This window comes from Streptomyces tamarix (assembly GCF_032423885.1).
Classification (GTDB): domain Bacteria; phylum Actinomycetota; class Actinomycetes; order Streptomycetales; family Streptomycetaceae; genus Streptomyces; species Streptomyces tamarix.
Map to the genome: position 1 here is coordinate 1 of NZ_JAWCTQ010000005.1, position 56,722 is coordinate 56,722.

Consider the following 56,722-nt stretch of genomic DNA (forward strand, 5'->3'; position numbering starts at 1 on the left):
TGTGCTTAGGGTGGGTTCATGCGCTACGACCTGGTCATATTCGACAACGACGGTGTCCTCGTGGACAGCGAGCCCCTCTCCAACGCCATCCTGGCCGGTTACCTGACCGAACTGGGCCACCCCACCACGTACGAGGAATCCCTCCGCGACTACATGGGGGGCGCCACGCACCGCATCCACGACACCATCCTCGAACGGACCGGGCAGCGACTGCCCGACGATTTCGACGAGACCTTCCACGCCCGGGTCTTCGCCGCCTTCGAACGCGACCTCACCGCCGTCGCCGGAGTGACCGACGTCCTCGGCAAGCTCGTCGCCGACGGCGTGCCCTACTGCGTCGCCTCCTCCGGCAGCCACGAACGGATCCGCGTCGGGCACCGCAAGACCGGCCTCGACCTGTGGTTCACGCCCGGCACCGTGTTCAGCGCCCAGGACGTCGGCCGTGGCAAGCCCGCCCCCGACCTGTTCCTCCACGCGGCCGAACGGATGGGGGCCGCCCCCCAGCGGTGCGCCGTCGTCGAGGACAGCCCCCTCGGCGTCCAGGCCGCCCGCGCCGCCGGCATGGACGTGTACGCCTTCACCGCCATGAGCACCCCCGACGAACTCCCCGGTGCCCACGGCTACTTCGACGACATGACCCGGCTGCCCGCGCTCCTCCTGTGACACCCCTGTCCGGCGGACCGTCACCGCCGTACCCTCTCCGGCCATGACCGAAGCGCGGCTGCGGCGCGCGCGGCGCGCGCTGGCCCTCTCCTTCCTCGCGCAGGGCACCGCCTTCGCGCTGCTCGTCACCCGCGTCCCCGCCGTCCAGCAGCAGTACGGCATCCCCGACGCCCACCTGCCCGTCCACCTCGCCGGCGTGCCCCTGCTCGCCGGGCTCGGCAGCGTCGCCACCGGTGCCCTCGTCACCCGCGTCCCCGCCCGTACCGTCCTGCGGTGGGCGCAGCCCGTCGTGCTCCTCGCGCTCGCCGGGATCGGCGTCGGCGGGCGGGCGTGGCAGCTGGGCGTCGCCCTCGGCGTGTTCGGACTCGCCGCCGGCGCGCTCGACGCGTCCATGAACATGCTCGGCGTCAGCCTCCAGCGGGAGTACGGGCGGAGCATCGTGCTCGGCCTCCACGCCGCGTACAGCCTCGGCGGGATCGCCGGCGCGGGCCTCGCCTGGGGCGGCGCCCGGCTCGGATTGCCGCTCGACCGGTTCTACCCGCCCCTCGTCCTGCCGCTGCTGGCCGTCGTCCTCCTCGCCGGCCACCGGTACGGCGACCGGCGGATCGGCGGCACCCAGCCCGGCACCCCGCTCCGTACTCCGTCCGGCACCCCGTCCCGTACCCCGCCCAGCACCCCGTCCGGCGCCCCGCCCCGCGCCGGGGGCGGGCGGCGCCCGGCCGGGCGGGCCCTGCTGCCGCTGTGCCTCGTCGCGGCGTTCGCGTACGTCGGGGACGCCACCGTCTCCCACTGGAGCGCCACCTACCTCCGGGACGTCCTCGGCGGCTCCGAGGCGTTCGCCACCCTGCCGTACAGCGCGTACATGGCCACCACCCTGCTCGGGAGGGCCGTGGGCGACCTTGTCGTGCGGCGGTACGGGGCCGTCGCCGTCGTGCGGGGCGGCGCCCTCCTCGCGTCCGGCGGGTTCGCCGCCGTCGCCGCGGCGCCCGGGCCGTGGACCGGGCTCGCCGGGTTCGCCGTCCTCGGACTCGGGCTGAGCGTCATCGTCCCGCAGACCTTCGCCGCCGCCGGGCGGCACGCCACCGCCGCCGGGCACGGCCCACCGGCCGCCGACGCGGCCGTCGCGCGGCTCAACGCCTCCACCTACGCCGGCCTCCTCGTCGGGGCGCCGCTCGTCGGTGCCCTCGGCGAGGCGTGGAGCCCGCGCTGGGCCATGGCGGTGCCGCTCGTGCTCGTGCTGGCGGCACTCCCGTACGCCGGTTCCTTCGCCGGGCGCACCGACCGATACGGTGGCGGTCATGAGCGGCCGCGCACTGTTGATGTGGGATGACGCAGTAACCGGGTACGACTTCGGCCCCGGCCACCCCATGGACCCCGTACGGCTCGCGCTGACCATGGAGTTGGTGCGGGCCCTCGACGTCGACCGGGCCGTCGACATCAGATCCGCCAGGCCCGCCGGGGACTCCACGCTGCGGCTCGTCCACCGCGAGGACTACGTCGCCGCCGTGCGCGCCGCGTCCGCCGACCCGGCCCGCGCCGACCAGGCGTACGGGCTGGGCACCGCCGACGACCCGGCGTTCCCCGGCATGCACGAGGCGTCCGCCCGCATCGCCGGGCTGTCCGTCGGCGCCGCCGAGGCCGTGTGGCGCGGGGACGCCGCCCGCGCCGTCAACTTCACCGGCGGCCTCCACCACGCCATGCCCGGAGCCGCCGCCGGGTTCTGCGTCTACAACGACGCCGCCCTCGCCATCGCCCGGCTCCTCGAACTCGGGGCCGAACGCGTCGCCTACCTCGACGTGGACGTCCACCACGGCGACGGCGTGCAGGCCGTGTTCCAGGACGACCCGCGGGTCCTCACGATCTCCCTCCACGAACACCCCCGCACGCTCTTCCCCGGCACCGGATGGCCCGAGGAGACCGGCCGGGGCCCCGGCGAGGGCAGCGCCGTCAACATCGCCCTGCCCGCCGGGACCGGCGACGCCGGCTGGCTGCGGGCGTTCCACGCCGTCGTCCCCGAACTGCTCGCCGACTTCCGGCCGCAGGTCCTCGTCACCCAGCACGGCGCCGACACCCACTTCGAGGACCCGCTCGCCCACCTCGCCGTCTCCCTCGACGCCCAGCGGGCCGTCCAACTGGCCTGCCGGGGCCTGGCCGACGAACACGTCGAAGGCGGTCGCTGGGTGGCCCTCGGCGGTGGCGGCTACGCGGTCGTCGACGTCGTACCGCGGTCCTGGGCGCACCTCGTGGGCATCGCAGCCGGGGCAGACGTGCCGCCCGAGACGGCCGTCCCGCAGTCCTGGCGGGACGTCGTGTACGCGCGGACCCGGCTGCCCGGGCCGCGGCGCATGACCGACGGGCGGTGGCCCGTCACCTGGCGGCCCTGGGAGGACGGCTACGACCCCGAGGACCGGCTCGACCAGGCCGTCCTGGCGACCCGCAAGGCCGTGTTCCCGCTGCGCGGGCTCCTCGTCCAGCCGTGACGGCGGGCAGGGCGCCGTTAGGCCGACCGTGCGGTGCCCGGCCGTTCCCGGCGCGGCGCCCGGTCCCGTGCGGCACCATCGACGGAGTGCTGAGTACCGGGGCGCTGCGCGCGCACCTGCTGGCGGCCGGACTGGCCGGGCCCGTCGCCACCGCGCGCGAGAAGAGCCTGCGAAACTACCGGCTGTTCGCCGCCCGCGACCCGCGGGTCACGCTCGGGCTCGCCCCCGAACGGCGGTGGGACGAACGGGACCTGCTGCGGCTCATGGCCGACAGGTGCGGGGTGTCCGAGGACCCCGGGCACCGCACCGGGCAGGATGTCATCGATCCCGAGCGGACCCTCGACGCGCTGGACGCGTTCGCGGGGCGGCTCGCCGCCGCCGCCCGGCGCCGCGCCCCCGTGCTGTTCGGGACCGGGCACCCCCACCGGCTGCTGGGCTTCTACGCCACGTTGGCAGACGCCCTGTCGTCGGCAGGCTGTCCCGTTCTCACCCCCGCGCAGGGGAGATGTATCGACATAACGACCCGATTCGGCGTACGTACCCACCGTCTCGACTACGCCCGGGGAGTCGCGCTCGTACGGGAACCGCGGGGCGAAGGCGCCGGTTGTGAGCCCGGCGTGCACACCCACTCGCCCCTGCCGGTCAGGGTCGCTCTGGGGGCCGCGGCCGAGGCCGGCGGGCCCCTTCCGGAGCTGGTGGTGGGGGACCACGGATGGGTCTGCGGGGCAGGTCAGCTAGGCATCGAGGCCATCGGGCTGGCCGACACGGACGACCCCGCGCTGTTCGTCGGGGAGGCCGAGGGGCAGGTGGCGGTCGCCGTGCCGCTCGACGACGCGGTGCGGTCCGATTACTACCGCCCGCTTACTCGCTATGTACTCAATCGGGCGTGTCTGTCACCGTAGGCGGCGGGTGGCTGCTCCTCTTCCCCACCCGTATCAACCGCCCCTAGTCTGGGGAGTGAGCGCACGGCGACGAAGAGTCACCGGAGGGGAAGCCGGTGACGTCATGTGCGGAAGGTACAGGTGGGTCATGGTTGCTGCTGGCGAGACTCCTCTCAACGAGGTCAAGTTCCTCACCGTGGCGGAAGTCGCCTCGGTGATGCGCGTGTCGAAGATGACGGTGTACCGGCTGGTGCACAGCGGTCATTTGCCGGCGATTCGGGTGGGGAGGTCCTTCCGGGTGCCGGAGCAGGCGGTGCACGAATACCTCCGCGAGTCCTTCGTGGGGGTGGAGACCGCGTAGTCCGGAGTCCTTTCACCGCCCTCGGATTACGAGCTCGGCGCTCTGGCGGGTAGGCTAGGCCGACGTAGGTCGTGTGGGCCCAGACGCCCCGCACCGAGATCCCCGCTCATGCGGGGGTGTTCCGAGAAGTGAGCGAGGGTAGTCGTGGGCTCTGTTATCAAGAAGCGGCGCAAGCGGATGGCGAAGAAGAAGCACCGCAAGCTTCTGAAGCGCACCCGTGTTCAGCGCCGTAACAAGAAGTAAGCGGCGGCTGTACGTGCGCCTCGCGGCCCTCCCACCGGTTCCGGTGGGAGGGCCGCGGTCATGTTCCGGCCGTTTCCGGGGGCTCCGGTTCCGGACGTTCCGGGGGCCGTGGCCGTCGTGGAGCGGCACGGACCGGTTACGGTGGCAGCCACACGCGTCGCGGGGACCGAACGGAAGGCGCTGAACGTGGGCAGGGTCGTGCTCGTCACCGGGGTGGCCAGGCAGCTCGCCGGCCGTTTCGTACGACGCGTCGTGCGTGACCCCGGTGTCGACCGGGTCGTCGCGGTGGACGCGGTCGCCCCCGAGCACCCGCTGGACGGCGCCGTTTTCGTCCGCGCCGACATCAGGCAGTTCGCCATCGGCCGCGTCCTGGCCGAGCACGGCGTCGACACCGTCGTCCACATGGACGTCTCCGCGTCCCCGCCGGCGGGCGGGGGCGGCCGGGCCGCGGCCAAGGAGACCAACGTCATCGGCACGATGCAGTTGCTCGGCGCCTGCCAGAAGTGCCCCACCGTCGGGCGCGTCGTCGTCCGCTCCAGCACCGGCGTGTACGGCTCCGCCCCGCGCGACCCGGCGGTCTTCACCGAGACGACCCCGCCCAAGTCGCTGCCCGGCGGCGGCTTCGCGAAGGACGTCGCCGAGGTCGAGGGGTACGTACGGGGCTTCGCCCGGCGCCGCCCCGACGTCGCCGTGTGCGTGCTGCGCTTCGCGAACATCCTCGGTCCCGGCGCCGACTCCCCGCTGGCCCAGTACTTCTCGCTGCCGGTGCTGCCCACGGTCCTCGGGTACGACCCGCGGCTCCAGTTCGTCCACGAGGACGACGTGCTCGACGTGCTGCGCATCGCCTCGTCGGAGCCGCGCCGCGGCACGCTCAACAGCGGGACGTTCAACATCGCCGGGGACGGGGTGCTGACCCTGTCGCAGTGCGCCCGGCGCCTGGGCCGGCCGACGCTCCCGCTGCTGCCGCCGGCCGTCACCTGGGCCGGTACGGCCCTGCGGACGTTCGGGGTGAGCGACTTCTCACCCGAGCAGATCCGCCTCCTCACGCACGGCCGGGTCGTCAGCACGGTCCAGATGCGCGAGACCCTCGGGTTCGACCCCACCCACACGACGGCGGAGACCTTCGCGGACTTCGTACGGCACCGGGGGCCCGGCCTGCTGCCGCCGGCCGCGCTGGCGGCGGCCGTCGACGGGGTGGCGGCCAGGCTCGGCGACGGTGTGGCCGCGCGGACGGCGCGGACGGCGAAGCGGCGTGGAACCGCCGGGACAAGGAGCGCGGGCTAACGATGGCGGACGCCAAGGTCATCCCCTTCGACGAGGACCGGCCGCGCGGCGGTGCGCCCCGCACGGGCCGCAGGAGGGCCTCCCCGGGCGCTCCGGCCCGCCCGGTGACCCCGCTGCCGGGACAGGCCGCTCCGGAGGCGCCCGGGCCGCGGGGCGACGGGCACGCCCCGCACCCGCCGGAGGCCGGGGACGCCGGGACCGGACAGGACGCCGGGGCCGGGCGGGAAGCCGAGGTCGGGCGGGACGCCGGGGGCGGTGGCTGGGAGCGGCGGATCGCGGGCGGTCTGGCGTTCCTGCGGCGCCGCGTCACCGGCGCCTACGAGGTCGACGAGTTCGGCTTCGACGAGGAGCTCACCGACCAGGTCCTGATGTCGCTCCTGCGGCCCCTGTACGAGAAGTACTTCCGGGTGGAGGTGCGGGGCGTCGAGAACATCCCGGCCGAGGGCGGCGCCCTGGTCGTGGCGAACCACTCGGGGACGCTGCCGCTGGACGGGCTGATGATGCAGGTCGCCGTCCACGACCACCATCCGGCGGGCCGTCACCTGCGGCTGCTCGCCGCGGACCTGGTGTTCATGCTGCCCGTCGTCAGCGAACTGGCCCGGAAGGCCGGGCACACGCTGGCGTGCGCGGAGGACGCGGAGCGGCTGCTCCAGCGCGGTGAGGTCGTCGGGGTGATGCCGGAGGGCTTCAAGGGGATCGGGAAGCCGTTCGGCGAGCGGTACAAGCTGCAGCGGTTCGGGCGGGGCGGCTTCGTGTCGACGGCGCTGCGTGCGGGCGTGCCGATCGTGCCGTGCTCGATCGTCGGCGCGGAGGAGATCTACCCCATGGTCGGCAACGCCAGGACGCTGGCGCGGCTGCTGGGCCTCCCGTACTTCCCGATCACGCCGACGTTCCCGTGGCTGGGTCCGCTGGGCGCGCTGCCGCTGCCCACGAAGTGGACGATCCAGTTCGGCGAGCCGATCCCGACGGACGGGTACGCGCCGGAGGCGGCGGAGGACCCGATGCTGATGTTCAACCTGACGGACCAGGTGCGGGAGCAGATCCAGCACACGCTGTACAAGCTGCTGGTGCGCCGCCGGTCGGTGTTCTTCTGACCGTACGGGTACGGGTACGGCGTCGGGCGCCGCTCCGTGGGGAGCGGCGCCCGGTTCCGTGCCGTACGCGTCGCTAGCGGACGTCCTCGCCGTCGATGCCGAGGCCCGGGAGGATGCCGGGGAGCAGCGGCGGGAGGGTCACGTCGGGCTCGGTCGCCGGGGACTCCTGGAGGCCGTCCTGGGCGGGCGGTGCCGATGTGCTCGGACCGTCCGGGTCGAGGAGGCCGCCCGTGCCGCCGCCGAGGAGGCCCTCGTCCGTGGCCCTGCTCGAACTGTCGGACGGGCCGGGCGTGCCGTCCGTGCCGCCGGTGCCGCCCGAGGGCTGGGCGTGCGGGCTGGACGGGACCTGGCTGGAGGGGCCGGGGCCGGTCGAGCCGTCGGTGGCGCCGGGCCGGCCGGGGCCGCGACCGTTCTTCTCCGGGGTGTCGGGAAGCTGCGACTTGAGCGGGGCGACCTGTTGGTCTATGGCGTCGAAGACGGACGTCACCTGGTCGCGCACGTCGGTCAGCTGGGGCGGGAGCTTGGCGCGCAGGCCGTCCCACGTGCCGCGGTGGCTGCGGGCGAACGAGTCGAGGGTGGCCATGGGGGCGATGCGGCCGTCCCGCTCGTAGGCGAGGCGGAGCAGGCGGTGGCCTTCGGACACGTGGTGCTGCATGCCGCTGAGCGTGCGGCGGATCTCGTTCAGCGACTCGTGGTCCAGTTCGCCGGACCGGACGCGTTCCAGCAGGCGGCGGGCCTCGCTGAGCCGGGTGGAGGCGTGGTCGAGGTGGATCTCGCCGCGGTCGGCTTCGTCGTCGGCGAGGCCGAGCTTCAGGTCTTCCATGCCCCGCTTCAGCCCGTACAGGGAGTCACCGGGGAGGGCGTCGGAACTGGCGGCGGCGACTCCGCCGAACGCGCCCGCCGCCACGCCCACGGTGAGGCCGCCGGCGGCCAGGCCCTTCGACCAGCGGCTGCGGGGCCGCAGTCTGCGGAGGGCACCGGCGCGGTGCGCGCCGCGACCGCTCGACGTCCGCTGCTCGGGGACCGTGGGGTCCGCGGGCGCGTCGCCAGGGGCCGTGCCCTCCTGGAACATCGCTTCCATGGCGGCGACGAGCTGGGCCCGCTGCACCGCCTTCACTTCGGGGTCCATGGTGGGCTTCGGCAGTTCGCCGAGGCCGTTCGCCAGGGCCAGGAGCCGACTCTGCTCGCTGGGTTGGGCCGACGCCTCGGGCTGCTGGGCCGCCTGTTCTTCCAGGGCCTGGGCGAAGGCGTTCGCCCGCCGGTGCGCCGATACGTTCGCGATCACTGGCGGCACCTCCTCTCGTCATGACGGTCGACTCCCCAGGGGGTCCGGAAGGTTGCACGCGTCGAACACATCCACACGGACGGGTGGGCGGCTGTGGACGGGGTGCGACCAGAGGGAGCCTGCGTCCCGCACAACGAGTGTCGCGGCACTTGGGTTACGGACGGAAGATGATCGGACCAGCGCGTCATGAGGCGGTCACCAGGGGTGAGTTGGCGGGGAGGGGGGCCGGTCGGGGCGGCGGCGGGACGGGGGACGCAAGACGGGGACGGGATGGGGACGGGGCGGGGCGGGGACGGGTGGGGACGGGGCCCGGTGGGTCAGCGGGCGTCTTCGGGGAGCAGCCGGGCGAGCGTGCGCACGGCGCGGTACTGGAGGGTCTTGATCGCGCCCTCGTTCTTGCCCATCACGCGCGCGGTCTCGGCGACGGACAGGCCGTGCAGGAAGCGGAGCGTGACGCACTCCTGCTGCTGGGGGTTGAGCTTGCGGACGGCTTCGAGCAGGGCGGCGTTGGAGAGGGACTCCAGGACGGAGTCCTCGGGGCTGCGCTCGACCTCGTTGGCGTCGAGCATCTCACCCGTGGTCACTTCCAGCCGGAACCGGCTCGATTTGAAGTGGTCGGCGACCAGGTTGCGCGCGATCGTGACCAGCCAGGCACCGAAGTCGCGGCCCTGCCAGGTGAAGGTGGAGATCCGGCGGAGGGCGCGCAGGAAGGTCTCGCTGGTCAGGTCCTCGGCGGTCGCCCTGCCGCCGACGCGGTAGTAGATGTAGCGGTAGACGGTGTCGCTGTACTGGTCGTAGAGACGGCCGAAGGCCTCGGCCTCGCCGGCCTGGGCGCGTTCGACCAGCTCCATCATGCGGCCGCTGTCGCTGTCGGCGGTGGGTCGGCGGGCGGTGGTCGAGGCGCCCGCGCCGCTCCGGGCGCTCCTTCTTCCGACGGCCGCGGCACCGCCGTCGGCCAGGGCGTAGCAGGGGCCGGCGGGGACTGGTACGGCGAATGCGGGGACGGCGTACGCGGTGGGGACGAAGCCGCGCAAGTGGTCGAGGACCGTCGCGCGCAGCGTAGCCAGGCCCGAGGCGTCAACCCCGACGTGTGGGTACACGGGACTCCCAGAGGCAGAGCTTCCATCACGTGCAGTGCGGGACCTTTCACTCGTCGTGGCGACGTGTGGGGGGTTCCGTATGCGTCTGAGGAGAATAACGCTTCGTACAGGGAGTGCTACGCCGAGTTGCTCAAATCGCCGTTTCGGTCGTTTCTGTTGCGTTTAAAGAGCGCAGCGTGTCGCGCTTGACCGCCGCTTTTTGAGCGAATTTATTCGACTTCTGTCTGTCCAGGGGGCGTGTTCTGGCCGAATGCGTCGGGCGCGACTGGCGCCCGATTTCGGCGGGTAGGCCCCCTCGAATGGCGTCGCCCGCGCCCGCGCCCGAGTCCCCGCCCGAGCCGGTGGTCAGCGGCGGCGGCGGTGCAGGGCCACCGCGGCGGCCGTGCCGCCCGCCAGCGCGCCCACGCCCGCGGCGGCGGGAATCCCGACCTTCGCGGCCTTGCGGCCCGTCCGGTAGTCGCGCAGCCGCCACTCCCGCTCCTTGGCGTACCGGCGCAGCTTCGCGTCCGGGTTGATCGCGTACGGGTGGCCGACCAGCGACAGCATCGGGATGTCGTTGTGCGAGTCGCTGTACGCCGCGCAGCGGTCCAGGTCCAGCCCCTCCGCGGCGGCCAGGGCCCGTACGGCCTCCGCCTTGGCCGGGCCGTGCAGCGGTTCGCCGACCAGGCGGCCGGTGTACACGCCGTCGACGGACTCGGCGACCGTGCCCAGCGCGCCGGTCAGCCCGAGCCGCCGGGCGATGATCGTCGCCGTCTCCACGGGCGCCGCCGTGACGAGCCACACCTTCTGTCCGGCGTCCAGGTGCGCCTGGGCGAGGGCACGGGTGCCGGGCCAGATCCGGTCGGCCATGTACTCGTCGTAGATCTCCTCGCCGATGGTCGCGAGCTCGGAGACGCGGTGGCCCTTGACGATCGACAGGGCGCTCTCGCGGGCGTTCTGCATGTGCTCCGGGTCCTCGACGCCGGCCAGCCGGAACCACGCCTGCTGCCAGGCGAACCGGGCCAGCTCGCGGCGCTGGAAGAACTTCCGCTTGTACAGGCCGCGACCGAAGTGGAAGAGGGCGGCGCCCTGCATGACCGTGTTGTCCAGGTCGAAGAACGCAGCCGCGCGGGCGTCGCCGCGGACGGGGAACTCGACCTCCGGTTCCGCTTGCGCCAGCGCCCGGTCGAGGAGCTCCAACTGTTGGGAGGTCTTGCGCGCCGCCTCCGCCGCGGCCTCGCCGGCCAGCACGCTGCGCGCCGTGGCGGGGCGCCTACGAGGGGAGAGCCATCCGAGTGCGGCCATGTCGTGAGCATAGCCAGTGCGTCCGCCACCGCCCGACTTGTGGGACGCCCCCGTGTGAACCCTCGGCGGCGGAGGGGTGAAGCGGCACGCCGGGGCGCGGACAATGGGCGCATGTTCGGACGTACGAAGAAGAGGCCCGCCGGTCCGCGGACCGTCACGCTCATCGGGAAGCCCGGGTGCCACCTGTGCGACGACGCGCGCGCGGTGGTCGAGCGCGTCTGCGCGGAGACGGGCGCCGTGTGGGAGGAGAGGGACATCACACGGGACGAGGCGCTGCACCGGGCCTACTGGGAGCAGATCCCCGTCGTGCTGGTGGACGGCGAACAGCACACGTTCTGGCGGGTGGACGAGGCGCGGCTGCGGGAGGCGCTGTCGGGGTGACCGGGAGCCGGCCGGGCAGGTTCGGGGGCGCGGCTTGCGCGCGGCGGCGCCGACGATGGCCGAAGGCGGTTACCATCGGATGCTTTTTGTTCGGTTTCGGGGGCGTCATCGTAGGGAGTGTGTACGGCTTTGCCCTATCCGAAGATCGAACGCGCTGAGGCTCCCGATGGTTCCGCGATGGCGCGAACGGGTCGCGTGACCCCGGTCACTTTGCGCGGACAAAGCGGACATCATCTTTGTGCACGCGTTCACAAAGACATAGCCTGCTGTCGACGGGGCGGTCTTGGGACGGGCCGCCCGCAGCCCCGCTCATCCCGCAGGAGCACCGTGGCAACTGGCCGAACTCACCGACCGGCGACCCGTAGCCGAGGCATCCCCGAGGCCACCGTCGCCCGCCTTCCGCTGTACCTGCGGGCGCTCACCGCCCTGTCGGAGCGGTCCGTACCCACGGTCTCGTCCGAGGAGCTCGCCGCGGCCGCCGGGGTCAACTCCGCCAAGCTGCGCAAGGACTTCAGCTACCTCGGCTCCTACGGCACGCGCGGTGTCGGCTACGACGTCGAGTACCTCGTCTACCAGATCTCCCGCGAGCTGGGCCTGACCCAGGACTGGCCGATCGTCATGGTCGGCATCGGAAACCTCGGCGCGGCCCTCGCCAACTACGGCGGTTTCGCGTCCCGGGGCTTCCGGGTGGCGGCGCTGATCGACGCCGACCCGTCCATGGTCGGCAAGCCCGTCGCGGGCATCCCCGTCCAGTACATCGACGACCTCGAAAGGATCATCGAGGAGAACGGCGTCTCGATCGGCGTCATCGCCACGCCCGCCGGCGCCGCCCAGCAGGTCTGCGACCGGCTCGTCGCCGCGGGGGTCTCCTCCATCCTGAACTTCGCGCCGACCGTCCTGTCCGTCCCGGACGGCGTCGACGTGCGCAAGGTCGACCTGTCGATCGAACTCCAGATCCTCGCCTTCCACGAGCAGCGCAAGGCCGGTGAGGACGGGGCCGTCGGCGAGGCCGGCCTCCCGTCCGCCGCCGCCGTGCGCGCCGCCGCCCCGGCGACCGCCCCCGCGGCGACCGCGGGCCGCAAGGGACCGGACGGGGACGTCCCCGCCGTGATGCCGGCATGAGCCTCCTCGTCGTCGGCCTCAGCCACCGCAGCGCGCCCGTCAGCGTGCTGGAGCGGGCCTCCCTCGACTCCGACACGCAGAACAAGCTGCTCCAGGACGCCCTCGCCGCCGAGCCGGCCGTCGAGGCCGCCGTCCTGGCGACCTGCAACCGCATCGAGCTCTACGCCGACGTGGACAAGTTCCACGCCGGTGTCGCCGAGCTGTCCACGCTGCTCGCCCAGCACAGCGGCGTCGGCCTGGAGGAGCTCACGCCCTTCCTGTACGTGCACTACGAGGACCGGGCCGTCCACCACCTGTTCTCCGTGGCCTGCGGCCTGGACTCGATGGTCGTCGGCGAGGGCCAGATCCTCGGCCAGATCAAGGACGCCCTCGCGCGCGCCCAGGAGCTGCACACCGCGGGCCGCCTGCTGAACGACCTGTTCCAGCAGGCCCTGCGGGTCGGCAAGCGCGCCCACAGCGAGACCGGGATCGACCGGGCCGGGCAGTCCCTGGTCACCTTCGGCCTGGAGCAGCTCGCCGTGGGCAGCGTGGACGTACCGGCCTGGGCGAAGGGCAAGCGCGCCCTCGTCATCGGCGCCGGCTCCATGTCGTCGCTCGCCGCGGCGACCCTCGCCCGCGCCGGCGTCGACGAGATCGTCATCGCCAACCGCACGGCCGAGCGCGCCGAGCGCCTCGTCCAGATCCTCACCGAGCCCGGTGGCACGGGCGTCGCCGCCCGCGCCGTCCGCATGGCCGCCGTCGGCGAGGAGCTGGCCCGCGCCGACGTGGTCGTCTCCTGCACGGGCGCGACCGGCCTCGTCCTGAACGGCCCGGCCGTCGAGACCGCCATGACGGGCCGTAGGGCCCCCCTGGCCCTGCTCGACCTGGCCATGCCCCGCGACATCGACGCCGCCGTGCACCACATGGTGAACGTCCGGCTCGTCGACATCGAGTCCCTCGCCGAGGCGTCCGCCGACGCGCCCATGGCCGCCGACGTCGACCAGGTCCGCGGGATCGTCGCCGACGAGGTCGCCGCCTTCGGCGCCGCCCAGCGCGCCGCGCACATCACCCCGACCGTCGTCGCCCTGCGCACGATGGCCGCCGATGTCGTCGCCGGTGAGATGGCCCGCCTGGAGGGGCGGCTCCCCGGCCTCGACGAGAAGCAGCGCGCCGAGATCACCCAGACGGTGCGCCGCGTCGTCGACAAGCTGCTGCACGCGCCGACCGTGCGCGTGAAGCAGCTCGCCAGCGAGCCCGGCGGCGCCGGGTACGCCGACGCGCTGCGCACACTCTTCGACCTCGACCCGGAGACGGTCGCCGCCGTCTCGCGGGCCGACCTGACTGACGCCGACGTGAACCGAGGGCGAGTATGACCGAGAGGGCCCAGAGCACCCAGAGGGCACTGAAGCTGGGAACCAGGCGCAGCAAGCTCGCCATGGCCCAGTCCGGGCACGTCGCGGACGCCGTCCGCCGACTGACCGGCCGCCCCGTGGAGCTCGTCGAGATCACCACCTACGGGGACGTCTCCCGCGAGCACCTCGCGCAGATCGGCGGCACGGGCGTCTTCGTCACCGCGCTGCGCGACGCGCTGTTCGCCGGGGAGGTGGACTTCGCCGTCCACTCCCTCAAGGACCTGCCGACCGCGCAGCACGACGACCTCGTGCTCGCCGCGATCCCGGTCCGCGAGGACCCGCGCGACGTGCTCGTCGCCCGCGACGGGCTTCCGCTCGCGGAGCTGGCCGCGGGCGCGCGGGACGGCGTCATCCGCGTCGGCACCGGCGCGCCGCGCCGGATGGCGCAGCTCAACGCGTACGCCCGCGACCACGGCCTGCGCGTCGAGACCGTCGCCATCCGGGGGAACGTCGACACCCGCGTCGGCTACGTCCGCAGCGGCGAGCTCGACGCGGTCGTCCTGGCCGCCGCCGGGCTGAACCGGCTCGGCCGGATCGACGAGGTCACCGAGTTCCTGCCGTTCGACGTCGTGCTGCCCGCCCCGGGCCAGGGCGCCCTCGCGGTCGAGTGCCTGTCCGCCGACGCCGACCTGGTCGCCGCGCTCGCCCAGCTCGACGACGCGCACACCCGCGCCGCCGTGACCGCGGAGCGGTCCCTGCTCGCCGCCCTGGAGGCCGGCTGCTCCGCCCCCGTGGGCGCGCTCGCCGACCTGCCGGCCGGCGAACAGGATGTTCATGAGATGCGCCTGCGCGGCGTCGTCGGCACGACCGACGGCTCCACGCTGGTGCAGTTGTCCACCACCGGTCCCGTACCCACGTCGCACGACGACGCGGTGGCCCTCGGTCGCGAACTCGCGGCCGAGATGCTCGCCAAGGGCGCGGCCGGTCTTATGGGGGAGCGAGCACTTTGAGCCCCACCACTGCATCCAAGGCTTCCTCGGCGTTCTCCGCGTACGGGCACGTCACCTTCCTCGGCGCCGGTCCCGGTGATCCGGGGCTGCTGACTCTGCGCGCCGTCGAGGCGCTGGCGGGCGCGGACGTACTGATCGCCGAGCCCGAGGTGCTCGACGTCGTACGCGGCCACGCGCGGGCGGGGGTGAGCACGCCCGAGCTGGCGGTCGTTGACGACGCGTCAATGACCGCCGGAGTCCCGGTGTTGAGGGACGCCGCCAATCTTGTCATGGAGGCCGCGCGGGGCGGCAAGCGGGTGGTGCGTGCGCTGAGCGGCGACCCGGGGCTCGACGGCGACGCGGGCGCCGAGATGCTCGCCTGCGCCGCCGCCGGCATCCCCTTCGAGGTCGTGCCCGGCGTCGCCACCGCGGTCGGCGTGCCCGCGTACGCCGGCGTGCCGCTGCGCGACGCCCAGGGCGCGGACGTCCGGTTCGTGGACGCCCGCACCGCGAGCGACCGCTGCTGGACCGAGGTCGGCGCGTCCGACGGCACGGTGGTGGTGTCCACGACGCTGGACTCCGTCGCCTCCGCCGCCGGTGAGCTCGTCGCGGCCGGCCGCAAGCCGGACACGCCGCTGACCGTCACCGTCGCCGGGACGACCACCCGGCAGCGGACGTGGACCTCGACGCTCGGTTCGATCGCGCAGACGCTGAAGCAGGCGAAGGTGCTGCCGTCCCCGGAGGGCCACCGGCCCGTCATAGCCGTGGTCGGTGAGCGCAGCGCCGCCGCCCAGCGCGACCAGCTCGCGTGGTTCGAGTCCAAGCCGCTGTTCGGCTGGAAGGTCCTCGTCCCGCGCACCAAGGAGCAGGCGGCGTCGCTCTCCGACCAGCTCAGGTCGTACGGTGCCGTGCCCAGCGAGGTCCCGACCATCGCCGTCGAGCCGCCGCGCACCCCGCAGCAGATGGAGCGCGCGGTCAAGGGCCTCGTCACGGGCCGCTACGAGTGGATCGCCTTCACCTCGGTGAACGCCGTGAAGGCCGTCCGCGAGAAGTTCGAGGAGTACGGGCTCGACGCCCGCGCCTTCGCCGGGATCAAGGTCGCGGCGGTGGGCGAGCAGACCGCGAAGTCCCTGATCGACTTCGGCGTCAAGCCGGACCTGGTGCCGAGCGGGGAGCAGTCCGCGGCGGGGCTGCTGGAGGACTGGCCGCCGTACGACCCGGTCTTCGACCCGATCGACCGGGTGTTCCTGCCGCGCGCCGACATCGCGACCGAGACCCTGGTGGCCGGGCTGATCGAGCTGGGCTGGGAGGTCGACGACGTCACGGCGTACCGGACCGTGCGCGCGTCGCCGCCGCCGGCCGAGACCCGCGAGGCGATCAAGGGCGGCGGCTTCGACGCGGTGCTGTTCACGTCGTCGTCGACCGTGCGGAACCTGGTCGGCATCGCGGGCAAGCCGCACAACGTGACGGTGATCGCCTGCATCGGCCCGGCGACCGCGAAGACGGCGGAGGAGCACGGCCTGCGCGTGGACGTGCTGTCCCCGGAGCCGTCCGTGACGAAGCTGGCGGAGGCGCTGGCGGAGTTCGGCGCGAAGCGCCGCGCGGCGGCACTGGAGGCGGGCGACCCGGTCACCCGCCCCTCGGAGCGCCGCCCGGGCGCCCGGCGGCGCCGCACGACGTAGGGCCCGCGGCTTCGCCCCGGCCCCGGAGGGCACGCGTACGGCCCCGCACCCGTGGACTCGGGTGCGGGGCTGTACGTGTTCGCGCGGTCAGTTCCCGGAGGCGTACGGCAGGAAGGCGGCCCAGGTGGCGGGGGCGAGGGCGAGGCGGGGACCGGCGGGGTTCTTGGAGTCGCGGACGAGGATCCGGCCGGGGGCAGTGGCCACCTCGACGCAGGAGGGGGTGTCCGCCCCGCTGTAGCTGCTCTTTACCCAGGCCACTTCGACACAGGACGGGCCGTCCGCTGTGCTGTAGCTGCTCTTTATCCACCCTAGATTGGCGTGGGAGCCAGATGGCTTGAGCGTCATGTCTTCGTTTCTCCCAGTACTTTCTCGATGAAGGCCAACGACCCCTGTGGGGTGAGAGCCTGGGCGCGGATGGCTCCGCAGCGGATGTCAAGGACCTGAAGAAGTTTCGGCTCAGTGATTGCGCGGCTGACGAGCTGCACCTCGTTGTAGCCCACGGCGGTGCCGTCTCTGAGCCTGAGCACTCGGAACGGGCCGTCGACTCCGGTATTTCCCTCCCGCTCCAGAGGCATGATCTGAAGGTCGACGTTCCGCAACTGGCCGAGCTGCAACAACCGTTCGAGTTGTTTGCGCATCACCATTCTGCCCCCGTAGGGACGCCGCAACGTCGACTCGCACTGGACGAAGCTGAAGACAGGCAGCGCTGCGGAGCCGTCAACGATCTCCTGCCGAGCCAATCGCGCGGCCACCTGCTGCTCCAACTCCTCCTCCGTGAATGGCGGACGGCGAGAATTGAACACGGCCCGCGCATACTCCTCGGTCTGCAGCAAGCCGTCGATGACCGAGTTGTTGTAGGAGCAGATCTCGACCGCTTCGGCCTCCAGCCGCTTCACGTCCCGTACCTTCTTCGGGTACCGGATCTCCGCCAGGTCCCCCTTCATCGCCGCGACCTTGCCGCCCGCCTCCAGTACCTCGTCCGCCCGGTCCAGGTACTCCGGCCGGGGGATGCGCCGTCCCCGCTCCACCGACGAGACCAGTTCCTCCCCGTACCCGATGGCCGCGCCGAACTCCGCCTGCGTCAGTCCGGCCGCCTCGCGCCAGAGCTTGAGTTGTCGGGCCACGGCCCTGATGACGGCCCCGACCTCGTCGTCGTCCGCCTCCACGTCCCAGTCGCTCACGTCCCGCCCTCCCGTCGAGCCCTCCCCGGTCCAACTCCGCGCGCCCTCGTCCGGTCACCCCGTACCACCCGGACAGAACCGGACAGCGCGCGGACAGATCCCCTTCGCACGGGCCGCTTTCCTTCACAGACTACGCACGCGTGGACACGCTGGGTGACATGAATCCTCAAAAGGCTCTCACCAGCGGTTCCGTCGTCGAGGCGGCGACTCCCGTCCTGCTGCGCCGGTTCACCGTGCCGCTCTCCGCCACCCGTCGCGGCGCCCGTCTCGCCCGGCTGCTCGCGGCCCAGCAGTTGCAGGACTGGGGGCTGCCGGTGGATCCGGTGCGGCACGTCGTGGCGGAGTTGGCGGCGAACGCCGTTCTGCACGGCCGCGTTCCCGGGCGGAGCTTCCGTCTGACGCTCTCCGCCGCCGCGTCGGGGACGGTGTGCGTCGAGGTCACCGACACTCGGGACGACCGGTTGCCCGTCCGGGGCCGAGCGGGCGCGGAGGCGCTCGCCGAGTCGGGGTACGGGCTGCTGTTGGTCGAGGAGCTGGCGGACCGCTGGGGTGTGCGGACCGGGCCGGTGCCGTGCAAGACGGTGTGGGCGGAGCTGGATCTCGCACCCCACCGGTGGCCTGCGGGCCAGGGCGCGGGGGACTTCGACGGGTGAGGGGGCGCCTGATGTCAACCGGCCCGCGTCACGGCGGTGTGCGGTTCGCGTGGACGCCGCCGAACGCGGTCCCTGCCACACCGGCAACGACTCGCCCCGGCCTCTTCCCGTGGCGTTGGCTTCCTCGGGTCCTGGCCGACCGGCCGGGGTCCGAACGCGCGCCCGGGTGGCATTCCGTCGAACCGGTGCGCCGCCCGGTCGAGGCCGCCAGGATGGGGCGGTGACCACCAGCACCGCAGACCTCTGGCACCACTACGGCCGTGCCCGTCACGTCACCGACCGGGCCGTGTCCGGCGACTTCCGCTGGAACTGGGACCAGAGCGGCGGGCCGGGGGCCGAAGTCCTCGGTGACCTGGCCGGGGCGCACGTCGGTGACCTCGGTGCCGGGGCCGCTCGGCACGCCGCTCACCTGGCCGTCCATCACCGGCCCGGCAGGGTCGACGCGGTCGACGCGTCACCCGCCCAGTACGCCATGGCCACCGACCTGTACGGACACCTCGCGCCCCGGTTGCGCCTCGTGCGGTCCGACGTGGTGGGCCATCTGCACGCGCACCCGGACTCGTACGACGTGCTGTACAGCGTCTTCGGGGCGGTGGACTTCACCGAGCCCCGTGCGTTGCTGCCGGCGGCGGTCGCCGCGCTGCGGCCCGGCGGGCGGCTGGTGTTCTCCACCCTCGGCCACTACCGCAACGGCGCGCCCGCGCAGCCCGACGTGCGGCACGCCGACATCCCGGCGAGGACGCCGGAGGGTGGGGCGACCACGATGCGGCGGTGGGTGTTGCAGGAGCGGGTGTGGACCGAGCTGCTCGACGAGGCGGGGTTCACGCGGATCAGCGTCCGCGTACTGCCCGGCGGGGCGGGGGCGCGGGCTGCCGACGCGCTGTTGGTGAGTGGCTTCCGCTCGTCGTGAGCGTCGGCCTCGGGCGGTGTTCCGCGCACCGGAGCCGGGTGGGACGGGTCGTGGTGGGGCGGACGGTGGGTGCGGTGGTGATCGCGCCGGCCCTGCCGTGCGCGGTCGGTTCGGCCCGCGGTGGCCCTCGCGGCGCGCCGACTCCGCGTCGGCAAAGGCACGGGCGGGGCGGGCGTAGCGTGAGGGCATGACTGCGTACGGATCCTTTCCCGGGGCGCGGCCGCGGCGGCTGCGCACCACGCCGACCATGCGGCGGATGGTCGCGGAGACCCGCCTGCACCCCGCCGACCTGATCCTCCCCGCCTTCGTCCGCGAGGGCGCCACCGAACCGGTGCCGATCCAGGCCATGCCGGGGGTCGTGCAGCACACCCGTGACACGCTGCGGAAGGCGGCGGCGGAGGCCGTCGAGGCGGGCGTGTCGGGGATCATGCTGTTCGGCGTGCCGGAGGAGTCCAAGAAGGACGCGGCGGGTACGGCCGGGACCGACCCGGACGGCATCCTCCAGGTGGCCATCCGGGACGTGAGGGCCGAGGTCGGCGACGAGCTGGTGATCATGTCGGACCTGTGCCTCGACGAGTACACCGACCACGGCCACTGCGGCGTCCTCGACTCCGAGGGCCGCGTCGACAACGACGCCACGCTGGAGCGGTACGCCGAGATGGCGCAGGTCCAGGCCGACGCGGGCGTCCACGTGGTGGGTCCCAGCGGCATGATGGACGGTCAGGTCGGCGTGATCAGGGAGGCGTTGGACACGATCGGCAAGGAGGACGTGTCGATCCTGGCGTACACCGCCAAGTACGCCTCCGCCTTCTACGGGCCGTTCCGCGAGGCGGTCGGCTCCTCCCTGCGCGGTGACCGCAAGACGTACCAGCAGGACTCGGCGAACGTCCGCGAGTCGATGCGCGAGCTGGCGCTCGACCTGGACGAGGGCGCCGACATGGTGATGGTGAAGCCCGCGGGCCCGTACCTGGACGTCCTGGCGAAGATCGCGGACGCGGTGGACGTGCCGGTCGCGGCGTACCAGATCAGCGGTGAGTACGCGATGGTCGAGGCCGCCGCGGAGAAGGGCTGGATCGAGCGGGACAAGGCGATCCTGGAGTCCCTGACCGGCATCAAGCGGGCGGGCGCGCAGATGATCCTCACGTACTGGGCGACCGAGGTCGCGCAGCGGCTGCGGCGGGACTGACCCGGAACCCTCCCGTGACCGGCCTCCGCCGTGTTCCCACGTCCCACGGCGCGGGAAGGACGAGAGGGGGCCGGTTTCGGGGAGGGGAACGCGCGTGGACACCGTGGTGCGAGTGTTACTGGGGTGCGGTGTGATGGTGGCCGTCTACCTGTACTGCGCGCGCGAAACGGAAGAGGACCCCGGCCTCCTCCCGCGCCTCCGGGCGCAGTGGGAGCGGCGCGAGCGGCTGCGGAGCCTGCCGGAACCGGTGGGCGACATGGACGACTTGCAGTTCATGGAGTACGTCGCCGGTCTGTGCCGTCGCGACGGCTGCGCCGACATGCGGCGGATCGGCGGGCCCGCGGGACTGGGCCACCTCCTGGTCGGCCGGCTGCCGGACGGCCGGACACTGGCCGTCAAGTGCTGGCGGACCGTGGGCAGCAACCCGTTCGTCAACCGTCGCCGCCTGCGGGAGTTCGACGAGGCGGCGCGTGCGGAGCTCGGCGCCGAGGCGACCGTCTTCGTGGCCGTCGGTGAGATCACCCGTGGGGCCCGCAGGTTCGCCGCCCGCCGCAGGCCGCTGCTGGTCGACCTCGACCTGCTCGAACCCTGGAGCCGGGGCACCCCGTTGACCCCGATGCTGGGGGACGCCGCGCGACCGCGACGGTTCCGCCGGCTCGGGACCGCGTCCCGGTCGGCGGCGCGTCGGCGGGCGCGGCGCCCGGTCAGGGGAAAGTCGTGATGAGCCGGCTCGACGCGTCGTAGAGGGCCAGCTTCTCGCCGCTGCCACCGTCGCCGGACGGGTCGGGCGGGGTGGTGGCGTACCAGACGCCCCAGCCGGGTTCGCCGGGGAGTTCCAGGAGCGTCGCGGTGGTCCTGCGGCCGGCGGTGTCGGTGAGTTCGAGGCGGGCGGCGTTCTTGGTGCCGTAGTAGAGGCCGGAGTGGAAGACGCCCTTGTCGTCGCCCGTCGACTGGTGGCTGATGCCCGGCTGGGACAGGTTGATGTTGCCGTCGGTGACGCTGCGGAAGTTCTCGTACCCGTCCGGGCCCGCCCAGTACTTGCCGTTCCGGGTGAGCCAGACCTTCCAGCCGCCCCCGGCGTCCACCCGCTCGCCCGGCGCGACGACCCTCGGCGGCTTCGCGGACGGGGACGTGGACGGGGAGGGCGACGGGGACGGGCCGACGGGCCGGTTCGCTCCTTTCTCCAGGGCCGGCGGTGACGCCACGGACGGGGGGCCCGAGGGCGCCAGGGTGTGGAGCAGGGCGAGCGTCATCGCCGTCACCGTGAGCGCGCAGCCCGTGGTCAGGGCCGTCGTACGGCGGCGGCGCCGGGCGCGGCCCGCCCGCTCGATGGCGGCCAGCGGGACCGGGGCGGGGGTGATGTCGTGGGCCGCTTCGGCGAACACCGCGCGGAGCTTCCGGGCGGCGTCGGCCGCCTCGTCTTCCGTGCGCGTCGGGGGCTCGGGGATCATCGCTGGGCTCCGGGGGAGGCGTGGAGGCGGGGGGCGAGTACGGGATGGGTGCGCAGCGCCTCCAGCCCGCGCCGGGCGTGGGTCTTGACCGTGCCGAGCGAGCAGTTCAGCACCTCCGCTATGTCCTGCTCGTTCAGGTCCTCCCAGTACCGCAGCACCATCACGGCGCGCTGGCGCGGGGACAGGTCGGCGAGCGCCGCCATGAGGGCGGTGCGCTGGTCGATCGTGTCCGCGTGGCCCGCGTGGGCGTGCCGGGCGGTGTCCGGCAGCAACGGCATCAGCAGGTGGACGACGCGTTTCCTGCGGAGGCGGCTGAGGTTGTTGTTGACCAGGGCCCGGCGCACGTACGCGTCGATCTCGTCGCGGGGGACCTTCCGCCAGCGCGCGTACACCTTCACCAAGGTGGTCTGAACCAGGTCCTCCGCCTCGTGGTAGTCGCCGGTGAGGAGCCGGGCCGTGCGCACCAGGCGGGGCCAGGCCGCCGTGGCGAAGGCGGCGAAGTCGGTGGCCTCGGAGTCGGACTCGTGCGGCACGGTGCGGAACCTCGCGTTCGTACGGCGGTGGGGCGGGGCTGCGACGGGTGCTCCGTGGGCTCCGCGGCAGGGCCCACCCCGTGTCGGGCCCTGCCGCGGAGGAGGGGGTGGGTCAGAAGTCCCGGGCGGGCAGCTCTGCGAGGAGCTTGCCGGTGCGGTCGTACAGGGCCACGCCCGGGCCGCCGCCGGTCGACGGCGGCGTGTGCACGTACCAGGTGCCCCAGCCGGGCCTGCCGGGCAGCTCGACGAGGGACGCGGGGGTCCGCGTGCCGTCGGCGGCGACCAGCTCGACGCGGGCGGCCTTCTTGGTGCCGTAGTACACGCCGGAGTGGAAGACGCCGTCCTGGCCGCCCTCCGACTGGTGGCTGACGCCCGGCTGGGACAGGTCGAGGTTGCCGTCGACGACGCTGCGGAAGTTCTCGTACCCGTCCGGGCCCGCCCAGTGCTTGCCGTCGCGGGTCAGCCACAGCGTCCAGCCGCGGCCGGCGTCGACGCGCTCACCGGACCGGACGACGCGCACGTCCGACGCCGGGCGCCGCGCCTCCTGCCGCGGGGCGGGGACGGTGGCGGCGATGGTGGCGGCGACGGAGGTGGCGGCGGGGACGGGGGCGGTGCGGGCGGTCGGCGCGGTGGTGTCCCGCGCTGTGGCGGCGTACGCCCCGGCCGGCACGCCCACCAGCACGGCGGCCACGGCGGCGACGGCCGCGTACTTCTTCGTCCGGGTCATGGGTGCGGATCTCCTCGGGAACTGCGGGTGGACTCGACGGAGGGGCGCCTCTCCACCCGTACAAACTCCCGGCGCGGCGGACCCGGATGACACCGCCGCGCGGAATTCTCAGCGGAGGTCCGGCCGCTCGGCCAGGGACCTGATGCCGTCGAGGGTGGCCGCCATGTTCGCGCGCAACTCCTCCAGGCGGGTCGCGACGATGGCCTCCTCGCGGTCCGGGGCGCGGTCGATCGCGAGGCTGACGCCGGAGCGGGCCGGGCCCAGGCGGGCGGAGTGGGACAGGAGGGTCGTGCCGCCGGGGGCGGGGGACAGGTCGAAGCGCCAGGTCGCCAGGGGGCGACCGGGGTCGGGGGCGTCGTCGCCGAAGCGTCCGTCCGGGTCGGTGACGGCCCACGCGAAGGAGCGGTGCTCGACCAGTTCGACGATGTGGGAGTGGGTGCGCCAGGTGCCGACGAGAGGGTGGGAGTTGTGGCCCTCGAAACGGGCCCCGAGGGCGGGGGCGGCGGCGCCGTCGAGCCAGACGGCGCGCTAGAGTTCGGGGCTCAGGCGGGCGGGGAGGCCGATGTCCGTCACGAGGTCCCAGACGCGGGCGGGCGGTGCGGCGACGGGGGTCTCGGCGGTCGCGGTGGGGCCGTCTTCGTAGCGCATGCGGGGAGCGTAGGACGGGCCGCCGCACGGGGGGCCGCCTTCCCGGCGGAGGTGGTGGAGGTCACCCGCGACGGGTCGCCGCCGGCGCGCGGGCCGACTCCCGCTCGCGCTCCGGCGGTGGTGGCCGCCGGTGGACGGGGGCAGGGCCGGTGCGGGGGCGGCGCGGGCTCGGCCGGTGTGGGAGGGCGGGCCGGTGTGGGGGCGGGGCCGGTGCGAGCTCGGCCGGTGTGGGCCGACGCGGGTGCGGCCGGTGTGGGAGGGCGGGGCGGAGGGCGGCGGCCCGGCCCCGTCAGACGGGTCGGACCCTCCTGTCGCTACCGGGCCGGAAGACCTCCGGGTGCCTCGGTGTCCTCGTGATCGCCCACCTGGCCGGCCGTGGCCGGCAGGTAGGGCCGGAGGGTCTGGCGGATCCGCCGCTTGCAGACCGCGCAGAAGGGATGGCCCAAGGCCCGCATCATGCAGGTGAACTGGGGCCGGTAGGCGTCGCAGTGGTAGTAGTGGGCGCCCTCGAAGGCGCCGACCGTGGCGGCCGGGACCGGGCTCGGCCGGGGGTCGCACCGCGTGCAGTCCGGGTTGTCCGTCGTCGGCATGGCGGTGGACGAGGCGATCAGGTCCCGCCACTTGTTCGTCGCCTGGTTGGCGTTGACGGTGACGTTGGGCTGGGCGGGCTCGATGGCGGGGTGGTGGTTGCGGTCGGTGTCCACGCCGCAGCCGAGGTAGTACTCGTACTCGTCCGCCAGGCCGAAGGCCGTGTGCCCCATCTCGTGCAGGGCGATGTCGACGGCGCCCGACGCGAGGGAGTAGACCGCCACCGAACCGCCGGAGCCGCCGTACACGGTGGAGTTCACGACGACCATCACCATGCTCCACTGCGGAACCTGGTTGCCCGCGACCGTCAGCGCTGTGGTGTTGTTGACGACCAGCAACCGGCGGGCCCCGTTGTTGCAGAAGGACGCGTCGAAGTACGTCCGGGCCGTCGCCCCGGAGCCGCCGCACGCCGCGGGGTCGTCGGCGCCGTTGTCGGTCGAGCTGACGTCCACGCGGTACACGTTGACGGCGCGGAACAGCGAGTCGAAGGGCGGGGTGGTGCGGAGCCTGTTCACGAACGACTGGACGTCGTTGCCGAATTTGCCCAGCAGCGTGCGGGTGTAGCCGTCACCCATGATCACTAGGTTCCAGCGCTGTGCCGCCGGCCCGTTGTCAACGATCTTCGTGGTGCCGATGACGGTTCCGTCGGCGGTGGTCATCGTCACCGCCCCCTCTCGTCGGCGTCCGGGCCCTGGTCCGTGTCCGGGGCCCGGCCCGTGCTCGGGCCCTGGTTCGCGTTCGGGGCCTCGCCGATGTCCGGCACGTCGTCCGTCCCCGGCCGCAGGGCGAACCGGGCCGTCTCGGACGCGGGGGCGGGCGCCGGACCGGCTCCGCGGTCGAGCGGACCGCTGAAGAGCGCGACATGGTCCGCAGCCTCGATGTCGGGCACCAGGATCGCGAAGGTCCCCCGGGGCGTCTCCACCGGGACCCTGGCGATCGACCGGTCGGGGTCCTCGGAGAAGACCTCGGCGTCGTACCGTACGGGATCGTGGAGGACGCGACGGTACAGGACGTTGTGCTCGGCGTCGCGGACTTCGACCCAGAAGCCCTGCGTCGCCCGCAGGTCCTCCCCCCGGTCGCCGGGCGGCGGAGTCGTCTCCAACCGCTGACGCGAGACGAGACGGATGTCCGGGCCCTCGTACTCGAAGATCAGCCGTACTGCGTGTGGGGAGTCGTTGTCAGCGGCCGTCACGGTCGTTCACCTTCTCCGTGCGGACGGGGACGCCTGTCTCGTCGGCGTCCCTGGTGGTGGGTCCTTTCAGTCTTTCACCGGGGTCCGTGGCCGCAACCACACGCGTGCTGCGGTGCTGCGGTGCTCCGGTGCTGTGCGGTGCTGCGGTGGTCCGGGCGTACCGGGGCGAACGGTCTCCTCGGTCTGGAGACCCGAGGACCCGGGCGAGCCCGGGGCGGGCCTGCGGGAACACGGGGGCGGGCGCTGTCCGGTGCCGGGATGCCGGTGGAGCGGCCCTACCAGCGGCGGCCCGCCCCCGTGGCGGGCGCGGGCCGGCTCGTCGGGGACGCGGAGGGGCGGAGTGCGGTGAGGCGGAGCACCCTGGAAGGGAGGTACTGGAGGTGTTCCGTATGCACACGCTAGTCGGATGGCACGTCGACATGGAGTTCCAGGAGGACGGCAACCGGACCAAGGCCGCCGCGCTCGTGCGGCTCGGGGACGGGACCGAGGTGCGGGGGCACGGGCAGGCACAGCGCCACCCGTCCGACTCCGGGCAGTTGCGGGTCGGCGAGGAGATCGCCGGCGCACGCGCGCTGATGGACATCGGCACGCAGCTGCTGCAGAAGGCCCACGTCGAGATCGACGAGGCGAAGGGGAAGCCGTCGCATCCGTTGATGTGAGGCCCGTCCCTGGTCCCGGAGCCGTCCCTGGTCCCGGAGCCGGGTCGGGTGCGTGCTCCGGGCCGGGGCCTGTGCCGATCTGGGACCCGGGCCGGGACCCGCGCCGGGCCTGGTCTTGGCGTGGGCCGGGGCCCGGGCGCAGGCCCGAGGGGGCGGCGTCCCCTGACGCCGCCTTGAGCGGTGAACGGTTGATCAACGAACCGTTGACCGGTGGATGGTCGATCAGTAGGTGAGGGCGTCGTCCATCGTGGCCTGCCAGTACGACACGGCCGCGTCGTCGGTCATGTAGGTGCTCGCCGGGAGCTTCACCACGGCGGGCGAGCCGACCGAGCCGGAGGCGTCGCGCGAGGCGAACAGGACGGCGAGCCGCTTGGCGACGCGGCCGTTGGCCTCCTCCGGCGCGCGCTCGCCGCTCAGCACGACCGAGGCGTAGGCGGACTCGCCGGGGGCGAGGGTGACGACGGCCTGCGGGCGGCTCCCCTCGATGAACGGAACGGCCGCCTGCGCGTCGTCGAAGCGGAGGAGCGGCGCGGCGTACACCAGGCACGTGCGGGAGCCCGTGTTGGTGGCGGTGAGCAGCAGGTGGTTGATCGGGCGGGCCGGCTGGACGGCGGTCACCCTGGTGTTGTCGCCGGTGCAGGTGGTGAAGGAGGCGGGGTCTCCGGCGCCGCCCTTCCCGGCGGGGGCCGCGGGCTTGGCCTTGTCGCCGCTGCCGCTGCTGTCCTTGCCGGTGCCGGTGCCGGTGCCGGTGCCGGTGCCGGTGCCGGTGCTGCCGCCCTTCGCTCCGGCGGGGGAGACGGAGCCCGCGGGGGCGGGGGCCTGGGCGGCCGGGCCGCTCGGCGCGGCGGACGGCGCGGTGGAGGCGGCGGCGGCCGGGGCGGCGGAGGGGGCGGCGCCCGCGTCGGAGCCGTCGCCGTTCTGGCAGGCGGTGAGCGAGAGCGCGGCCAGGAGGGCGGTCGCGGCGGTGGCGGTGGTGCGGGTGCGGAAGGTGCGCATGATGGTTCGTACTCCCCGTTGGTGGTGCGGTCAGTGACGGTTGATCAGTGAGATGAGGATCGCCGTGCAGACGATCAGAACGCCGACGGCACAGGCGTCGACGAGGTCGAGGCGGTAGCGGGACCGCATCGGTGCTCCTGTCTCCGTGGTGCTGGACACACCGTGCCGGGCAGCGTGATCCCGGGGCAATCGACGCGGGACAATGAGGAACGCTGGAATGCTGGAACGTCTCTGACCTGCGGCTCCGTCAGGTGCCTGGAACGCGTTCCTGGAACGGTGCAGTGGAGGGGGAGGCTGGGTGGAGACCGGGATGGAAGGCTTCGCGGAGGCGCTGCGGGGGCTCAAGGAGCGCTCCGGGCTCAGTTACGGTGCGCTCGCCAAGCGGGCGCACATGAGCACGTCGACGCTGCACCGCTACTGCAACGGTGACGCCGTGCCGACGGAGTTCGCCCCCGTGGAGCGGCTCGCGCGGCTGTGCGGGGCGTCCCGCGACGAGATGGTGGCGCTGCACCGGCGCTGGATCGTCGCCGACGAGGCCCGGCGCCGCGGCCGTACTGCCCCGCCGGAGGCGCCGTCGAAGGCGTCGCCGGAGGCGCCGGCACCTGGACGGCCGGGGAGAGCCGCCGGTCCGGGAGGCTCACCGGTGGTGGAAGGGGAGGGAGCTGTTCCGGAGCCTTCCCCTGTGGGGGAGCGGCCGGGGGCGGCGGCGGAACCCGCGCGGGACGACTCCACGGCTGTACCTGCCGAGCCGGCCAGGCCGGCCGAGCCTGCTGAACCGGCTGAACCGGCTGAGCCCGTCGAACCGGCCGAGCCCGCCGAGCCTGCTGAACCGGCCAGGCCCGCCGAACCCGCCAAGCCCGCCGAGCCGGCCGACTCGGCTGGTCCCGCCGGTCGGCCCCGTGCGGTGCCGTCCGCCGGCCCGGCCGGGCCCGGTGGGGCCCCGGTCGGGCCCGATGGGGATCCGGCCGCAGACTCCGACTCCGACTCCGACCCCGTGGCCGTCATCGTGCCCGGGCCCGCCCGGCGGCCCGGTGGCGTCCGGTCCCGGCGGCGGGTCCGCCTCGCCGCCGCGGCGGCCGTGGTCGCCCTGGCCGCCTCCGTCGCGCTCGCCGTGACGATGGACTCCCGCACGCCGAAGGACACCGTCGCCGTGGGTGACGAGCAGAGCACCGCGTCGGCCCCGCCCCTCGCCCCCACCGGCTCCGCCGGTCCGAGCGCCTCCGCGACGCCGTCACCATCCGGCCCGTCCGGCACTTCCAGCCCCTCCGTCACCGCGACTCCCGCCCCCACCACGGCCCCGGCCACCGCCGCGCCCGAGCCGTCCGGGGCCGCGTCCCCGCGCGGAGCCGCGCCGGAGCGGCGCGACGGCGGCGTACCGCTGACCGTCGACGTGCGCCCGTACGTCTGGCGCGACCCGTGCAGCCAGATGTACGTGCTGGACCGGCCGCCCGCCCAGGTCCCGCCGCCGCCCTCGGAGCAGGGCGCACGCGACTGGGTCACCCCGCTGGGCGGGGTGCCCGGCGGGGACATGCTGATGGAGCTGACCGTGCAGGCCGCGGGCGACGAGACGGTGGTGCTGCACGCGCTGCACGTACGGGTGGTGAAGAAGGACGCGCCGCTGCCCTGGAACGCGTACACGATGGGTGTGGGTTGCGGCGGTGAGATGAGGCCCATGAGCCTCGACGTCAACCTGGACGCGGCGAGCCCGCGCACCGTGCCCGTCGCGGGGCTGCAGGGCGACCGGGAGATCCCGGCGAGCGACTTCCCGTACAAGGTGTCCGCGGACGACCCCCAGATGCTGCGGGTCACGGCGCACACCGCCGGGCACTTCGTGCGCTGGTACCTGGAACTGGAATGGAGCAGCGGAGGGCGGCGGGGGACGCTGCTCATCAACGACCGCGGCCGGCCCTTCGCGACGAGCGCGACCACGGGGCGCCCCACCTTCGACCACCCGCTGGGCGGCAACGGGTGGATCCCGCACGCGACGGGAGAGGGCTGACGGGCGACCTGTCCCGGGCTGACGGGCGGCCTGCCCCCGGATTGACGGGCGGCCTGTCCCGGGCTGACGGGCGGCCCGTCCGGTCGCCGTGCCGCGCGGGCGCGGCGACCGGAGGCGGGCGCCAGAGGCGCTCGGGCGTCAGAGGCGCTCGGGCGTCCGGATGCCGAGCAGCGCCATGCCCTGGCGGAGCGTGCGCGCGGTCAGGTCGCACAGGAACAGGCGGTTCTCCACCTGCTCCGGCGTCGGCGCCTTGAGGACCGGGCACTCCGCGTAGAACGTCGTGTACAGCGACGCCAACTGGTACAGGTAAGCGGCCAGCTTGTGCGGCTCGTACGACGCGGCCACCTCGGTGAGCGTCTCCCCGAACCGGTCCAGGTGCAGGCCCAGCGCGCGCTCCGCCGGGGCCAGCTCCAGCTCCGGGTGGGCGACCGGCTTCGCGTCGCCGGACTTGCGGACGATCGACCGGACACGCGCGTACGCGTACTGGAGGTAGACCGACGTGTCGCCGTTCAGCGACACCATCTGGTCCAGGTCGAACTTGTAGTCGCGGGACGCGGACGTCGACAGGTCCGCGTACTTGATCGCGCCGATGCCGACCTGGGCGCCGCGCTCGGCGATCTCCTCCTCGGTGAGGCGCTCGGCCTCGGGCAGGCTCTCGGACTTCTCCCGGACGACCGCCGAGGCGCGCTCGATCGCCTCGTCCAGCAGGTCCACGAGCCGGACCGTCTCGCCCTCACGGGTCTTGAACGGCTTGCCGTCCTTGCCGAGGACCGTGCCGAACGCCAACTGGACGGCCTTCACGTCGTCGCCCAGCCAGCCCGCCCGGCGCGCCGTCTCGAAGACCATCTTGAAGTGCAGCGACTGCCGCGCGTCCACCACGTACAGCAGCGTGTTCGCGCCCAGGTTCTGCACGCGGTCGCGGATCGCGGACAGGTCCGTCGCCGCGTAGCCGTAGCCGCCGTTCGACTTGCGGACGATCAGCGGGACCGGCTTGCCGTCCGGGCCCTTCACGTCGTCGAAGAACACGCACAGCGCGCCCTCCGAGCTGACCGCGACGCCCGACTCCTCCAGGAGGCGGCACGTCTCGTCCAGCATGTCGTTGTAACCGGACTCGCCGACCACGTCCGGGTCGTGGATCTCCATGTCCAGCTTGTTGAAGACCGAGTAGAAGTAGATCTTCGACTCGTCGACGAAGCGCTGCCACAGCCGCATCGTCTCCGGGTCACCGGACTGCAGCAGGACCACCCGGTCGCGGGACCGCGCCTTGAACTCCTCGTCGGAGTCGAACAGCGCGCGCGACGCCTTGTACAGCCGGTTCAGGTTCGACATGGCCTCCTCGCCGGAGGTCTGCGTGTCGTCCGTGTCCGCCTTGTGGTCCAGCTCGTGAGGATGCTCGATCAGGTACTGGATGAGCATGCCGAACTGGGTGCCCCAGTCGCCGATGTGGTGGCGCCGGATCACCTTCTCGCCCGCGAACTCCAGGATCTGCACCATCGCGTCCCCGATGACGGCGGACCGCAGGTGGCCGACGTGCATCTCCTTCGCCACGTTCGGCTGGGCGTAGTCGATGACCGTCGTGCCCGGCTCCTCCGCGTACGGCACGCCGAGGCGGTCGTCGGCGGCGCGGGCCGCCAGCGTGTCGACGATCGCCCGGTCGCTGACCGTGACGTTGAGGAAACCGGGGCCGGAGACCTCGACCTCCTTCAGCACGTCGTCCGCCGAGAGCGCCCCGACGACCTTCGTCGCCAGCTCGCGCGGGTTGCCCTTGAGCTTCTTCGCGAGCGCCAGGATGCCGTTGGCCTGGAAGTCGGCCCGGTCGCTTCGTCGCAGCAGCGGGTCGGCGGCACCGGCCTCCGGCAGGGCTGCCGAGAGGGCGTCCGCGAGGCGCTGCTGCACGGTCGAAGCGAGAGAAGGGACCGAGGCCATGAGCTTCCGTTCCTGTTTCGGGGTCTGTGGTTTCCGGGCTGTGCCGGTGTCGTGCTATTCCGGTTGTCAAGTGTCCCATGGCCGAGCAACCTCTTTCCCACGGCTTCCCCGCCCTGTGGACAACCGGCGGACCACGGACGATCCCGCCTGTGGACAACCTCCGGTCCGGTCGTCCCGTCTGGGAGAATGGCCGAGGGGCGACGCCGCCCCGGGACCAGCCCTTCGAAACCCGCATAGAACACCAAGGACGTGCCGATCGTGGCTCAGAGCAGCACCGAGACCGACTGGGTCTCCCGTTTCGCGGACGAGGTCATCGCCGAGTCGGAGCGACGTGCGCCTGGCAAACCGGTCGTCGTCGCCTCCGGTCTCTCTCCGTCCGGCCCCATCCACCTCGGCAACCTCCGCGAGGTCATGACCCCGCACCTGGTGGCCGACGAGATCCGCCGCCGCGGGCACGAGGTCCGGCACCTGATCTCCTGGGACGATTACGACCGCTACCGCAAGGTCCCGGCCGGCGTCCCCGGCGTCGACGACTCCTGGGCCGAGCACATCGGCAAGCCCCTGACGTCCGTCCCGGCCCCGGCCGGCTCCCCGCACGCGAACTGGGCGGAGCACTTCAAGGCCGCCATGGTCGCGTCGCTCGCCGAGCTGGGCGTCGAGTTCGACGGCATCAGCCAGACGGAGCAGTACACGGGCGGTGCCTACCGCGCGCAGATCCTGCACGCGATGAGGCACCGCGCCCAGATCGACGCGATCCTCGACCGGTACCGGACGAAGGACAAGACCACCGGCCAGCCCAAGGCCAAGGTGCAGCAGAAGCAGCAGAAGCCGGTCGACGAGGCCGAGCTGGAGGCCGCCGAGGGCTCCGGCGCGGCCAGCGAGGACGACGGCTCGGGCGGCGCCGGCGGTTACTACCCGTACAAGCCGTACTGCGGGCGCTGCGAGCGCGACCTGACGACCGTCACGGCGTACGACGACGAGACGACCGAGATGGCGTACACCTGCGTCTGCGGCTTCTCCGAGACGGTGCTGCTGAACGAGTTCGACCGCGGCAAGCTGGTCTGGAAGGTCGACTGGCCGATGCGCTGGGCGTACGAGGGCGTGATCTTCGAGCCCAGCGGCGTCGACCACTCGTCGCCCGGCTCGTCCTTCGTCGTCGGCGGGCAGATCGTCCGCGAGGTCTTCGACGGCGTCCAGCCGATCGGCCCGATGTACGCCTTCGTCGGCATCTCCGGCATGGCGAAGATGTCGTCCTCCAAGGGCGGCGTGCCGACGCCGGCGGACGCGCTGAAGATCATGGAGGCGCCGCTGCTGCGCTGGCTGTACGCGCGCCGCAGGCCCAACCAGTCCTTCAAGATCGCCTTCGACCAGGAGATCCAGCGGCTCTACGACGAGTGGGACAAGCTGGAGGCCAAGGTCGCGGACGGCACGGCGCTGCCGGCCGACGCCGCCGCGCACTCGCGGGCCGTCCGCACGGCCGCCGGCGAGCTGCCGCGCACGCCGCGCCCGCTGCCGTACCGGACGCTCGCCTCGGTCGTGGACGTCACCGCCGGACACGACGAGCAGACCCTGCGCATCCTCAGCGAGCTGGACCCGGCGAACCCGCTGACGTCGCTGGACGAGGCGCGGCCGCGGCTGGACCGCGCGGAGAACTGGATCACCACGCAGGTCCCGGCCGAGGCCCGCACCATCGTGCGCGACGAGCCCGACACGGAGCTGCTGGGCTCCCTCGACGACGAGGGCCGCGAGTCGCTGCGGCTCCTCCTGGAGGGCCTGGACAGCCACTGGTCGCTGGACGGTCTGACGACGCTCGTCTACGGCGTCCCGAAGGTCATGGCCGGTCTGGAGCCCGAGGCGAAGCCGACGCCGGAGCTGAAGGTGGCCCAGCGCGACTTCTTCGCCCTCCTGTACCGCCTCCTCGTCAGCCGGGACACGGGCCCCCGCCTCCCGACGCTGCTCCTGGCGGTCGGCGCGGACCGCGTCCGCAAGCTGTTGGGCGCGTGACACGAGGGGCGGCGCGCCCCGGATGACGGACGAGGGGCCCCACCCGTTGCGGGTGGGGCCCCTCGTCCGTTGTTCGTCGTCTGTCGTCTGTCGTCTGTCGTCCGTGGCCCGTGGTCGCGCCGTTCGTTGCCCGCCGTCGCGTCGTTCGGGCGAGGCGGGGTTGCGGTCCGCGTACGGCGGGGTGGTGGGGTGGGCGCGGGAGCCTCGCGGCATGAGGGAACTCGCGGCGGCACTGGATGGTTCGTGGGGGTGCGGAGGGCGCTGGGCATCGCCGGGCGGGAGTTCGGGGAGCGGGTGGGGGGTTGCGCTCCCGGGCGAGGGAGCCATGCCCCTGTACGGCGTCGTCGCCGTCGCCGGGGGCGGCTGGGGTGACGGGTCGGTCGCTCTGGGGCGGCCGTTGCCGGGACGTCGTCGCCGGAGCCGCTGTCGTCGGGGTGGCTGCTGCCGGGTTGGCTGGTGTCGGGACTGCCGTCGTCGGGTTCGTCGTTGCCGGGGCTGCCGTCGTCGGGGTGGCTGCTGCCGGGTTGGTCGTCATCGGGGCTGCCGTCGTCGGGGTGGTCGTCGCCGTCTGCCGGGGGCGGCCGGGCGCCGCGGTCCGTTGATCCGGGCCGGGCGGCCGGTCAGGCGATGTGCTCGGCTTCCAACTCGGCCTGGTACCGGGTGATGAAGTCCGGGAGCAGCCTGCGGAGCAGGGGCACGGCGCGGGGGTGCTGGAGGCCGTACGCGTCCGAGAGGAGGAGGGCGAGGGTGTCGGCGCTCGGCGGGTTGTCGTTCTCCCCGACGTACTCCTGGAACGCCCCGTACGCCGCGCGGACGTACTCGTCCTCCTCCGCCTCCGGGACGCGGGCGGACGCCTCGGCGTTCGCCGCCGGGTCGTACGAACCGGCGTAGGCGGTGTCCTGGGGGAGCTTGGGCGCGGAGAACCAGGGGCTGACGTGGTTGGCCGGGACGGCGTGCGACTCCGGCTGGGGCGCGGGCTGCGGGTGGGACTCCGGCTGAGGCTCCGGTGCGGGCTGCGGCTGCGGCTCCGGCTGGCGTGCGGGCTGCGGCTGGGGCTCCGACGCGGGCTGCGGGTGGGGGGCCGGGGCCGGGTGCGACTGCGGGTGGGCCTGCTGGTGCTGGTCCGGGGCTTGGTGCTGGGCCGGGGGCTGGGCCTGCTCCTGAGTGTGGGCCGGTGCCGGGGCTTGAGCTGGAGGCTGGGTCCGGTCCTGGCCGGGTGCCTGGGGCCGGGCGGGCACGGACTGCGGTGCCCGGACCTGCGGTTCCGGCTGCACGGGCGCCACGGGCCGGGGCCCGGAGGGCTCCGCCTGGGGGAGTTCCGCCACCGGGGCGGCCACCAGCGGCGCGGGTGCCTGTTGGGCCGCCGGGTTCGGGGGCAGCAGCACCGGTTCGATGCCCGCCGCCGCCAGGCCCGCCGGGGCGGTCTCCGCGAGCGGTACGCCGTACTTCGCGAGGCGCAGCGGCATCAGCGCCTCCACCGGCGCCTTGCGCCGCCACCCGCGACCGAACCGGGCCTGGAGGCGCGCCTGGTAGATCAGCCGGTCCTGCTCCAGCTTGATCACCTGCTCGTACGACCGCAGCTCCCACAGCTTCATCCGCCGCCACAGCCGGAACGTCGGCACGGGCGACAGCAGCCACCGGGTGAGCCGTACGCCCTCCATGTGCTTGTCGGCCGTGATGTCCGCGATCCGGCCCACCGCGTGCCGGGCCGCTTCGACGGCCACGACGAACAGCATCGGGATGACGGCGTGCATCCCCACACCGAGCGGATCCGGCCATGCGGCGGCGCCGTTGAAGGCGATCGTCGCGGCGGTCAGCAACCATGCCGTCTGGCGCAGCAGCGGGAAGGGGATCCGGAGCCAGGTCAGCAGCAGGTCCAAGGCCAGCAACACGCAGATGCCCGCGTCGATGCCGATCGGGAAGACCAGGGAGAAGTCGCCAAAACCTTTGTTCTCCGCGAGTTCCCGCACTGCCGCGTACGAGCCCGCGAAGCCGATCGCAGCGATGATCACGGCGCCGGCGACGACGACACCGATCAGAACGCGGTGCATCCGTGTCAGTTGCATCGCGGCCACCCGCGGTTCCCTCCCCTGGTTCGCATGCGCTTTCGCGGGCACAGCCTGGCACACGCGTACGGGACCCGGCCGCCCGGGGGAGGCCGGATCCCGTCGTTCTGCCGCTGTCGGGCGTTACTTGTTGGCGGCGGCCACGGCGGCGACGGCGTCCTTGACGGCCTTCACCGTGCCCTCCATCACGTCACCCGCGGCCGGGGCCTTGGCGCCCGCGTAACCGGTGCCGTTGTAGGAGACGGTGATCAGCACGTTCTCCGTGCGGACCACGATCACGCCGTAGCGGAAGGTCTCATCGGTCTTCTTCAGGGAGTAGCTGACGGCGCGGGCCTGGTCCCCGACGCCCGGCACGGGCGACGTCCGCACGTCGATGGCGCCCTCGGTCGCCTTCGCCTCGTCGACCTTGCCCGAGTACTTCTCCTGGGCGCGCTCCTCGCCGCTGCCGAGCGTCGGATCGGAGTCGAAGCGCAGCAGCGAGACGTCCAGCCAGCGGTAGTCGGAGCCCTTGACGCCCCTGTCCTTCAGGCCGTTCCACGAGCAGTTCCCGCGGTTGTTCAGGTCGGAGGACCTGCCGGGCGTGCCAGACTTCTTCTTCACTGCCGGTACGAGGTCCTCGACCGTCTTCGCGGTGATGGCCTTGCACGCGTCCGGCAGCTTGGCGAACTTCGCCGGGGCGACGCTCGGCGAGGGCGCCGCCGACGTGGTGGGCGCCGCCGGGGAGCCGGACGCCGCGGACGCGGAGGGCGACGCGGACGCGGACGCGCCGGAGCCGGAGTCGTCCGACGAGCAGCCGGCGGCGACGAGCATCACCGGGACGGCGGCGCAGGCGAGTATGCGGGTGAGACGCGGGGCTGATCGGTGCATGGTTCCTTCAGTCGCTCTGTCGCTTGTCGTACGAGTCGCTCGTACCGGCCCGCCATGCGGTCCGGTCGTACGGTCCGGGCGATCCGGCCCGGCCACGGTAGCCCGTCCGGGCGCCCCGCCGGGGGCCGTCGACGCACCCCGGCACGCGCCGGGACGCGGTGCGCCGGCGCCCGGGGCGCGGCTCACTCCTCGAACCGCTCGGCCAGACGGTGTGCCAGTTGCCACGCCTTCTCCTGCAGTTCCTCACTGTCCGGAACCTCCCCGACACGCGTGGGCTGGGCCGCGTACCGCACGGTCACGATCACGTTCGATGTGCGGAACACCACGCTGACGACGCGCTGCTGGGTGGCTGAACCGGCCGGGGCGAGGGTGTCGTCGAGGAACGCCGCGTCACCCAGGTCGGTCAGCGTCCGGGACTCCAGGCCCTCGGGGGGCGCGGAGGCCGTGGGGGAGGGCGCGCCGGGGGGAACGGTCTGCGGCTGCCGTCCGGCGACGGCGGGGGCGAGGGCGGTGCCCGGGGCGGTGGCGGAGGCGGTGCCGGGGGCGGTGGGACTGCCGGTCGGCCCGGCGGTCGGCTTGGTGGTCGGTCCGGTGGTGGGCCCGGCGGTCCCGGGCGCGGGGCTGGTGGCCGTGCCGGTGCCCGGGTCCGTGGCGGGAGGCGAGGCGGGGGTCAGGCCGGCGGCGGACTCCTTGGTCGTGTACACCTCCTGCGCCCGCGTCTCGTCGCTGACGGACGGGTCGTAGGAGACCACGCGCTCGAAGTCGAGGGTGAGGTGGTGGATGGCGTCCGGGCCGTCCGCCTTCCAGGTGCAGCCGACGCGGCGGTCCGTGTCGTACGTGACGGCGGCCGTCCCGCGCAGGACGCGGTCGCGTTGCTCGGCCGGCAGGGCGGTGACGGCGGGGAGCATGTCCTGCAGGGTGGCGTGGGGGACGGAGCCGCACGGTTCGAAGAGGGTGCGGTAGCGGCCGGGCTGGGCGATGGGCCCGGCGGCGGTGCCCGCCTTGGCGTCGATGCCGGAACCACTCGTTCCGGATCCGGAACTGCATCCTGCGAGGGCGGTGGCGCTGAGTGCCGCGAGGAGCGCGGCCAGACCGGATGCGTACGCCCTTCGCTGCACGGTCCCGGGCTCCCTTCCCTGCGGTCACGGTGAAAACAGCTTGCCGGTGGTTGGCGGCCGGTGAACACAATGTGTATCGCACGCGCGCCGTTGCTGCCGGTCTGCTGTCACTTATGTCAGTTCTGGCACCGGATTTTGCGTTTTCTGACTTTTCTGGGGGACCGAAGAAGTATGTCGTACGTCGAGATGCCGGGGGCGAAGGTCCCCATCCGGATGTGGGCGGACCCCGCCACGGTGGAGGACGTCGCCCTCCGACAGCTGCGGAACACCGCGACCCTGCCGTGGATCGAGGGTCTCGCCGTGATGCCGGACGTCCACTACGGCAAGGGCGCCACGGTCGGGTCCGTCATCGCCATGCGCGGTGCGGTCTGCCCGGCGGCGGTCGGTGTGGACATCGGCTGCGGGATGTCGGCCGTCAAGACGTCGCTCACCGCGAACGACCTGCCGGGCGACCTGTCCGGACTGCGGTCGCGGATCGAGCGGGCGATCCCGGTGGGCCGGGGGATGCACGACGAGATGCTCGACCCCGGACGGCTCCGGGGCTTCACGGCGACCGGGTGGGACGACCTGTGGGCGCGGTTCGACGGCATCGCGGAAGCGGTCAGGTTCCGTCAGGAACGGGCTGCGAAGCAGATGGGAACGCTCGGAAGCGGTAACCATTTCATCGAGGTCTGCCTTGATTCGACCGGATCGGTGTGGCTGATGCTGCACTCCGGGTCGCGGAACATCGGCAAGGAGCTCGCCGAGCACCACATCGGCGTCGCCCGGGGGCTGCCCCACAACCAGGACCTGATCGACCGGGACCTCGCGGTGTTCGTCGCCGACACGCCGGAGATGGCCGCGTACCGAAACGACCTGTTCTGGGCGCAGGAGTACGCCAAGTACAACCGCACGGTCATGATGGCGCTCCTGAAGGACGTGGTCCGCAAGGAGTTCGCGAAGGCCGGGGTGACCTTCGAGCGGGAGATCTCCTGCCACCACAACTACGTGGCGGAGGAGCGGTACGACGGCATGGACCTGCTCGTCACCCGGAAGGGCGCGATCCGCGCCGGGAGCGGCGAGTACGGGATCATCCCCGGCTCCATGGGCACCGGCTCGTACATCGTGAAGGGCCTCGGCAACGAGAAGTCCTTCAACTCCGCCTCGCACGGAGCCGGCCGGCGGATGAGCCGGAACGCCGCCAAGCGCCGGTTCTCCACGCGGGACCTGGAGGAGCAGACGCGGGGTGTGGAGTGCCGCAAGGACTCCGGCGTCGTCGACGAGATCCCCGGCGCGTACAAGCCGATCGAGCAGGTCATCGACCAGCAGCGCGACCTGGTGGAGGTCGTGGCGAAGCTGAAGCAGGTCGTCTGCGTGAAGGGCTGAGCCACCCGCCCGGCCCGGCCCGGCCCGACTTGCCCCGCTCCAGCCCGACAGCCCCACCCGGTGGCCTGGCCCGCCCGCTGACCCGCCCGCTTGACCTGCCCGGCCTGGCTCGGCCGTCCGGCCGGTCCCGGCGGGTCAGCCCTCCCGGTGGACCTTCTGGTTCGACGCCTGGGCGCGGGGGCGGACGACCAGCAGGTCGATGTTGACGTGGGGCGGGCGCGTCACGGCCCAGGTGATCGTGTCGGCCACGTCATCGGCCGACAACGGGTCGGGCACGCCCTCGTAGACCTTCGCGGCCCGCTCCGTGTCGCCGCGGAACCGGGTGGTGGCGAACTCCTCCGTCTTCACCATGCCGGGCGCCACCTCGATGACCCGGACCGGCGTGCCGACGATCTCCAGGCGCAGCGTCTCGGCGAGCACCCGGGCGCCGTGCTTGGCGGCGACGTAGCCCGCGCCGCCCTCGTACGTGGCGTGGCCGGCCGTGGAGGAGACCACGACGACCGTGCCGGCGCCGCTCCCGGTGAGCGCGGGCAGCAGCGCCTGCGTCATGTGGAGCGTGCCGAGGACGTTCACCTCGTACATGCGGCGCCAGTCCTCGGGGTCGCCGGTCGCCACCGGGTCGGCGCCGAGCGCGCCTCCGGCGTTGTTGACCAGGACGTCGCAGCGGTCCAGGGAGTCCGCGAAGGCGTCGACGGCCGGACGGTCGGTGACGTCGAGGGCGTACGCCGTGGCCTGGTGACCGGCTTCGGTCAGCTCGGCGGCCAGGGCCTCGATGCGGTCCTTGCGGCGGGCGGTGAGGACGACGCGGTGGCCGGCCGCGGCCAGGTGGCGCGCGGTCGCGGCCCCGATGCCGCTGCTGGCTCCGGTGACGACGGCGACGGGCAGGGCGGCGGTCATGGTCTGCGGGCTCCTCGGGCCGGTGAGCGGTACGCCGCCAGGATAGGCGTCTTCCGCGACTGAGTGTGGTGTACATGATCATCACTTGGGGCGGTCGTGGGCCGGTGGGTCGAGGTCCGCGTGGCTGACGCGGGATGAAGGGCGGGAAAGCGGTATCTTCCGGGCATGATGGCGATGCGTAGGGCCGCTGCGGCGGTGTCCGTCGCGATGGCGGCGGTGTTCGGTGCGGGCAGTGGTGCAGGGGCGGTCGGCCCGGAAGCCGATGTGATGCACCACGGCTACGCCACGCTCTCCGGCGACCGACTGGACGTGACGGTGCTGACACGGAACCAGGGGCCGTCCTCTCTGGAGGACATGACGTTTCGCGTGGAGGTGTCCGCGCCGGTCGTCTCGGTGGGCCGGAGGCTGCCGGCCGGCTGCGTGTGGGGCGGGGAGCGGGTCGTGCTGTGCTCGACGGGGCCGCTGGCCGCGGACGGCGAGCGGCGGGAGACCCTGCTGGATCTGCGGATCACGGGCGCGCCGCAGGAACTGACCGTGCGCGTGGACACGGCGTGGAACGGCGGCGCGACCGACGGCAGCCCCGACAACAACGACCACCGCGTGATCGTCCTGGCGACCGGAGACCCGTACGTGTTCTGACCGCCGCCCGACTGTCTGGTCTGAGACGCCCCGGGTGATGGGGTACGGTCCGCGGTCGCCGAAGGGACGTGCGTCCGCGGCGCCCGGTCCCCGGCCGGGCGGCGTTCAGCCCCGGGCCCAGGCTATGTAGCCGTCGGGGCGGACCAGCAGGGCGCCGCGGCGGGAGGGGTTCGCCCACACGGCCCGTACGACCCCGCCGGGCGCGGCGGCGATCTCCGGAGCGGCCGGGTGCGTGTCCCGGGGGGCGACCAGGACGAAGGAGCCCGCGCGCAGCAGCTCGTACAGGCGGCCCTCGGCGAGCAGGAGGTCCGGGACGCGCCGCCCGGCGAGGCGGTGCGCACCGCGCCCGGCGGGGTAGGAGACGGCGATTCCGCTGAGCATGCCCGTCACGGCGGCGGAGACCGGCCGGACCGTGGTGACGAGTCGGGCGACGGCGGTACGGGCGGCGCGCCGGAGGGGCGTGCGGGCCATGGCGAGGCGGATGATCGTCCCGCTGCCGCGGACGACGGCCGTGCCGACCGGGTGCCGCTCGGCGTGGTAGCTGTCGAGGAGCGCCTGGGGGTCGTCCGTGTCGCCGCGCAGGACGGCGGCGAGCTTCCAGGAGAGGTTCGCGGCGTCCTGGAGACCGGTGTTCATGCCTTGGCCGCCGGCGGGGGAGTGGACGTGCGCGGCGTCGCCGGCGAGCAGGACGCGGCCCACGCGGTAGGCGGGCACCTGCCGTTCGTCGCTGTGGAAACGGGAGATCCAGCGGGCATCGCGCATCCCGAAGTCGGAGCCGAGGGCGCGGCGGGCGATGCCGCGGATCTCGTCGAGGTCGGCGGGGACGTCGTCCGGGACCTGGTGGCGCCGGTCCCAGCCCATGACCCGGTACCAGCCGTCGCCGAACGGGGCGACGAACGCGAACGCGTCGCCGGTGCCGTTGGCGGCCAACACGTCCTCGGGGGGATCCGCCAGGCGGACGTCCGCCAGGACGAGCGAGCGGACCACGGAGCGGCCGGGGAACGGCAGGCCGAGCTGGTCGCGGACCGTGCTGCGGACACCGTCCGCGCCGACCAGGTAGCGGGCGCGGAGGCGTGTGACCGCGCCCCCGTCCCCCGGCGGGGCGAGCTCGGCGGTGACGCCTTCGGCGTCCTGGCGCAGGGCGCGCAGCGCCGTGCCGCGGCGGAACTCCACGCCGGCGGCCCGGGCGCGGCGCTCCAGCAGCCGCTCCACCTCGTACTGCGGGGTGACGAGCAGGTACGGGAAGCGGGAGCGCAGCCGCGAGAGGTCCAGTACCAGACTGCTGAACAGGCGCAGCCGGGTGAGGGTCGTGCCCGTTCCCACCAATTCGTCCGCAAGGCCGCGGGCGTCGAGGAGCTCCAGCGTCCGGGCGTGGACGCCGAAGGCGCGGGTGAGGTTGCCGGTCGCGTGGGGGCGGCGCTCGACGAGCGTGACGCGGAGTCCGGCCGAGGCGAGGTCGCCCGCGAGCAGCAGCCCGGTCGGACCCGCGCCCACGACGGCGACGTCCGTGTCGGTGTGCGCGCCGGTGCGGTCGCCCGGCTCGCCGGTCGTGCCCGTGCTGGTCGTGTCTGTGCCAGTCATGCCCGTGCTGGTCATGCCTGCCTCCTCAAGCCGACCCGAGTGGGTCAACGGTCGTTGGTCAACATTCGTTGGTCAACGCTTGTTGGCAAAGGTAAGCCGGGCGGGGCTGGCGTGTCAACACTTGTTGGCCTACAGTCGTTGGCGTGAAGGAAGACGCCGTCGTCGACACCCCGCCGACCCCCGCCCCCGCCCGTGCCCCGCGCCGCTCGGACGTCACCCGTGCCGCGATCCTCGCGGCCGCCCGCGAGCGGTTCGCCGCGGACGGCTACGAGCGCGCCACCATCAGGGCGATCGCCCGCGACGCGGGCATCGACCCGTCGATGGTCATGCGCTACTACGGCAACAAGGAGGGGCTGTTCGTCGCGGCCTCCGAGATAGACCTACGGATACCGAGGCTGGGCGCCGTGCCGTCCCGGCACGTCGGCGCCGTCCTCGTCACGCACTTCCTCGACCGCTGGGAGGCCGACGACGTCCTGACGGGCATGCTCCGCGTCGGCGTCACCAACGAGGCGGGCGCCGAGCGCATGCGGGAGATCTTCAAGGCCCAGCTCGGGCCGATGGTGGCGGGCGTCTGCCCCGACCCGGCGGAGGCCCCCCGCCGCGCCGCGCTCGTCGCGTCGCAGATCCTCGGCATGGCACTCGCCCGGTACGTGCTGCGGTTCCCGCCCGCGGCCACGATGTCGCGCGACGAGCTGATCGCCTGGCTCGCCCCGACGATCCAGCGGTACCTGACCGCAGAACGGCCGGAGCAGTCGGAGCGGCCGGATCAGCCGGATCAGCCGGAGGAGCTGGAGGAGTCGTAGGGGCCGGGCCGCGGCGGCCGGCCGTCAGGTCGCCGGGCCGTCAGGCCGCCGCGCCGCCGAACTCGCGGAGGGCCGTGCGGACGATGTCGTCCAGGCGGGCGTGGTGGGCGCCGCGCCAGTACACGCGGTCGCAGGCCGTACAGCGGGCGAACACGTCGTACGTGCGCTGCGTGCCGTGCTCCAGGCGCTCACGCACCTCGTCCTTGTCCGCCTCGGTCAGCACGCCGTTGCAGGCCGTGCAGCGGGTCCACGGGGCGAGGCGCGGGACGAAGCGCTCCAGCACGTCGCGCAGTTGCTCGTCCGGGCGGTGGCTGTAGACGTACGCGCCCGCCCACAGCTCCCGGCGGCGCAGCAGCCCGCGGTCGCGCGAGAGCATCACGCGCCGCTCCCGCGCCGACTGCGAGGCCAGCGCGGCGTCGCCGATGTCCTCGCTCTCGTACGCGGCGTCGACGCCCAGCAGCCGCAGCCGCCGCGCGAGCGTGCCCAGGTGGACGTCGAGCAGGAACCGGAGCGGCGCCCCCGGCACCTCCTGGGGGCGCCGTACGCCCCGTACCTCGATCTCGTCGCCGGAGGCCGGCACGTGCGAGGCGGGGACCGGCTCGCCGGACACCAGCAGGGCGCCCACCTCGGTGAGCGGCACGCCGAGCGACTCGACGACGTGCCCGAGCGTCGACACGCCGTCCGTCACCAGGGCCGTACGACCGGCACGGCGGGGTGCCGGTACGAACAGGCCGAGTTCGGGCGCGAAGCTGATGTGGATCTCCGGTCCGTTCACGCGGCCAGGATGCCACCGGGCGGCCCGCCCCAGCCAGATCATTTCCAGGCCCCACCGCCCGGCACCGGCTCCCGTTGCCCCGGACCTGTCCGGGGACGTCGCCCCGTCAGCTCCGGTTGTCCGGCTCCGGCTCCCGTCGCCCGCACCGGTCCGGCCTCCCCTGCCCGGCGCCGGCTCCCGCCACCCCACCAGTTCCTGCCGCCCCGGCCCCGCCCGGAAGCCGCCGCCCCGCCAGCCACCGCCACCCCACCAGTTCCTGCCACCCCACCAGTTCCTGCCACCCCGCCAGTTCCTGCCGCCCCGCCGGTCCCCGCCGTCCCGCCAGTTCCTGCCGCCCCGCCGTCCCGCCGGTCCCCGCCGTCCCGCCGGCCCCCCGCCGCCGGTCCCGCCCAGGAGGCGCCGTTCCTACGCCACCACCCTGAAGTGGGTCGTCACCCCGCCGTCCTCGTCCACCACGTGGAACGCCACCCCCGGCGGCGCCGCGCGGTCGGTGAAGCCCTCGCCCGCCTCCCACGGCATCCGCACCGTCGACACCACGCCCGGGGCCACCAGCAGCGGACGGCCGGCGAACACGGTCGCGGCCGGGGTGTGGGCGTGGCCCGCGAAGAGGGCCGGGACGTTCCGGCGCCCGGCCAGCAGGCGGGCCAGGTCGTCGGCGTTGAGGAGGTTCATCCCGTCCAGTACCGGATGGCGCAGCGCGGCCGGCGGGTGGTGGAAGGCCGGCAGGGCGGGCGCGCCGTCCAGGTCGTCCAGGGTCCGCTCCAGCCAGTCGAGCGTCCGCGCGTCGAACCGGCCCGCGTCCTCGCCCGGGATCGTCGAGTCGCACATCAGCAGGGCGTGGCCCGCCACGTGGTGCACCCGGTTCACCGCCGCGCCGGGGTCCCCGGCGCCGTCCTCGCCCAGCAGGACCTTCCGGTAGGCGGCCCGGTCGTCGTGGTTGCCGGGGCAGGTGTACGCGGGCGCCCGCAGCCCCGCCAGCAGCTCCGCCGCCTGCGCGTACTCCTCGGGCGCCCCGTGGTCCGCGATGTCGCCCGTGACCAGGACCGCGTCGGGGCGCCGGGACAGGCCGTTCAGGTACCGGACGACGCGGACGGCGCGCTCCGTCGCGCGCTCGGTTCCGTCGAGATGCAGATCGCTGATGTGGGCCAGCAGCACGGGAGCCCCCCTGGACGCGCCTAATGGTTGGAACACTCTAAACCGTTAGTCCGGTGCGCGTCGCCCGGGTCACGCCTCAAGATCGAAGCGCCAGTCGTTGCTCGGCGTCAGCCGTCCCGCCGGGTACTCGAAGAGGCGCTCGCCCCGCAGTTCGAAACCCGCCTTGCGGCACACCGCGTTCGACGCGGCGTTCCGCACGGACGGGTAGGCGTGCAGGTACCGGTACATCCGCGCCTCGCGCGCCAGCGCCACCACCGCGCCCGCCGCCGCCGTGGCCACGCCGCGCCGCTGGAAGCCGGGCAGGACGCTCCACCCCGTCTCGTACACCCGCTCGCCGTCCCAGGTCAGCGGCCAGTACCCGATCGTGCCGACCGGCACCTCCCCGGGCAGCAGGACGACCCGGTACATCCGTCCGGCCTCCTTCGGGCCCCCGCTCATCTCCACGTACCGCCGGTGCCGCCGGGCCAGCCGCTCCTCGGTCTCCGGCCCGCCCAGGTACGCCGTCACCTCCGGCGCGTTGGCCGCCCGCAGCAGCGCGAAGTCGCCCTCCGACCAGGGGACGAGCCGCACGGGCGGCGCGGCGTCCATCAGGGCCAGACGAGACAGTACGGCTGGTGGCCCGCCTCGTGGAGCCGCACCGAGAAGTCCTGCCACTCGTGCAGCAACTGGTACACGTCGAACGCGTCGCGCGGCCCGCCCCGGTCCGGAACCGTCGACCAGATGAAGGCGGCGGCGCCCACGGACTCCTCGCCGACCCCGCGCAGCGGGTCGACGACCGTCATCGGCAGCTTCACCACCGCGTAGTCGGGGTGCAGCACCACCAGCTCCAGCGGCGGCACCTTGTGCAGGGGCATGCCCTGGAGGCCGGTCAGCACCATGGCGGCTATGGTCTCCGGCTTGATCTTGGTGAACATCCCGCCCATGCCGAGCTCGTCGCCGCCGAGCTCCTCGGGTCGCATCGAGATCGGCACGCGCGCGGCCGTCGCGCCGTTGGGCGCGCCGAAGTACTTGTAGGTCACCCCCATGCGTCCGCCCCTGCCCCCCAGGGGGCCCGCCCCCAGGGGCGCGCCTCCCGCGGGGACTTCCCGTTGGAAGCCGTCATCCCGTCGTACGGGCTCCCGCGGGGCGGGATCGTCCCGCTGTCGCCGGTGCCTCCCCCGCCGGGCACGCTCGGGGCCCAGATCGCCGGTCCCCTCGCCCAGTCCGCCACCGCGATGCATATCTCCACCCGACTGCTTGCAGGGTGACACGGCCCCCGCCGCGCGACCCGATCATCGTGTCAGTGACCTCCCCCGCGGACGGGTGGTGAAACACCTGTCCGCAAGAACGTCCCGGCCTCTGACACCATGGTTTCCGTGAGCTCTCCCTATGACGCCCCAGTTTCGCAGACGCGGAGGGCCGGCGCCTTGCCGAAAACAGGGTCCGGAAACTCCGTGATCCCTCAGCTTCGCCCGAGCGGGGGAACGGCCTTGTGAAACAAGATCGTGAGGGAAGGCGTCGCGCCGAAGCAAGGCCGCCCGGCCGATCGTCGTGAAACCGGATGCCGTGAATAGGGAACACGGCTCGCCCCGCCCCCGCGGGACCGTCCCGCCGCCGCCCCGGCGGCAGCGCCCGCACCAGCCGTCCGTCCACTCGTTCTCGCAGGTCAGGACCCCAGTGTCGTACTCATACGAAGCCCCAGTCTCACAGTCGCTCTTCGACCGCGCCTCCCAGGTGACGCCCGGCGGCGTGAACTCCCCCGTGCGCGCCTTCCGCGCCGTGGGCGGCACGCCCCGCTTCATGGTGTCCGGCACGGGCCCGTACCTCACCGACGCGGACGGGCGCGAGTACGTCGACCTCGTCTGCTCCTGGGGGCCGATGATCCTCGGCCACTCCCACCCCGAGGTCATCGCCGCCGTGCAGGAGGCCGTCGCGCGCGGCACCTCCTTCGGCACGCCGGGCGAGGGCGAGGTCGCGCTCGCGGAGGAGATCGTGGCGCGGGTCGCCCCGGTCGAGCAGGTGCGGCTCGTGTCCAGCGGCACCGAGGCGACCATGTCCGCGATCCGCCTGGCCCGCGGTTTCACCGGCCGCAGCAAGGTGATCAAGTTCGCGGGCTGCTACCACGGGCACGTGGACGCGCTGCTGGCCGCCGCCGGCTCCGGCGTCGCCACCTTCGGGCTGCCCGACACGCCCGGCGTCACGGGCGCGCAGGCCGGCGACACGATCGTGCTGCCCTACAACGACCTGGAGGCCGTCCAGGAGGCGTTCCACCGCCACCCGGGCGAGATCGCCTGCGTGATCACCGAGGCGTCCCCCGGCAACATGGGCGTCGTCCCGCCCCGCCCCGGCTTCAACCAGGGCCTCAAGGACGCCTGCGCGAAGAACGGCGCGCTGTACATCTCCGACGAGGTCATGACCGGCTTCCGCACGTCCAGGGCGGGCTGGTACGGCGTGGACGGCGTCGCGCCCGACCTGATGACCTTCGGCAAGGTCATGGGCGGCGGCTTCCCGGCCGCGGCGTTCGGCGGCCGTGCCGACGTCATGGCGCACCTCGCGCCGGCCGGCCCCGTCTACCAGGCGGGCACGCTCTCCGGCAACCCCGTCGCCACCGCCGCGGGCCTCGCGCAGCTGCGGCTGCTCGACGACGCCGCGTACGAGAAGGTCGACGCGGTCTCGCGGGAGATCCAGGGACTGGTGACGGACGCGCTGGCCAAGGAGGGCGTGGCCCACCGGCTGCAGAACGCGTCCAACATGTTCTCGGTCTTCTTCACCGACCGCGACGTCCGCGACTACGAGGACGCCAAGCGGCAGGAGTCCTTCCGCTTCACCGCGTTCTTCCACTCGATGCTGGCACAGGGCGTCTACCTGCCGCCGTCCGCCTTCGAGTCGTGGTTCGTGTCGACGGCCCACGACGAGCGCGCCGTCGAGCGGATCGCCGCCGCGCTGCCCGCCGCCGCCCGCGCCGCGGCGGAGGCCACGGAGGGCGCGGCATGACGGACGTGCGGCCGGAGGAGGTGACCGTCGTCCACCTCATGCGCCACGGCGAGGTGCACAACCCGGACGGCGTCCTGTACGGCCGCCGCGCCGGGTACCACCTGTCGGAGCTGGGCCGCCGGATGGCCGACCGGGTCGCCGAGCACCTGGCCGACCGGGACATCGCGTACGTCGTGGCGTCCCCGCTGGAGCGGGCGCAGGAGACGGCGGAGCCGATCGCCGGGACGCACGGCCTGTCCCTGGCCACGGACGAGCGGCTGATCGAGGCGGGCAACGTCTTCGAGGGCAAGACCTTCGGCGTCGGTGACGGCGCCCTTCGCAGGCCGGGCAACTGGCGGCACCTGACCAACCCGTTCCGGCCGTCGTGGGGCGAGCCCTACGTCGACCAGGTCGTCCGGATGATGGGCGCGCTCGGCTCGGCGCGCGACGCGGCCCGCGGGCGCGAGGCGGTGTGCGTCAGCCACCAACTGCCCATCTGGATCGTGCGGAGCTTCGTCGAGCGGCGCCGGCTGTGGCACGACCCGCGGCGCCGGCAGTGCACCCTGGCGTCGCTGACGACGTTCACGTACCACGGCGACCAGATCGTCTCGGTCGGCTACAGCGAACCGGCCCGCGACCTCGTACCGGCGCACCTGCTCGCGGGCGCCAAGCCGGTGAAGGGGAAGTCGAAGGGATTTGGCGCCTGAGTTCCCGGGACGGCGGTCCCGGGGCGGGGTAACCGTTTCAGCACGCCGATAATCGTGTGATTATCGGCGGAACCCCGTTCCTCTTTTCCGCATCTCCCCGTGCGCCGGGCCGGAACCCCGCCCGGCGCACCCGGGAGCGGAAGGGGGAGCGGCATGCGCGCGGTCGGCCGGAGGGGACTGCTGGGGGCGGGGGTCGGCGTCGCGGCCGCGCTCGGAGCGGGCGGCTGCGGCGCCCCCGGTGACGGCCCCGGCGGCTCCGGCGGCGCCCGCGGGGCCGGTGACCGCGACGGCGGCGGGCGCGGTGGCGGACGTCCCGGAAAGGGCGGCGGTCCCGGCGGCGCGCCGCCCGGGCGCCTTCTCGGCGACGGCTCCACCGCCGACACCGGCGGGCAGCCCCACCAGCCCGCCCGCCCCGCCCCCCTCGAACCGGGCCGGACCCCGCCGCAGTTCGTGGTCTTCTCCTGGGACGGCGCCGGGGAGGTCGGGAACGGCCTCTTCCCGCGCTTCCTCGACCTCGCCAGGGACCACGGCGCGGCGATGACGTTCTTCCTCTCCGGGATCTACCTCCTCCCCGAATCGAAGAAGACCCTCTACCGCCCGCCGAACAACCGCCCCGGCGCCTCCGACATCGGGTACCTCACCGACGCGCACATCAAGGACACCCTGAAACACCTCCGCCGGGCGTGGCTCGACGGGCACGAGATAGGCACCCACTTCAACGGCCATTTCTGCGGCGGCCCCGGATCCGTCGGGAACTGGACCCCCGACGACTGGCGCGACGAAATCGAGCAGGCGGTGAAATTCGTCACCGAATGGAAGACCAACAGCGGCTGGACCGACCTCGACCCGCTCCCCTTCGACTACCGCAGGGAACTCGTCGGCGGCCGCACCCCCTGCCTCCTCGGCCAGGACGGCCTCCTGCCCACCGCCAGGAGGCTCGGCTGGCGCTACGACGCCTCGTCCCCCGGCGGCCGCCAGGTCTGGCCCGCCAGGCGGGAGGGCCTGTGGGACCTGCCCCTCCAGGCCGTGCCGTTCCCCGGCCGCTCCTTCGAGGTCCTGTCGATGGACTACAACATCCTCGCCAACCAGTCGAAGAACTCCACCCGGGGCGTGCCCTCCCGGTACCCCGGCTGGAAGAGGCAGGCCACCGAGGCGTATCTGGCCGGATTCACGCGCGCGTACGAAACGAATCGGGCGCCCTTCTTCATCGGCAACCACTTCGAGCAGTGGAACGGCGGGATCTACATGGACGCCGTCGAAGAGGCGCTCAAAGTCATGGCCGGAAAGGAGGACGTGCGCCTCGTCTCCTTCCGGCAGCTCGTCGACTGGCTCGACGCGCAGGACCCGAAGATCTTGAAGAAGCTCCGGTCCCTCGGGGTCGGAGAATCCCCGGCCGGCGGCTGGAACGCCTTCCTGCGGGCTTAACGGAGCTTCACAAGGGGCTTTACGGGCACTCAGGGGGGCGGCCAAGATCCGCGCAACGCCCATGCGAAACTTTTCACATGAGCCACAGCCGCGCCCCCCGAGGCCTCCTGCTCACCGCCGGCGCCCTGGCGGCCGCGCTCGCGCTGACCGCGTGCAGCGGCAGCCCCAAGGGCACGTCCGGCGGTGGCGGCAACACCAACTTCGTCACCAACATCGGCGGCATCGCCACCATCACCAAGGACGAGCGCCCCGCGCCCAAGGAGCTCGCGGGCGAGACGCTCGAAGGCGACCGGCTCGACGTCGCCGACTTCAAGGGCAAGGTCGTCGTCCTCAACCTGTGGGGCGACTGGTGCAACCCCTGCCGCGCCGAGGCCCCGCACTTCGCGAAGGTGGCAGGCGACCTCAAGTCCGAGGGCGTCGAGTTCGTCGGCATCAACACCCGCAGCGACAAGGGCAAGTCGATCAAGTTCGAGAAGGACTTCAAGATCCCGTACCCGAGCCTCTACGACCGGTACGGCAAGCTCGTCCTCAACGGCTTCCCCAAGGGCGCCGTCCACCCACAGGCGATCCCCTCGACGCTGGTCCTCGACCGCGACGGGAAGATCGCCGCACGGGCCCTGAAGGCGCTCTCCGAGAAGGAGCTGCGCTCGATGATCGCCCCGGTGCTCGCCGAGAAGGCCGACGGGCAGTAGTCCATGAACGAGACGGTCTTCAGCGGGGCCCTCCTGCTGGCCCTGCCCGTCGCCGTCCTCGGCGGCCTGGTCTCCTTCTTCTCGCCCTGCGTGCTGCCCCTCGTCCCCGGCTACCTCTCGTACGTGACCGGGGTCACCGGCACCGACCTGGCCGAGGCGCGGCGCGGCCGGATGGCGCTCGGCGCCGGGCTGTTCGTCCTCGGCTTCTCCGCCGTCTTCGTCTCCGGCGGCGCCCTGTTCGGCTACTCGGGCCAGACGCTCCTGGAGTACCGCGAGGTCCTGAGCAAGGTCCTCGGCGTGGTCATGATCCTCATGGGCGTCTTCTTCATGGGGCTCATGCCGTGGCTCACGCAGCGCGAGTTCCGGTTCCACAAGCGGCCGGCCGCCGGTCTCGTCGGCGCGCCGGTCATCGGCGTGCTCTTCGGCATCGGCTGGACGCCGTGCATCGGCCCGACCCTCACCGCCGTCAACGCGCTCGCGCTCAACGAGGCCAGCGCCGGGCGCGGCGCGCTGCTCACCCTCGCGTACTGCCTCGGTCTCGGCGTGCCGTTCGTCGTCGCCGCCGTGGCCTTCCGCAGGGCGCTGGGCGCGTTCGGCTGGGTCAAGCGGCACTACGCCTGGGTGATGCGGATCGGCGGCGGCATGATGATCGCGACCGGTCTGCTCCTGCTGACCGGCGTGTGGGACGCGCTCGTGCAGGAGATGCAGAGCTGGTCCAGCAGCTTCCAGGTGGGGATCTGAGGTCACCATGAGCAACACCGAACAGACCGAACAGCCCGGTGGGCCCGGCGACCCCGGGCGGGCCGTACCGGACGAGCAGTCCCTCGGCGCCGCCGGCGAGCGGCTCTCCACCACCCCCGACCAGGCCCCCGAGCCCGCGTCGGCCGGGCTCCCGGCCCTCGGCCCCGTCGGCTGGATCCGCTGGTTCTGGCGGCAGCTCACCTCCATGCGGGTCGCGCTGATCCTGCTGTTCCTGCTCTCCCTCGGCGCGATCCCCGGCTCCCTCATCCCGCAGAACGGCGTGGACGAGACGAAGGTCAACGCCTTCAAGGAGTCCCACAGGACGCTCGCGCCGATCTACGAGAAGCTCCAGCTCTTCGACGTCTACAGCTCGGTGTGGTTCTCCGCGATCTACATCCTGCTGTTCGTCTCCCTCATCGGCTGCATCGTCCCGCGCAGCTGGCAGTTCGTCGGCCAGCTCCGCAGCCGCCCGCCGGGCGCGCCCAAGCGGCTCACGCGCCTCCCCGCGTACACGACCTGGCGCACGGAGGCCACGCCCGGGCAGGCCCGCGAGGCGGCGCTGAAGTTGCTGCGCAAGAGGCGCTTCCGGACCCATGTGGCGGGCGACGCGGTCGCCGCGGAGAAGGGCTACCTCCGCGAGGCCGGCAACCTCCTCTTCCACATCTCGCTCATCGTGATGCTCCTCGCCTTCGCCGCCGGGCAGCTCTTCCGGTCCGAGGGCGGCAAGCTGATCGTCGAGGGCGACGGCTTCGCCAACACGCTCAGCCAGTACGACGACTTCCGCTCCGGCCCGATGTTCTCCCTGGACGACCTGAGCCACTTCAGCTTCGAACTGAAGCAGTTCACCGGGACGTACGAGGCGACCGGGCCGCAGCGCGGCACCCCCCGCACCTTCGAGGCCGACATCACGTACGCGGAGAACGGCGGCCCGGACAAGAAGGCCGTGATCCGGGTCAACGAGCCGCTGGAGGTCGACGACACGAAGGTGTACCTGATCGAGCACGGGTACGCCCCCGTCGTCACCGTCCGGGACGGCAAGGGCGAGATCGTCAGCCGGGAAGCCGTGCCGCTGCTGCCGATCGACGCCAACGTCACCTCGCAGGGCGTCGTCAAGATCAAGGACGGCTACAGGGACAAGAACGGCAAGAGGGACCAGTTGGGCATCCCGCTGTTCTTCGTGCCGACCTTCGCGGGCGAGGGCCAGGGGCAGATGTTCTCCGTGTTCCCCGCGGTCGTGGACCCGCGGCTGAGCGTCTCCGCGTACCGCGGCGACCTGCGCGCCGACTCGGGCGTGCCGCAGAACGTGTACCAGCTGGACACCAGCAAGATGACCCCGTTCAAGGACGCGAACGGCGACATCCTGAAGAAGCAGCTCAAGCCCGGCGAGACCTTCACGCTGCCGGACGGGGCCGGCTCGATCACCTTCGAGAAGGAGATCAAGGAGTGGGCCAGCTTCCAGATCAGCCAGCAGCCCGGCAACGGCTGGGCGCTGACCGGCGCCGTCGCCGCCATCCTGGGCCTCGTCGGCTCGCTGTTCATCCAGCGGCGCCGCGTCTGGGTGCGGGCCGTCGAGGGCGAGGACGGCGTGACCGTCCTGGAGATGGCGGGGCTGGGGCGCAGCGAGTCCGCGAAGCTCCCCGAGGAGCTGGCCGAGCTGGCGGCCGCGCTCCACTCCGTCGCGCCCACCGCGCCGCCCGCGCCCGCGGGGCACGAGCCGGCGGGCGACGAGCCCGCGGGCGACACGCCGGCGGACGACGCCGAGAACCGTGACGCCGCCGCCCACGACACCGTGGACGGCGACGCCGAACCCGCCGAAGAGGCTGTTCCTGCCGAAGGGGCATCGCAGTGACCATCGCCGCCGCCAACGAGAACCTGGCGCACATCAGCAACGTCCTCGTCTACTCGGCCATGGCCGTGTACACCCTGGCGTTCCTCGCGCACATCGCCGAGTGGGTGCTCGGCAGCCGCAGCAAGGTCGGCCGCACCGCAGCCGCCCTCACCGCCACCGGCGGCGCGTCCGCCGCGCCCGCCGTCCAGGTGCGCGGCAAGCAGGCCGCCGGGTCCGCCGGCACCGCCGTGCTCGACAGGCCCGCGATCGTCACGCGCGGCGCCGCCGGGGCGCGGAACGTCCCGGACGGCCCCGGCGCGGCCGCCGGCGACGAGAAGGGCGACCTGTACGGGCGCATCGCCGTGTCGCTCACCGCGCTGGCGTTCCTGCTGGAGGCCGGCGGCGTCGTCTCCCGCGCCATGTCCGTGCAGCGGGCGCCGTGGGGCAACATGTACGAGTTCTCGCTGACGTTCTCCACCGTCGCGGCCGGCGCGTACCTCGCCTTCCTCCTCGCCGGGAAGAACGTCCGCTGGCTCGGCCTGCCCCTGGTCACCACCGTCCTCCTCGACCTGGGCCTCGCCACCACCTGGCTCTACACCGAGAGCGACCAGCTCGTCCCCGCCCTCGACTCGTACTGGCTGTGGATCCACGTCTCCACCGCGATCTTCTGCGGCGCGGTCTTCTACATCGGCGCCGTGACCACGCTGCTGTACCTGCTGCGCGACGGGTACGAGGCCAAGGTGGCGCGCGGCGAGACGCCGGGCGCGCTCAGCCGGTCGATCATGGAGCGGCTGCCCGCCGCCGCGACGTTCGACAAGTTCGCGTACCGCGTCAACGCCGCCGTCTTCCCGCTGTGGACGTTCACGATCATCGCGGGCGCCATCTGGGCCGGTGACGCGTGGGGCCGCTACTGGGGCTGGGACGCCAAGGAGGTCTGGTCCTTCATCACCTGGGTCGCCTATGCCGCGTACCTGCACGCCCGCGCGACGGTCGGTTGGAAGGGCCGCAAGGCGTCGTACATCGCGCTCATCGCCTTCGCCTGCTGGCTGTTCAACTACTACGGCGTGAACCTCTTCGTGAACAGCCTGCACTCGTACGCGGGCGTCCAGTGACCCCTCCGCGGCGGTAGCGGGCGGCGCGCCGCCGCGCGGCACCGGAGGAGTCGGCGGGCGCGCCGTCACGGCGGGTCGGCGCCGCCGGGGCCCGCGGTGACCGGCGCGTCCCGCGGTCCGCGGCCCTCCCCGGCCGCCCCGGGGAGGCCGTGCGGCCGGCCGCCGCGGACCGCGCCGGCCCCGGTTCCCGGCCGGGCGCCGCCGCCGGCGTGCCGGAGCCCCGGCCCGGCGGGGCGGTCCTCCCGCGCGGTCCCAGTGGCCCCGGTGGCCCCGGCGGTCCCGCTGTGTCCGGGACGGTCACCGCGCGGCCTCCGGTCATGAGCGCCCCCGGCTATGAGCGGCTCCGGCCACGGGCGCACCCGTCATGGTCGGCCCCGGCCACGGGCGGCCCGCCCTCCGGCCACGCCATGGCCACGAACCGCGGCGTGCTCCGCGTGAGCTGCACCACCGGCACCGCCTTGTTGTACGGGTTGCCGTGGTTGTCCAGGCAGATCCAGCCGCTCGCGCCCGTCACCTTCAGGGAGCCCTTCACCCGCGGCCACTGCTCCGCCACGTCCCTGAGCGGCGGGACGTGGGCGCCCGGGGGCGTCGCCTCCCGGATGGCCCGTACGGCCATCGCCATCGCGTCGTGCGCGACGATCGCCTGCCCGTCCGTGAGCGTGACCCGCCCGATCGGCCCCACCGGTTCCTCCGCCACCTCGCCCAGCGTCCGTACGAACTCCGCGTACGCGTCCGCCGAGCCGCCCGTCGCCGGCGGCCGGTACCCGGCCCGCGCCCGCCAGGCGTCCGGGTGCGCCAGCGCCGCGTAACGGACCGTCAGCCCCGAGTCGAGCGCCGACCGGTCCAGCTGCGGGTCCGCGCCCAGGTACGAGCCCTCGTCGCCGGTCAGCACCGTGAACCGGCGCTCCGTGCAGCCGCGCGCGCCCAGCGCGTTGATGAACTGCCGCAACTGCGTGTGGCGCCCGGCGAAGAACACCGTCTCCGCGCGCGTGTCGCACACCAGGTGCGTGATCTGCCGGAACGTGTTGGCCGTCGTGCCCTCGGCGTTCGGGTCGTCGGCGGACGTGAACAGCACCGGCTCGTACGGGGAGCGGGCCAGCAGGCTGGAGAATGCGTTCTTCAGGGAGTTCGTGTAGTAGTCACCGGTCCGCGTGTCGTGCACGAGCAGCGCCTTCGTCGCGTCCACCCGCCGGCCGAAGCCGGCGAGGGCGCGCGCCTCGTCGCCGTTGGTGGGGGAGACCCGGGCGAGGCCGGGGAAGCGGTCGCGGCCGGGACCGTTGGCGAGGTCGTCGGCGGTGATCGTGGTGCCCACGACGGCGATGCCGGCGCGGGTCAGCTCCCCGACCGCGTTCCGCACGGGGGTGCTGCTGGTCGCGATGCCCGACACGGCCCGCAACTGGTGCGGGGCGCCCGTCATGGCCTTCAACTGGTCGACGGCCGTCTTCCAGTGGACGTTGTCCTTGCCGGTGTTGGCGAGGAGGAGCCGTACCTTCGGGGACTCGTTGTTCCGCCGGTTGGCCCGGTACTGCTGCGCGAACGCGCCCTGCAGCTCGCCCCGGACCTTCTCGCGGAGCCCCGGGCTCGTCGACGACAGCGGGAGCAGCAGGGCGACCGTCGCGTACCGGCCCTCCTCCAGCGTGGCGTTCTCCCGCCCGATGGCCGCCGCGACCTGGGTCAGGTGCGGCTGGCCGAAGTCGTAGCCGTTCCCGGCGGTGGCGACGCCGACGCACTCGGCGCTGCCCGCGGGCCGGGCGACGCCCGGCGCGCACGACCGGTCCTCGGGCGTGGTGACGCGCTGCACGACGGTGACGGTGCCCCAGGCGAGCAGGGCCAGCACCACCGTACTGGTGACGATCTTCTGGCGGACGGTGTAGAAGACGCGGTACCGGAAGGGGTTCTCCATGCTCGTCAGGCTCCTTCCTCGCTGCCCGGCGACGACGGCGCACGCCAGGCCCGTATGTCCCTCGGCCAGTGGGTGGCCGCGTCCCACAGCGGGAGGCTGCCGGTCAGGTGGCGGCCGGAGAGCTGGCGCAGCTCGTACGCCATCCGCTCGACCACGTCGTCGTCGGGCAGCGCCAGCGGATCGGTGAGCAGCCACACCGCGTGCAGCAGCCGCCGCACCGACTGGTGCAGGGCCCTGGTCCCCTCGTCGAGCCCGGCCAGCTCCTCGACCGGGCCCGGGTCCTGCCCGAGCGCCACCGCGCGGCGCGGGTCGGGGCCGGCGCGGTCCGGGTCGCGCGGGTACGGCGCGGACGCGACGAACAGCAGCCGGTCCAGCCAGCCGCCCACGTCCGGGTCCGGGAACGCCTCCCGCAGCGCGGTCACCGCGTCGCCCGTGCGCCCCAGCGCCAGCTCCTGGCGGAGCCGGTACGGGGTGGGGCGCGGGCCGTAGTGGGCGAGCAGCGTCTCGTGGACGGCCCGCCACGCCGCGTACGCGGGGGCGTCGCCGTCGTGGAAGCGGAGCCGGTGCAGGAGGAGGGCGCGCAGCAGCGGGTCGGTGACGAAGTACGAGGGCGCGGCACCCGCCCGCCCCCCGGTCCCGTCCCCGCCGGCCCCCGCCCCGCCGGGGCGCGCCGTCCCCGCCGGCCAGCCGTCCGCCCGCAGCGCGTCCCGCAGCCGCAGCGCCACGTCCCCCTCCACGGAGGCGGCCCGCAGCCGGGTGCGGGCCAGCACCCGCGCCGACTCCTCGTCGTGCGCGGCCGCCAGTACGGTCAGCGCGGCCGCCTCCTCGGGGCGCAGCTCCGGCAGCAGCACGTCCAGCAGCGTTTCGGCGACCGGCACGGCGGGGGAGTCCTCCCGCACCTCGACCGTCAGGTCCAGCAGCGCGCCCGGCGTGAGGGAGCCGCGCACCCCCGCCGGGGCCTCGCCCGCGGCCCGCCCCAGCAGCGCCACGCCCACCGGCCGCCCGCCAGTCAGCCGGTGGACGCCGCCGGGCAGTTCGGGGGGCGTGCGGCCGGCCGGGTCGTACTGGTCGAACAGGCTCCGCGTCTGCGCGGCGCTCAGCGGCGTCAGCTCCACGGCGAGGACGCCCGACGTGATGTCCGTGCCGCGCGGGCAGGGCGCCCGGTGCGCGACCTCCGGCAACCTCAGCCGCGTCGCGCGGCGCAGCCCCTCGTGGTCCCGGTCGCGGGACGCCGCGATGACGACGACCTGGTCGCGGCGGCCG

53 protein-coding genes (1 of these 53 cut by a window edge) are annotated in these 56,722 nt (G+C 73.5%); 30 read left to right on the forward strand and 23 right to left on the reverse strand.

What is annotated here, in order from left to right; translation table 11 throughout:
- The first annotated feature begins 18 nt into the window (after window positions 1–18).
- The 8 genes from RND61_RS05635 to RND61_RS05670 all read left to right on the forward strand — a co-directional run bounded on the left by RND61_RS05635 (window position 19) and on the right by RND61_RS05670 (window position 7,006).
- Window positions 19–663: an HAD family hydrolase gene (locus RND61_RS05635; RefSeq protein ID WP_315876632.1), complete on the forward strand. Its 645-nt coding sequence runs from the start codon at window positions 19–21 to the stop codon at window positions 661–663.
- Window positions 664–706: 43 nt separating this feature from the next.
- Window positions 707–1,993 carry an MFS transporter gene (locus RND61_RS05640; RefSeq protein WP_315876633.1) on the forward strand — a complete coding sequence of 429 codons (1,287 nt, stop codon included), beginning with the start codon at window positions 707–709 and terminating at the stop codon, window positions 1,991–1,993.
- Window positions 1,962–3,143: an acetoin utilization protein AcuC gene (locus RND61_RS05645; protein WP_315876635.1), complete on the forward strand. Its 1,182-nt coding sequence runs from the start codon at window positions 1,962–1,964 to the stop codon at window positions 3,141–3,143. The genes RND61_RS05640 and RND61_RS05645 overlap by 32 nt, the downstream gene beginning before the upstream one ends.
- Before the next feature lie 86 nt (window positions 3,144–3,229).
- Window positions 3,230–4,045: a phosphatase gene (locus RND61_RS05650; RefSeq protein WP_315876636.1), complete on the forward strand. Its 816-nt coding sequence runs from the start codon at window positions 3,230–3,232 to the stop codon at window positions 4,043–4,045.
- Between the two features lie 127 nt (window positions 4,046–4,172).
- Window positions 4,173–4,385, forward strand: a complete 213-nt coding sequence (locus RND61_RS05655; RefSeq protein ID WP_058944276.1) for a helix-turn-helix domain-containing protein — start codon at window positions 4,173–4,175, stop codon at window positions 4,383–4,385.
- A 144-nt stretch (window positions 4,386–4,529) separates the two neighbouring features.
- Complete coding sequence (locus RND61_RS05660) at window positions 4,530–4,628, forward strand: 30S ribosomal protein bS22 (RefSeq protein WP_003948845.1); 99 nt, start codon at window positions 4,530–4,532, stop codon at window positions 4,626–4,628.
- 186 nt (window positions 4,629–4,814) lie between these two features.
- Entirely contained in the window at window positions 4,815–5,912 is a 1,098-nt protein-coding gene (locus RND61_RS05665; protein ID WP_315876875.1) for an NAD-dependent epimerase/dehydratase family protein, read from the forward strand.
- A 2-nt stretch (window positions 5,913–5,914) separates the two neighbouring features.
- A complete protein-coding gene (locus RND61_RS05670) occupies window positions 5,915–7,006 on the forward strand; it encodes a 1-acyl-sn-glycerol-3-phosphate acyltransferase (protein ID WP_315876639.1) in 1,092 nt (363 codons plus the stop codon).
- A gap of 73 nt (window positions 7,007–7,079) precedes the next feature.
- On the opposite strand, the gene RND61_RS05675 is transcribed toward RND61_RS05670, so the two are convergent.
- The 3 genes from RND61_RS05675 to RND61_RS05685 all read right to left on the reverse strand — a co-directional run bounded on the left by RND61_RS05675 (window position 7,080) and on the right by RND61_RS05685 (window position 10,675).
- Window positions 7,080–8,291 carry a DUF5667 domain-containing protein gene (locus RND61_RS05675; protein WP_315876640.1) on the reverse strand — a complete coding sequence of 404 codons (1,212 nt, stop codon included), beginning with the start codon at window positions 8,289–8,291 and terminating at the stop codon, window positions 7,080–7,082.
- A 317-nt stretch (window positions 8,292–8,608) separates the two neighbouring features.
- Entirely contained in the window at window positions 8,609–9,391 is a 783-nt protein-coding gene (locus RND61_RS05680; RefSeq protein ID WP_315876642.1) for an ECF subfamily RNA polymerase sigma factor, BldN family, read from the reverse strand.
- Between the two features lie 345 nt (window positions 9,392–9,736).
- Window positions 9,737–10,675, reverse strand: coding sequence for an HAD family hydrolase (locus tag RND61_RS05685; protein WP_315876643.1), 939 nt, complete (start codon window positions 10,673–10,675; stop codon window positions 9,737–9,739).
- A gap of 111 nt (window positions 10,676–10,786) precedes the next feature.
- Here RND61_RS05685 and RND61_RS05690 point away from each other — a divergent pair, with 111 nt between their 5' ends.
- The 5 genes from RND61_RS05690 to RND61_RS05710 all read left to right on the forward strand — a co-directional run bounded on the left by RND61_RS05690 (window position 10,787) and on the right by RND61_RS05710 (window position 16,180).
- Window positions 10,787–11,056, forward strand: a complete 270-nt coding sequence (locus tag RND61_RS05690; RefSeq protein WP_315876645.1) for a glutaredoxin family protein — start codon at window positions 10,787–10,789, stop codon at window positions 11,054–11,056.
- Between the two features lie 327 nt (window positions 11,057–11,383).
- On the forward strand, window positions 11,384–12,178 hold the full coding sequence (locus RND61_RS05695; RefSeq protein WP_315876646.1) for a redox-sensing transcriptional repressor Rex: 795 nt from the start codon (window positions 11,384–11,386) through the stop codon (window positions 12,176–12,178).
- Window positions 12,175–13,530, forward strand: a complete 1,356-nt coding sequence (locus tag RND61_RS05700; protein WP_315876648.1) for a glutamyl-tRNA reductase — start codon at window positions 12,175–12,177, stop codon at window positions 13,528–13,530. Before RND61_RS05695 ends, RND61_RS05700 begins: the two co-directional genes overlap by 4 nt.
- The gene (hemC, locus tag RND61_RS05705; protein ID WP_315876650.1) at window positions 13,527–14,519 is read left to right on the forward strand and encodes a hydroxymethylbilane synthase; all 993 of its coding nucleotides are present in this window, start codon (window positions 13,527–13,529) and stop codon (window positions 14,517–14,519) included. Before RND61_RS05700 ends, hemC begins: the two co-directional genes overlap by 4 nt.
- A complete protein-coding gene (locus RND61_RS05710) occupies window positions 14,516–16,180 on the forward strand; it encodes a bifunctional uroporphyrinogen-III C-methyltransferase/uroporphyrinogen-III synthase (RefSeq protein WP_315876652.1) in 1,665 nt (554 codons plus the stop codon). Before hemC ends, RND61_RS05710 begins: the two co-directional genes overlap by 4 nt.
- 87 nt (window positions 16,181–16,267) lie before the next feature.
- Here RND61_RS05710 and RND61_RS05715 read toward each other — a convergent pair whose 3' ends face one another.
- On the reverse strand, window positions 16,268–16,525 hold the full coding sequence (locus RND61_RS05715) for a DUF397 domain-containing protein (protein ID WP_315876655.1): 258 nt from the start codon (window positions 16,523–16,525) through the stop codon (window positions 16,268–16,270).
- Window positions 16,522–17,361, reverse strand: a complete 840-nt coding sequence (locus tag RND61_RS05720) for a helix-turn-helix domain-containing protein (RefSeq protein WP_315876657.1) — start codon at window positions 17,359–17,361, stop codon at window positions 16,522–16,524. The genes RND61_RS05715 and RND61_RS05720 overlap by 4 nt, the downstream gene beginning before the upstream one ends.
- A 158-nt stretch (window positions 17,362–17,519) precedes the next feature.
- Between RND61_RS05720 and RND61_RS05725 the strand changes: the two genes are divergently transcribed.
- From RND61_RS05725 to RND61_RS05740, 4 genes are all read left to right on the forward strand, one after another.
- Window positions 17,520–18,014, forward strand: coding sequence for an ATP-binding protein (locus RND61_RS05725; protein WP_315876659.1), 495 nt, complete (start codon window positions 17,520–17,522; stop codon window positions 18,012–18,014).
- A 220-nt stretch (window positions 18,015–18,234) separates the two neighbouring features.
- Window positions 18,235–18,924, forward strand: a complete 690-nt coding sequence (locus RND61_RS05730; RefSeq protein WP_315876661.1) for a class I SAM-dependent methyltransferase — start codon at window positions 18,235–18,237, stop codon at window positions 18,922–18,924.
- A gap of 187 nt (window positions 18,925–19,111) precedes the next feature.
- Window positions 19,112–20,110 (forward strand): porphobilinogen synthase, encoded by a 999-nt coding sequence (gene hemB, locus RND61_RS05735; RefSeq protein ID WP_315876663.1) that lies wholly within the window; start codon window positions 19,112–19,114, stop codon window positions 20,108–20,110.
- Window positions 20,111–20,213: 103 nt separating this feature from the next.
- Entirely contained in the window at window positions 20,214–20,831 is a 618-nt protein-coding gene (locus RND61_RS05740) for a restriction endonuclease (RefSeq protein WP_315876665.1), read from the forward strand.
- Here the strand turns inward: RND61_RS05740 and RND61_RS05745 are convergent.
- The 5 genes from RND61_RS05745 to RND61_RS05765 form a co-directional block, all read right to left on the reverse strand.
- Complete coding sequence (locus tag RND61_RS05745) at window positions 20,815–21,561, reverse strand: hypothetical protein (protein ID WP_315876667.1); 747 nt, start codon at window positions 21,559–21,561, stop codon at window positions 20,815–20,817. The genes RND61_RS05740 and RND61_RS05745 overlap by 17 nt on opposite strands.
- Entirely contained in the window at window positions 21,558–22,094 is a 537-nt protein-coding gene (locus tag RND61_RS05750) for a SigE family RNA polymerase sigma factor (protein ID WP_315876669.1), read from the reverse strand. The genes RND61_RS05745 and RND61_RS05750 overlap by 4 nt, the downstream gene beginning before the upstream one ends.
- A 112-nt stretch (window positions 22,095–22,206) precedes the next feature.
- The gene (locus RND61_RS05755; protein ID WP_315876670.1) at window positions 22,207–22,821 is read right to left on the reverse strand and encodes a hypothetical protein; all 615 of its coding nucleotides are present in this window, start codon (window positions 22,819–22,821) and stop codon (window positions 22,207–22,209) included.
- A 962-nt stretch (window positions 22,822–23,783) separates the two neighbouring features.
- Entirely contained in the window at window positions 23,784–24,716 is a 933-nt protein-coding gene (locus tag RND61_RS05760) for a M64 family metallopeptidase (protein WP_315876672.1), read from the reverse strand.
- A gap of 2 nt (window positions 24,717–24,718) precedes the next feature.
- Window positions 24,719–25,249, reverse strand: coding sequence for a hypothetical protein (locus RND61_RS05765; protein ID WP_315876674.1), 531 nt, complete (start codon window positions 25,247–25,249; stop codon window positions 24,719–24,721).
- Between the two features lie 389 nt (window positions 25,250–25,638).
- On the opposite strand from RND61_RS05765, the gene RND61_RS05770 reads away from it, so the two are divergent.
- Window positions 25,639–25,908, forward strand: a complete 270-nt coding sequence (locus RND61_RS05770; protein ID WP_315876675.1) for a DUF1876 domain-containing protein — start codon at window positions 25,639–25,641, stop codon at window positions 25,906–25,908.
- A 222-nt stretch (window positions 25,909–26,130) separates the two neighbouring features.
- Here RND61_RS05770 and RND61_RS05775 read toward each other — a convergent pair whose 3' ends face one another.
- Window positions 26,131–26,904, reverse strand: a complete 774-nt coding sequence (locus tag RND61_RS05775; protein WP_315876676.1) for a DUF4232 domain-containing protein — start codon at window positions 26,902–26,904, stop codon at window positions 26,131–26,133.
- Window positions 26,905–27,214: 310 nt separating this feature from the next.
- On the opposite strand from RND61_RS05775, the gene RND61_RS05780 reads away from it, so the two are divergent.
- Window positions 27,215–28,903, forward strand: coding sequence for a helix-turn-helix domain-containing protein (locus RND61_RS05780; RefSeq protein WP_315876677.1), 1,689 nt, complete (start codon window positions 27,215–27,217; stop codon window positions 28,901–28,903).
- 138 nt (window positions 28,904–29,041) lie between these two features.
- Here the strand turns inward: RND61_RS05780 and argS are convergent, their stop codons facing one another.
- Window positions 29,042–30,829: an arginine--tRNA ligase gene (argS, locus tag RND61_RS05785; protein WP_315876678.1), complete on the reverse strand. Its 1,788-nt coding sequence runs from the start codon at window positions 30,827–30,829 to the stop codon at window positions 29,042–29,044.
- 249 nt (window positions 30,830–31,078) lie between these two features.
- On the opposite strand from argS, the gene lysS reads away from it, so the two are divergent.
- Window positions 31,079–32,833, forward strand: coding sequence for a lysine--tRNA ligase (lysS, locus tag RND61_RS05790; RefSeq protein WP_315876679.1), 1,755 nt, complete (start codon window positions 31,079–31,081; stop codon window positions 32,831–32,833).
- Between the two features lie 620 nt (window positions 32,834–33,453).
- Here the strand turns inward: lysS and RND61_RS05795 are convergent.
- From RND61_RS05795 to RND61_RS05805, 3 genes are all read right to left on the reverse strand, one after another.
- Complete coding sequence (locus RND61_RS05795; protein ID WP_315876680.1) at window positions 33,454–34,908, reverse strand: DUF2637 domain-containing protein; 1,455 nt, start codon at window positions 34,906–34,908, stop codon at window positions 33,454–33,456.
- Window positions 34,909–35,022: 114 nt separating this feature from the next.
- Entirely contained in the window at window positions 35,023–35,766 is a 744-nt protein-coding gene (locus RND61_RS05800) for a DUF3558 family protein (RefSeq protein WP_315876681.1), read from the reverse strand.
- A gap of 182 nt (window positions 35,767–35,948) precedes the next feature.
- Window positions 35,949–36,884 (reverse strand): DUF3558 domain-containing protein, encoded by a 936-nt coding sequence (locus RND61_RS05805; RefSeq protein ID WP_315876682.1) that lies wholly within the window; start codon window positions 36,882–36,884, stop codon window positions 35,949–35,951.
- Between the two features lie 171 nt (window positions 36,885–37,055).
- On the opposite strand from RND61_RS05805, the gene RND61_RS05810 reads away from it, so the two are divergent.
- The gene (locus tag RND61_RS05810) at window positions 37,056–38,249 is read left to right on the forward strand and encodes an RtcB family protein (RefSeq protein ID WP_315876683.1); all 1,194 of its coding nucleotides are present in this window, start codon (window positions 37,056–37,058) and stop codon (window positions 38,247–38,249) included.
- Between the two features lie 135 nt (window positions 38,250–38,384).
- Here the strand turns inward: RND61_RS05810 and RND61_RS05815 are convergent, their stop codons facing one another.
- Window positions 38,385–39,146, reverse strand: a complete 762-nt coding sequence (locus RND61_RS05815) for an SDR family NAD(P)-dependent oxidoreductase (protein ID WP_315876684.1) — start codon at window positions 39,144–39,146, stop codon at window positions 38,385–38,387.
- Between the two features lie 165 nt (window positions 39,147–39,311).
- On the opposite strand from RND61_RS05815, the gene RND61_RS05820 reads away from it, so the two are divergent.
- Window positions 39,312–39,785 (forward strand): hypothetical protein, encoded by a 474-nt coding sequence (locus tag RND61_RS05820; RefSeq protein WP_315876685.1) that lies wholly within the window; start codon window positions 39,312–39,314, stop codon window positions 39,783–39,785.
- Between the two features lie 105 nt (window positions 39,786–39,890).
- On the opposite strand, the gene RND61_RS05825 is transcribed toward RND61_RS05820, so the two are convergent.
- Window positions 39,891–41,381, reverse strand: coding sequence for an FAD-dependent oxidoreductase (locus tag RND61_RS05825; RefSeq protein WP_315876686.1), 1,491 nt, complete (start codon window positions 41,379–41,381; stop codon window positions 39,891–39,893).
- A 128-nt stretch (window positions 41,382–41,509) separates the two neighbouring features.
- Between RND61_RS05825 and RND61_RS05830 the strand changes: the two genes are divergently transcribed.
- Window positions 41,510–42,169 carry a TetR/AcrR family transcriptional regulator gene (locus RND61_RS05830; protein ID WP_315876687.1) on the forward strand — a complete coding sequence of 220 codons (660 nt, stop codon included), beginning with the start codon at window positions 41,510–41,512 and terminating at the stop codon, window positions 42,167–42,169.
- Window positions 42,170–42,209: 40 nt separating this feature from the next.
- Here the strand turns inward: RND61_RS05830 and RND61_RS05835 are convergent, their stop codons facing one another.
- The 4 genes from RND61_RS05835 to RND61_RS05850 form a co-directional block, all read right to left on the reverse strand.
- On the reverse strand, window positions 42,210–42,944 hold the full coding sequence (locus RND61_RS05835) for a Mut7-C RNAse domain-containing protein (protein WP_315876688.1): 735 nt from the start codon (window positions 42,942–42,944) through the stop codon (window positions 42,210–42,212).
- 405 nt (window positions 42,945–43,349) lie between these two features.
- Window positions 43,350–44,099, reverse strand: coding sequence for a phosphodiesterase (locus RND61_RS05840; RefSeq protein WP_315876689.1), 750 nt, complete (start codon window positions 44,097–44,099; stop codon window positions 43,350–43,352).
- 69 nt (window positions 44,100–44,168) lie between these two features.
- Entirely contained in the window at window positions 44,169–44,687 is a 519-nt protein-coding gene (locus RND61_RS05845; RefSeq protein ID WP_315876690.1) for a GNAT family N-acetyltransferase, read from the reverse strand.
- Window positions 44,687–45,319, reverse strand: coding sequence for a hypothetical protein (locus RND61_RS05850; RefSeq protein ID WP_315876691.1), 633 nt, complete (start codon window positions 45,317–45,319; stop codon window positions 44,687–44,689). Before RND61_RS05850 ends, RND61_RS05845 begins: the two co-directional genes overlap by 1 nt.
- Window positions 45,320–45,755: 436 nt before the next feature.
- Here RND61_RS05850 and hemL point away from each other — a divergent pair, with 436 nt between their 5' ends.
- The 7 genes from hemL to ccsB all read left to right on the forward strand — a co-directional run bounded on the left by hemL (window position 45,756) and on the right by ccsB (window position 53,556).
- Window positions 45,756–47,072 carry a glutamate-1-semialdehyde 2,1-aminomutase gene (hemL, locus tag RND61_RS05855; RefSeq protein ID WP_315876692.1) on the forward strand — a complete coding sequence of 439 codons (1,317 nt, stop codon included), beginning with the start codon at window positions 45,756–45,758 and terminating at the stop codon, window positions 47,070–47,072.
- A complete protein-coding gene (locus RND61_RS05860) occupies window positions 47,069–47,758 on the forward strand; it encodes a histidine phosphatase family protein (protein WP_315876693.1) in 690 nt (229 codons plus the stop codon). Before hemL ends, RND61_RS05860 begins: the two co-directional genes overlap by 4 nt.
- 153 nt (window positions 47,759–47,911) lie before the next feature.
- The gene (locus RND61_RS05865) at window positions 47,912–49,183 is read left to right on the forward strand and encodes a hypothetical protein (protein WP_315876694.1); all 1,272 of its coding nucleotides are present in this window, start codon (window positions 47,912–47,914) and stop codon (window positions 49,181–49,183) included.
- 77 nt (window positions 49,184–49,260) lie between these two features.
- Complete coding sequence (locus tag RND61_RS05870) at window positions 49,261–49,875, forward strand: TlpA family protein disulfide reductase (protein WP_315876695.1); 615 nt, start codon at window positions 49,261–49,263, stop codon at window positions 49,873–49,875.
- Window positions 49,876–49,878: 3 nt separating this feature from the next.
- Window positions 49,879–50,616 carry a cytochrome c biogenesis CcdA family protein gene (locus tag RND61_RS05875; protein ID WP_315876696.1) on the forward strand — a complete coding sequence of 246 codons (738 nt, stop codon included), beginning with the start codon at window positions 49,879–49,881 and terminating at the stop codon, window positions 50,614–50,616.
- A gap of 7 nt (window positions 50,617–50,623) precedes the next feature.
- Window positions 50,624–52,465: a cytochrome c biogenesis protein ResB gene (gene resB / locus RND61_RS05880; protein ID WP_315876697.1), complete on the forward strand. Its 1,842-nt coding sequence runs from the start codon at window positions 50,624–50,626 to the stop codon at window positions 52,463–52,465.
- On the forward strand, window positions 52,462–53,556 hold the full coding sequence (gene ccsB, locus RND61_RS05885; protein ID WP_315876698.1) for a c-type cytochrome biogenesis protein CcsB: 1,095 nt from the start codon (window positions 52,462–52,464) through the stop codon (window positions 53,554–53,556). Before resB ends, ccsB begins: the two co-directional genes overlap by 4 nt.
- Before the next feature lie 331 nt (window positions 53,557–53,887).
- Here the strand turns inward: ccsB and RND61_RS05890 are convergent, their stop codons facing one another.
- Window positions 53,888–55,459: a hypothetical protein gene (locus RND61_RS05890; RefSeq protein ID WP_315876699.1), complete on the reverse strand. Its 1,572-nt coding sequence runs from the start codon at window positions 55,457–55,459 to the stop codon at window positions 53,888–53,890.
- 5 nt (window positions 55,460–55,464) lie between these two features.
- Window positions 55,465–56,722 carry the 3' portion of a hypothetical protein gene (locus RND61_RS05895; protein ID WP_315876700.1) on the reverse strand. It continues 878 nt past the right edge of the window, so only the last 1,258 of its 2,136 coding nucleotides appear in the window; its start codon lies beyond the right edge, outside the window; the stop codon is at window positions 55,465–55,467.

Bases quoted from the DNA above. Each gene is read 5' to 3' on its own strand.
- RND61_RS05655 (WP_058944276.1), top strand. From the start codon at position 4,173: ATGGTTGCTGCTGGCGAGACTCCTCTCAACGAGGTCAAGTTCCTCACC.
- RND61_RS05635 (WP_315876632.1), top strand. From the start codon at position 19: ATGCGCTACGACCTGGTCATATTCGACAACGACGGTGTCCTCGTGGAC.
- argS (WP_315876678.1), bottom strand. From the start codon at position 30,829: ATGGCCTCGGTCCCTTCTCTCGCTTCGACCGTGCAGCAGCGCCTCGCG.
- RND61_RS05640 (WP_315876633.1), top strand. From the start codon at position 707: ATGACCGAAGCGCGGCTGCGGCGCGCGCGGCGCGCGCTGGCCCTCTCC.
- RND61_RS05780 (WP_315876677.1), top strand. From the start codon at position 27,215: ATGGAAGGCTTCGCGGAGGCGCTGCGGGGGCTCAAGGAGCGCTCCGGG.
- RND61_RS05865 (WP_315876694.1), top strand. From the start codon at position 47,912: ATGCGCGCGGTCGGCCGGAGGGGACTGCTGGGGGCGGGGGTCGGCGTC.
- RND61_RS05690 (WP_315876645.1), top strand. From the start codon at position 10,787: ATGTTCGGACGTACGAAGAAGAGGCCCGCCGGTCCGCGGACCGTCACG.
- RND61_RS05845 (WP_315876690.1), bottom strand. From the start codon at position 44,687: ATGGACGCCGCGCCGCCCGTGCGGCTCGTCCCCTGGTCGGAGGGCGAC.
- RND61_RS05870 (WP_315876695.1), top strand. From the start codon at position 49,261: ATGAGCCACAGCCGCGCCCCCCGAGGCCTCCTGCTCACCGCCGGCGCC.
- RND61_RS05820 (WP_315876685.1), top strand. From the start codon at position 39,312: ATGATGGCGATGCGTAGGGCCGCTGCGGCGGTGTCCGTCGCGATGGCG.
- RND61_RS05875 (WP_315876696.1), top strand. From the start codon at position 49,879: ATGAACGAGACGGTCTTCAGCGGGGCCCTCCTGCTGGCCCTGCCCGTC.
- RND61_RS05715 (WP_315876655.1), bottom strand. From the start codon at position 16,525: ATGACGCTCAAGCCATCTGGCTCCCACGCCAATCTAGGGTGGATAAAG.
- RND61_RS05685 (WP_315876643.1), bottom strand. From the start codon at position 10,675: ATGGCCGCACTCGGATGGCTCTCCCCTCGTAGGCGCCCCGCCACGGCG.
- RND61_RS05670 (WP_315876639.1), top strand. From the start codon at position 5,915: ATGGCGGACGCCAAGGTCATCCCCTTCGACGAGGACCGGCCGCGCGGC.
- hemB (WP_315876663.1), top strand. From the start codon at position 19,112: ATGACTGCGTACGGATCCTTTCCCGGGGCGCGGCCGCGGCGGCTGCGC.
- RND61_RS05800 (WP_315876681.1), bottom strand. From the start codon at position 35,766: ATGCACCGATCAGCCCCGCGTCTCACCCGCATACTCGCCTGCGCCGCC.
- RND61_RS05860 (WP_315876693.1), top strand. From the start codon at position 47,069: ATGACGGACGTGCGGCCGGAGGAGGTGACCGTCGTCCACCTCATGCGC.
- RND61_RS05745 (WP_315876667.1), bottom strand. From the start codon at position 21,561: ATGATCCCCGAGCCCCCGACGCGCACGGAAGACGAGGCGGCCGACGCC.
- RND61_RS05850 (WP_315876691.1), bottom strand. From the start codon at position 45,319: ATGCATCGCGGTGGCGGACTGGGCGAGGGGACCGGCGATCTGGGCCCC.
- hemC (WP_315876650.1), top strand. From the start codon at position 13,527: ATGACCGAGAGGGCCCAGAGCACCCAGAGGGCACTGAAGCTGGGAACC.
- RND61_RS05815 (WP_315876684.1), bottom strand. From the start codon at position 39,146: ATGACCGCCGCCCTGCCCGTCGCCGTCGTCACCGGAGCCAGCAGCGGC.
- RND61_RS05775 (WP_315876676.1), bottom strand. From the start codon at position 26,904: ATGCGCACCTTCCGCACCCGCACCACCGCCACCGCCGCGACCGCCCTC.
- RND61_RS05810 (WP_315876683.1), top strand. From the start codon at position 37,056: ATGTCGTACGTCGAGATGCCGGGGGCGAAGGTCCCCATCCGGATGTGG.
- RND61_RS05770 (WP_315876675.1), top strand. From the start codon at position 25,639: ATGCACACGCTAGTCGGATGGCACGTCGACATGGAGTTCCAGGAGGAC.
- RND61_RS05825 (WP_315876686.1), bottom strand. From the start codon at position 41,381: ATGACCAGCACGGGCATGACTGGCACAGACACGACCAGCACGGGCACG.
- RND61_RS05890 (WP_315876699.1), bottom strand. From the start codon at position 55,459: ATGGAGAACCCCTTCCGGTACCGCGTCTTCTACACCGTCCGCCAGAAG.
- RND61_RS05760 (WP_315876672.1), bottom strand. From the start codon at position 24,716: ATGACCACCGCCGACGGAACCGTCATCGGCACCACGAAGATCGTTGAC.
- RND61_RS05645 (WP_315876635.1), top strand. From the start codon at position 1,962: ATGAGCGGCCGCGCACTGTTGATGTGGGATGACGCAGTAACCGGGTAC.
- RND61_RS05700 (WP_315876648.1), top strand. From the start codon at position 12,175: ATGAGCCTCCTCGTCGTCGGCCTCAGCCACCGCAGCGCGCCCGTCAGC.
- resB (WP_315876697.1), top strand. From the start codon at position 50,624: ATGAGCAACACCGAACAGACCGAACAGCCCGGTGGGCCCGGCGACCCC.
- RND61_RS05725 (WP_315876659.1), top strand. From the start codon at position 17,520: ATGAATCCTCAAAAGGCTCTCACCAGCGGTTCCGTCGTCGAGGCGGCG.
- RND61_RS05755 (WP_315876670.1), bottom strand. From the start codon at position 22,821: ATGACCCGGACGAAGAAGTACGCGGCCGTCGCCGCCGTGGCCGCCGTG.